The organism is Nakamurella deserti (assembly GCF_003260015.1).
GTDB classification, from domain to species: Bacteria; Actinomycetota; Actinomycetes; order Mycobacteriales; family Nakamurellaceae; genus Nakamurella; species Nakamurella deserti.
In genome coordinates, this window is record NZ_QCXS01000002.1 from 1,497,141 (window position 1) to 1,554,811 (window position 57,671).

48 protein-coding genes and 1 pseudogene (2 of these 49 cut by a window edge) are annotated in these 57,671 nt (G+C 72.1%); 21 read left to right on the top strand and 28 right to left on the bottom strand.

Annotated elements, in window-relative coordinates; translation table 11 throughout:
* From DB033_RS06810 to DB033_RS06845, 8 genes are all read right to left on the bottom strand, one after another.
* Positions 1 to 143, bottom strand: the start of a protein-coding gene (locus DB033_RS06810; protein WP_205843692.1) for a glycoside hydrolase family 13 protein. It extends 1,702 nt beyond the left edge of the window; 143 of the gene's 1,845 nt are visible here — the first part of the coding sequence; its start codon is at positions 141 to 143; the stop codon falls past the left edge of the window.
* A complete protein-coding gene (locus tag DB033_RS06815; RefSeq protein WP_111766016.1) occupies positions 140 to 1,453 on the bottom strand; it encodes an alpha-amylase family glycosyl hydrolase in 1,314 nt (437 codons plus the stop codon). Before DB033_RS06815 ends, DB033_RS06810 begins: the two co-directional genes overlap by 4 nt.
* Before the next feature lie 47 nt (positions 1,454 to 1,500).
* On the bottom strand, positions 1,501 to 1,779 hold the full coding sequence (locus tag DB033_RS06820) for a hypothetical protein (RefSeq protein WP_111766017.1): 279 nt from the start codon (positions 1,777 to 1,779) through the stop codon (positions 1,501 to 1,503).
* A 45-nt stretch (positions 1,780 to 1,824) separates the two neighbouring features.
* Entirely contained in the window at positions 1,825 to 3,525 is a 1,701-nt protein-coding gene (locus DB033_RS06825; protein WP_240615773.1) for a glycoside hydrolase family 13 protein, read from the bottom strand.
* Between the two features lie 300 nt (positions 3,526 to 3,825).
* A complete protein-coding gene (locus DB033_RS06830) occupies positions 3,826 to 5,016 on the bottom strand; it encodes an ABC transporter ATP-binding protein (protein ID WP_111766018.1) in 1,191 nt (396 codons plus the stop codon).
* 68 nt (positions 5,017 to 5,084) lie between these two features.
* Positions 5,085 to 6,002: a sugar ABC transporter permease gene (locus DB033_RS06835; RefSeq protein ID WP_111766019.1), complete on the bottom strand. Its 918-nt coding sequence runs from the start codon at positions 6,000 to 6,002 to the stop codon at positions 5,085 to 5,087.
* Positions 6,002 to 7,549, bottom strand: coding sequence for an ABC transporter permease subunit (locus DB033_RS06840; protein ID WP_205843694.1), 1,548 nt, complete (start codon positions 7,547 to 7,549; stop codon positions 6,002 to 6,004). The genes DB033_RS06835 and DB033_RS06840 overlap by 1 nt, the downstream gene beginning before the upstream one ends.
* 164 nt (positions 7,550 to 7,713) lie before the next feature.
* Entirely contained in the window at positions 7,714 to 9,066 is a 1,353-nt protein-coding gene (locus DB033_RS06845; protein ID WP_205843695.1) for a sugar ABC transporter substrate-binding protein, read from the bottom strand.
* Between the two features lie 431 nt (positions 9,067 to 9,497).
* Between DB033_RS06845 and DB033_RS06850 the strand changes: the two genes are divergently transcribed.
* Both DB033_RS06850 and DB033_RS06855 read left to right on the top strand, forming a co-directional pair.
* A complete protein-coding gene (locus DB033_RS06850) occupies positions 9,498 to 10,505 on the top strand; it encodes a LacI family DNA-binding transcriptional regulator (RefSeq protein ID WP_111766021.1) in 1,008 nt (335 codons plus the stop codon).
* 986 nt (positions 10,506 to 11,491) lie between these two features.
* On the top strand, positions 11,492 to 12,508 hold the full coding sequence (locus DB033_RS06855; RefSeq protein WP_157970555.1) for an LLM class flavin-dependent oxidoreductase: 1,017 nt from the start codon (positions 11,492 to 11,494) through the stop codon (positions 12,506 to 12,508).
* Positions 12,509 to 12,822: 314 nt separating this feature from the next.
* On the opposite strand, the gene DB033_RS06860 is transcribed toward DB033_RS06855, so the two are convergent.
* A complete protein-coding gene (locus DB033_RS06860) occupies positions 12,823 to 13,098 on the bottom strand; it encodes a DUF1016 N-terminal domain-containing protein (protein WP_205843696.1) in 276 nt (91 codons plus the stop codon).
* Positions 13,099 to 14,257: 1,159 nt separating this feature from the next.
* Between DB033_RS06860 and DB033_RS06865 the strand changes: the two genes are divergently transcribed.
* The 5 genes from DB033_RS06865 to DB033_RS06885 all read left to right on the top strand — a co-directional run bounded on the left by DB033_RS06865 (position 14,258) and on the right by DB033_RS06885 (position 20,959).
* Positions 14,258 to 15,109 carry a hypothetical protein gene (locus tag DB033_RS06865; RefSeq protein WP_111766024.1) on the top strand — a complete coding sequence of 284 codons (852 nt, stop codon included), beginning with the start codon at positions 14,258 to 14,260 and terminating at the stop codon, positions 15,107 to 15,109.
* Positions 15,110 to 16,518: 1,409 nt separating this feature from the next.
* Positions 16,519 to 18,018: an ANTAR domain-containing protein gene (locus tag DB033_RS06870; RefSeq protein WP_170315486.1), complete on the top strand. Its 1,500-nt coding sequence runs from the start codon at positions 16,519 to 16,521 to the stop codon at positions 18,016 to 18,018.
* 114 nt (positions 18,019 to 18,132) lie between these two features.
* Positions 18,133 to 19,239 (top strand): LolA-like protein, encoded by a 1,107-nt coding sequence (locus DB033_RS06875; protein ID WP_111767303.1) that lies wholly within the window; start codon positions 18,133 to 18,135, stop codon positions 19,237 to 19,239.
* On the top strand, positions 19,236 to 20,153 hold the full coding sequence (locus DB033_RS06880) for an ABC transporter ATP-binding protein (RefSeq protein WP_111766026.1): 918 nt from the start codon (positions 19,236 to 19,238) through the stop codon (positions 20,151 to 20,153). Before DB033_RS06875 ends, DB033_RS06880 begins: the two co-directional genes overlap by 4 nt.
* On the top strand, positions 20,150 to 20,959 hold the full coding sequence (locus tag DB033_RS06885; RefSeq protein WP_111766027.1) for an ABC transporter permease: 810 nt from the start codon (positions 20,150 to 20,152) through the stop codon (positions 20,957 to 20,959). Before DB033_RS06880 ends, DB033_RS06885 begins: the two co-directional genes overlap by 4 nt.
* 7 nt (positions 20,960 to 20,966) lie before the next feature.
* Here DB033_RS06885 and DB033_RS06890 read toward each other — a convergent pair whose 3' ends face one another.
* Complete coding sequence (locus DB033_RS06890) at positions 20,967 to 21,767, bottom strand: esterase/lipase family protein (protein ID WP_111766028.1); 801 nt, start codon at positions 21,765 to 21,767, stop codon at positions 20,967 to 20,969.
* Positions 21,768 to 21,872: 105 nt separating this feature from the next.
* On the opposite strand from DB033_RS06890, the gene DB033_RS06895 reads away from it, so the two are divergent.
* Both DB033_RS06895 and DB033_RS06900 read left to right on the top strand, forming a co-directional pair.
* Entirely contained in the window at positions 21,873 to 22,133 is a 261-nt protein-coding gene (locus DB033_RS06895) for a hypothetical protein (RefSeq protein ID WP_111766029.1), read from the top strand.
* Between the two features lie 182 nt (positions 22,134 to 22,315).
* Positions 22,316 to 22,771, top strand: a complete 456-nt coding sequence (locus DB033_RS06900) for an RrF2 family transcriptional regulator (protein ID WP_111766030.1) — start codon at positions 22,316 to 22,318, stop codon at positions 22,769 to 22,771.
* A 326-nt stretch (positions 22,772 to 23,097) separates the two neighbouring features.
* Here DB033_RS06900 and DB033_RS21790 read toward each other — a convergent pair.
* Positions 23,098 to 23,598, bottom strand: a pseudogene (locus DB033_RS21790) (GAF domain-containing protein); the annotation flags it as partial.
* A 291-nt stretch (positions 23,599 to 23,889) separates the two neighbouring features.
* Between DB033_RS21790 and DB033_RS06910 the strand changes: the two are divergent.
* A complete protein-coding gene (locus DB033_RS06910; RefSeq protein ID WP_111766032.1) occupies positions 23,890 to 24,603 on the top strand; it encodes a GAF domain-containing protein in 714 nt (237 codons plus the stop codon).
* Between the two features lie 111 nt (positions 24,604 to 24,714).
* Here the strand turns inward: DB033_RS06910 and DB033_RS06915 are convergent, their stop codons facing one another.
* Positions 24,715 to 25,464: a GAF and ANTAR domain-containing protein gene (locus tag DB033_RS06915; protein ID WP_111766033.1), complete on the bottom strand. Its 750-nt coding sequence runs from the start codon at positions 25,462 to 25,464 to the stop codon at positions 24,715 to 24,717.
* Positions 25,465 to 25,678: 214 nt separating this feature from the next.
* Positions 25,679 to 25,840: a hypothetical protein gene (locus DB033_RS20900; protein WP_170315487.1), complete on the bottom strand. Its 162-nt coding sequence runs from the start codon at positions 25,838 to 25,840 to the stop codon at positions 25,679 to 25,681.
* Positions 25,841 to 26,474: 634 nt separating this feature from the next.
* Here DB033_RS20900 and DB033_RS06920 point away from each other — a divergent pair.
* From DB033_RS06920 to DB033_RS06935, 3 genes are all read left to right on the top strand, one after another.
* Positions 26,475 to 27,308, top strand: a complete 834-nt coding sequence (locus tag DB033_RS06920; RefSeq protein ID WP_111766034.1) for a sugar phosphate isomerase/epimerase family protein — start codon at positions 26,475 to 26,477, stop codon at positions 27,306 to 27,308.
* A complete protein-coding gene (locus tag DB033_RS06925; RefSeq protein WP_111766035.1) occupies positions 27,305 to 28,450 on the top strand; it encodes a Gfo/Idh/MocA family protein in 1,146 nt (381 codons plus the stop codon). The genes DB033_RS06920 and DB033_RS06925 overlap by 4 nt, the downstream gene beginning before the upstream one ends.
* A 602-nt stretch (positions 28,451 to 29,052) precedes the next feature.
* Positions 29,053 to 29,841, top strand: a complete 789-nt coding sequence (locus DB033_RS06935) for a TSUP family transporter (protein ID WP_111766037.1) — start codon at positions 29,053 to 29,055, stop codon at positions 29,839 to 29,841.
* 118 nt (positions 29,842 to 29,959) lie between these two features.
* Here the strand turns inward: DB033_RS06935 and DB033_RS06940 are convergent, their stop codons facing one another.
* A complete protein-coding gene (locus DB033_RS06940) occupies positions 29,960 to 30,202 on the bottom strand; it encodes an acyl carrier protein (RefSeq protein ID WP_111766038.1) in 243 nt (80 codons plus the stop codon).
* 218 nt (positions 30,203 to 30,420) lie between these two features.
* Between DB033_RS06940 and DB033_RS06945 the strand changes: the two genes are divergently transcribed.
* On the top strand, positions 30,421 to 31,911 hold the full coding sequence (locus DB033_RS06945; RefSeq protein WP_111767304.1) for a fused MFS/spermidine synthase: 1,491 nt from the start codon (positions 30,421 to 30,423) through the stop codon (positions 31,909 to 31,911).
* Between the two features lie 75 nt (positions 31,912 to 31,986).
* Here the strand turns inward: DB033_RS06945 and DB033_RS06950 are convergent, their stop codons facing one another.
* From DB033_RS06950 to DB033_RS21385, 6 genes are all read right to left on the bottom strand, one after another.
* Entirely contained in the window at positions 31,987 to 33,381 is a 1,395-nt protein-coding gene (locus tag DB033_RS06950) for an alkaline phosphatase (protein WP_205843697.1), read from the bottom strand.
* Between the two features lie 541 nt (positions 33,382 to 33,922).
* Positions 33,923 to 34,774 carry a glycosyltransferase family 8 protein gene (locus tag DB033_RS06960; RefSeq protein ID WP_111766040.1) on the bottom strand — a complete coding sequence of 284 codons (852 nt, stop codon included), beginning with the start codon at positions 34,772 to 34,774 and terminating at the stop codon, positions 33,923 to 33,925.
* Positions 34,775 to 34,789: 15 nt separating this feature from the next.
* Positions 34,790 to 36,169 carry a D-arabinono-1,4-lactone oxidase gene (locus DB033_RS06965; RefSeq protein WP_111766041.1) on the bottom strand — a complete coding sequence of 460 codons (1,380 nt, stop codon included), beginning with the start codon at positions 36,167 to 36,169 and terminating at the stop codon, positions 34,790 to 34,792.
* A 161-nt stretch (positions 36,170 to 36,330) separates the two neighbouring features.
* A complete protein-coding gene (locus tag DB033_RS06970; RefSeq protein WP_111766042.1) occupies positions 36,331 to 37,776 on the bottom strand; it encodes an FAD-binding oxidoreductase in 1,446 nt (481 codons plus the stop codon).
* A gap of 151 nt (positions 37,777 to 37,927) precedes the next feature.
* Positions 37,928 to 39,139, bottom strand: a complete 1,212-nt coding sequence (locus tag DB033_RS06975) for an NAD(P)/FAD-dependent oxidoreductase (protein ID WP_111766043.1) — start codon at positions 39,137 to 39,139, stop codon at positions 37,928 to 37,930.
* Positions 39,140 to 39,178: 39 nt separating this feature from the next.
* Positions 39,179 to 40,675, bottom strand: a complete 1,497-nt coding sequence (locus DB033_RS21385) for a vWA domain-containing protein (RefSeq protein WP_240615774.1) — start codon at positions 40,673 to 40,675, stop codon at positions 39,179 to 39,181.
* A gap of 92 nt (positions 40,676 to 40,767) precedes the next feature.
* On the opposite strand from DB033_RS21385, the gene DB033_RS06990 reads away from it, so the two are divergent.
* Positions 40,768 to 42,720, top strand: a complete 1,953-nt coding sequence (locus DB033_RS06990) for a primary-amine oxidase (RefSeq protein ID WP_111766044.1) — start codon at positions 40,768 to 40,770, stop codon at positions 42,718 to 42,720.
* Positions 42,721 to 42,811: 91 nt separating this feature from the next.
* Here DB033_RS06990 and idi read toward each other — a convergent pair whose 3' ends face one another.
* Entirely contained in the window at positions 42,812 to 43,384 is a 573-nt protein-coding gene (gene idi, locus DB033_RS06995; RefSeq protein ID WP_205843698.1) for an isopentenyl-diphosphate Delta-isomerase, read from the bottom strand.
* Positions 43,385 to 43,517: 133 nt separating this feature from the next.
* Here idi and crtI point away from each other — a divergent pair, with 133 nt between their 5' ends.
* Positions 43,518 to 45,011, top strand: a complete 1,494-nt coding sequence (crtI, locus tag DB033_RS07000) for a phytoene desaturase family protein (RefSeq protein WP_111766046.1) — start codon at positions 43,518 to 43,520, stop codon at positions 45,009 to 45,011.
* Positions 45,008 to 45,979 carry a phytoene/squalene synthase family protein gene (locus DB033_RS07005; RefSeq protein WP_111766047.1) on the top strand — a complete coding sequence of 324 codons (972 nt, stop codon included), beginning with the start codon at positions 45,008 to 45,010 and terminating at the stop codon, positions 45,977 to 45,979. Before crtI ends, DB033_RS07005 begins: the two co-directional genes overlap by 4 nt.
* Positions 45,980 to 46,271: 292 nt before the next feature.
* On the opposite strand, the gene DB033_RS07010 is transcribed toward DB033_RS07005, so the two are convergent.
* The 4 genes from DB033_RS07010 to DB033_RS07025 are packed head-to-tail and all read right to left on the bottom strand — an operon-like array spanning position 46,272 to position 50,351.
* Positions 46,272 to 47,426, bottom strand: a complete 1,155-nt coding sequence (locus DB033_RS07010) for a cytochrome P450 (RefSeq protein WP_111766048.1) — start codon at positions 47,424 to 47,426, stop codon at positions 46,272 to 46,274.
* Positions 47,423 to 48,556: a glycosyltransferase family 2 protein gene (locus DB033_RS07015; protein ID WP_170315488.1), complete on the bottom strand. Its 1,134-nt coding sequence runs from the start codon at positions 48,554 to 48,556 to the stop codon at positions 47,423 to 47,425. Before DB033_RS07015 ends, DB033_RS07010 begins: the two co-directional genes overlap by 4 nt.
* On the bottom strand, positions 48,553 to 49,245 hold the full coding sequence (locus DB033_RS21645) for a lysophospholipid acyltransferase family protein (RefSeq protein ID WP_111766050.1): 693 nt from the start codon (positions 49,243 to 49,245) through the stop codon (positions 48,553 to 48,555). Before DB033_RS21645 ends, DB033_RS07015 begins: the two co-directional genes overlap by 4 nt.
* Positions 49,242 to 50,351 (bottom strand): polyprenyl synthetase family protein, encoded by a 1,110-nt coding sequence (locus tag DB033_RS07025; protein WP_157970556.1) that lies wholly within the window; start codon positions 50,349 to 50,351, stop codon positions 49,242 to 49,244. The genes DB033_RS21645 and DB033_RS07025 overlap by 4 nt, the downstream gene beginning before the upstream one ends.
* Positions 50,352 to 50,737: 386 nt before the next feature.
* On the opposite strand from DB033_RS07025, the gene DB033_RS07030 reads away from it, so the two are divergent.
* Positions 50,738 to 51,619 (top strand): UbiA family prenyltransferase, encoded by an 882-nt coding sequence (locus tag DB033_RS07030; protein WP_111766052.1) that lies wholly within the window; start codon positions 50,738 to 50,740, stop codon positions 51,617 to 51,619.
* Positions 51,620 to 51,652: 33 nt separating this feature from the next.
* Here the strand turns inward: DB033_RS07030 and DB033_RS07035 are convergent, their stop codons facing one another.
* The 3 genes from DB033_RS07035 to DB033_RS07045 are packed head-to-tail and all read right to left on the bottom strand — an operon-like array spanning position 51,653 to position 54,313.
* Complete coding sequence (locus DB033_RS07035) at positions 51,653 to 52,672, bottom strand: NAD(P)/FAD-dependent oxidoreductase (protein ID WP_111766053.1); 1,020 nt, start codon at positions 52,670 to 52,672, stop codon at positions 51,653 to 51,655.
* A complete protein-coding gene (locus tag DB033_RS07040) occupies positions 52,669 to 53,208 on the bottom strand; it encodes an isoprenylcysteine carboxyl methyltransferase family protein (protein ID WP_205843699.1) in 540 nt (179 codons plus the stop codon). The genes DB033_RS07035 and DB033_RS07040 overlap by 4 nt, the downstream gene beginning before the upstream one ends.
* 34 nt (positions 53,209 to 53,242) lie before the next feature.
* Complete coding sequence (locus DB033_RS07045) at positions 53,243 to 54,313, bottom strand: type III polyketide synthase (RefSeq protein WP_111766054.1); 1,071 nt, start codon at positions 54,311 to 54,313, stop codon at positions 53,243 to 53,245.
* Between the two features lie 345 nt (positions 54,314 to 54,658).
* Between DB033_RS07045 and DB033_RS07050 the strand changes: the two genes are divergently transcribed.
* The 3 genes in view from DB033_RS07050 to DB033_RS07060 are tightly spaced (each overlapping or abutting the next) and all read left to right on the top strand, a layout consistent with a single transcriptional unit that may run on beyond the window.
* Positions 54,659 to 55,420, top strand: a complete 762-nt coding sequence (locus DB033_RS07050) for a hypothetical protein (protein WP_157970557.1) — start codon at positions 54,659 to 54,661, stop codon at positions 55,418 to 55,420.
* Positions 55,420 to 57,657, top strand: a complete 2,238-nt coding sequence (locus DB033_RS07055) for an Rv1355c family protein (protein ID WP_111766056.1) — start codon at positions 55,420 to 55,422, stop codon at positions 57,655 to 57,657. The genes DB033_RS07050 and DB033_RS07055 overlap by 1 nt, the downstream gene beginning before the upstream one ends.
* Positions 57,654 to 57,671 carry the beginning of a putative bifunctional diguanylate cyclase/phosphodiesterase gene (locus DB033_RS07060; protein ID WP_240615775.1) on the top strand. 1,827 nt of this gene lie beyond the right edge of the window, so only the first 18 of its 1,845 coding nucleotides appear in the window; it begins with the start codon at positions 57,654 to 57,656; the stop codon falls past the right edge of the window. The genes DB033_RS07055 and DB033_RS07060 overlap by 4 nt, the downstream gene beginning before the upstream one ends.

Genomic DNA, 57,671 nt, shown 5'->3' on the forward strand with positions numbered 1-57,671 from the left:
GCAGTCACCGGTGTTGCGCGCGGCACCCGCAAGTAGACGTCCACGCGGTCCCCCAGCGCCGGGTAGGGGTTGGACACGTACAGGGCTGATCCGTCGTGGTGCGGATGGTGCCACAGCCATTTATCCACTCGGGGGCCGTTCACTGGGTGAGCACCCGCCAACCCCATGGCTCGAACTTCATCGTGGTGTCGTCGCGGTCGATGACGGCGGTGGTCCCGGTGTGGAAGTCGGTGTAGCCGCCGTGGGCCAGTGCGCTGGTCAGGGTGACCTCGACGGGCTGGTCGGTGAGGTTGAAAAGCGCCAGTACTTTGCTGTCGCCGTTCTGCCGGACGAAGGCGAACACCCGTTTGGGGTGGTCGGTGGTGACTTCGATCATCCGCGCCCCCCATGGTGCGTTGTCCAGCGCGGAGTGGCTGCGCCGCAGTGCGAACAGGCGGCGGTAGAAGTCGGCGAATCGGTGGTCCTGCCAGATGATCGGGTCCTTTTCGAAGAACTCGAGCCGTCGGTCGTTGCCGGCCTCCTGCCCGTTGTAGATGAGTGGCATGCCTTCGCCGACGACGGACAGTACGACGGCGGCGTCCAGGGCGTCACCGAACTGCTCGTATTCGGTGCCCTCCCAGGAGTTCTTGTCGTGGTTGCTGACGAAGGTCATCCGCATGGCGTCGGGGGGCCAGGCCTTCTCGTTCCACGAGTAGTAGATGTGCAGCGCCTCGGCGTCGGCCTTGCCGGTGGCGATGTGGTGCATCGTCTCGTTCCAGCTCCAGCCGTAGGTCATGTCGAACGCGGCGGCGTGCAGGTCGCGGGACTCCCATTCGGCGAGCATGAACACCGGCTTGATCGCGTCGAGTTCGGCGCGGGCCTGGTTCCAGAAGTCGGTGGGCACGAAACCGGCCACGTCGCAACGGAAACCGTCGATGTCGAACTCGGTCACCCACCACTTCAACGTTTCGGTCATGTACCGGCGGACCTCTGGGTTGTCGTAGTCGAGATCGATGATGTCCTCCCAGTCCCACCAGGGGGTGGGCCGGAAGTTGCCCTGCCAGTCCCGGACGTACCAGTCCGGGTGGGCGACGGTGAGGTTGCAGTCCCACGCGGTGTGGTTGGCCACCCAGTCGGTGATGACCCGCAGTCCTAGCTCGTGGGCGGCGGCGACGAAAGCTTTGAGGTCGTCGGCGGTTCCGAGGTCGGGGTTGATGCTGTAGTAGTCCTGGACGGCGTACGGGGAGCCGAGGGTGCCTTTACGGTTGAGCTGCCCGATCTGGTGCACCGGCATCAGCCAGACGATGGTGATGCCGAGGTTCTGCAGTCGTGGAAGGTGAGCGATCGCGGCGGTGAAGGTGCCTTCCTCGGTGAACTGTCGCGTGTTGATCTGGTAGATCGTGGCGTCCCGGGACCACTCGGGGTGCTTCAAGCGGACGTCAGGTCGGGGGGCGTACGGGTGCGGCGTTGTCATGGCGGGCCTTCCAGGGTGCGAACAGACAGACAGGGTCGCAGCCGCGGTCAGCGGTCCGGGGTGTCGAACCGGCTGGGCTGGGTCTGCCCGAAGCCGAATCCGGTGCCCTGACTCAGCGGCGGGGCGAGGTAGTCCTTGTCGGGGGTGTGCTGGGCGGCCTGGATGGTGCGGACGAGACCGCCGATGCGGGTGCGGGTGAGGTCGTCGAGGTCCGTGACCGTGGCTTCGGCGTTGCGGAGCTGGGTGATCAGGTCGGTGCGCTGCTCGTGGGTCGTGGTCTGCCACTTCGCCTCGACGTCGGCGATGAGTGCGTGGATGTCCTTCATCAGGTGGTCCTCTCGGCGTAAATGTGTGAGCGTGTACGAACGGGGTCAGCCGAGCTGCCAGATGCCGACGCCGGGGCCGTCGCCGGGCACGAGGACCGCACCGCCGGCGACGGTGAGCTCAGCTTCGCCGTAGAGCCTTCCGGCCTCACCTGTCGGTGCAAGTGCACCCGGGAGCAGCGCCCCGGACCACGGTGCGCGCGCGACCACGACCAGCACGCGTTCGTCGGGGGTTTCTCTGAGGTAACCGAGGGCGTCGTCGGTCTGGAGGACCCAACGCAGCCCGCCGCGGCGCAGCGCCGGGTGGGCGTGGCGGACGGCGATGAGGTCGCGGTACACCGCGAGGGTGGCGTGGTCCCAGGCGTCGGGCCGGCCCCAGGGCATGGTGCGTCGCGCGTCCTCACCGTTGGTCCCCTCGAGGCCGATCTCGTCGCCGGCGAAGACCATGGGGGTGCCGAGGTAGGTGAACAGCAGCCCGGCGGCGACCCGCACCATTTCGGGGGTGCCGGCGACGGTGCGGATCCGGGCGGTGTCGTGGGAGCTGGTCAGGTTCCAGTGCCGGCCGGCGACCTTCCACGGCACGGCGGCTGCGAACTCGCGCATGCTGGCGGCGGTGGCGGGGCCGCCGCGGCGGGCGGTCCGGTACGGGTTGCCCTGCAGGGACGCCTCGTAGTCGCTTGATTGCAGCCATGACCATACCGGTCGGCCGAACCCGGCGTAGTTCATCGAGCCCTGCCAGCCGTCACCGGTGAGGTCGGCGGTGAAGTCGTTGGTGTACTCGGCGAGCAGCACCGATTCCGGGCGGACGTGGTCGAGGGTGCGGCGGATCAGGGTGGCGATGTCGTTGCCGTGGTCGTGTTCGCCGTGCCGGCCGGTCATGTTGGCCACGTCGATACGCCAGCCGTCGAGGTCGTACGGGGGCCGCAGCCAGCGGGAGACGACGGAGTCCCCGACGCCGAACATGCGGTTTCGGAGCTCCTGGGATCCGAGGTCGAATTTCGGGAGGCTCGGAACACCGAGCCAGCTGATGTAATCGCCGGCGGCGTCCATGTAGTAGAACGACCGCTCCGCCGCGTTCGGGTGGTCGAGTGCCGACCGGAACCACGGGTGGTCGTCGCCGGAGTGGTTGGTGGTGAGGTCACCGATGATGCGCAGGCCTTTGTCGTGGCAGGCCTGCGCCAGCCGGGCCAGCGCTGGATCGCCGCCGAGCAGCGGGTCGACTTCGGCGAAGCTCGAGGCGTTGTAGCGATGGTTGGACCGGGCCGGGAAAACGGGCGTCAGGTACAGCGCCGTAACGCCGAGGTCGGTGAGGTGGTCGAGCTTTCCGCGGATGCCGTCCAGGTCGCCGCCGTAGAACTGCAGCGGCGTGTGCGGACCCTGGTGGATGACGGTGTCGTCCCAGCCGGCAGGTTCTGCCCAGTCCGGTAGGTCGCGGTGGGCGCTACTGGCGGCGAACCGGTCGGGGAACACCTGGTAGACCACGGCGTCGCGCGCCCAGTCGGGGCCGGGATCGTAGGTGGTGAGCCGGAAGTCGTGGGCGTCGGGGATGTCGCGGTGGTGCTCGCCGGAGCCGTTGAGCCAGGAGTATCCCAGGGCGCCGCGGTCGAGCTGGACGCGGTAGCGGGTCATCGGGTTGTGGACCTCGACGTCGGCGGTGAACCACTGGTCGCCGTCGCTGGTGCCGTCGGGGGTGGCGTCGACGAAGGTCGGTTCGGCGTCGCGGATGACTCGGATCCGGACGGTGTCCACGCCGGTTCCGGCCGGTACCCGTACTCGCACCGGGACGTGGTCGCCGCGGCGGGGGGTCTCGTCAGCGACGAACAGAGCGGACCCGTCGTGGTGGGGTCCGAGTGCGATCTGGGGTGCGGCGCCGGATTCGGCGGCGGGGGCAACGGGTGGCATGCGGGCAGCCCTTCCAGGGCACGAGGTGAGCGGGAGACGCGGTGAGGGCGTGGGGCATCCGGCCGTGGATGGCCCCACCCACGGCCGGACACCGGTCCTCCTGTCGCCGGTGTCCCGTGATGAGCCGGGACACCGGCAGCGGATCAGTCAGTGGTTGATGGCGTTGCTGGTGGTGGCGTCGAAGAAGTGCAGCCGCTCGGTGTCCACGACGACCTTGATCTCGTCCCGGGGGCGGACCCGGGAGCGGGGCGCGAACGAGGCGACCCACTTGGTGCGGTCGCCTCCGATGGAGGCGACGTCGGCCTCACCCGACTCCTCGGCAAGCAGCTTGGTGTCCTCGGTGACGACCTTGGTGATGTCGGTCTCGAAGTGGACGACGATCTCCGAGCCGAGTGCCTCGGTGAGAACGACGTGTGCGTCGAGGGTTTCGGTGGCGCCCTTGCGAATGGAGGCGTCCTCCATGTCCTCGCTGCGGAGGCCGACGATGACCTCGTTGCCGACGTGGTTCTTCAGGGCCGGCTTTTCCGCGATCAGTTCCGGTGCGAGGGTGAGGGTGGAGCTGCCGAGGGTGACGGTGTAGTCGTCGCCGTCGCGGCCGATGCGACCCATGCCCATGTTCATCGGCGGTGAGCCGATGAAGCCGGCGACGAAGACGTTGGCGGGGTTGTCGTACAGGAACTGGGGTGCGCCGACCTGCATCAGCAGGCCGGCTTTGAGCACGACCACCCGGTCTCCCATCGTCATGGCCTCGACCTGGTCGTGGGTGACGTAGAGAGTTGTGACGTTGAGATCCTGTTGGACCTGGCCGATCTCGGCGCGCATCTGGACGCGGAGCTTGGCGTCGAGGTTGGACAGCGGCTCGTCCATCAGGAAGACCTGTGGTTCGCGGACGATGGCGCGTCCCATGGCGACCCGCTGTCGCTGACCGCCGGAGAGCTGCTTGGGTTTGCGGTCGAGCAGCGGGGTGAGCTCGAGCATGTCGGCGGCGTTCTTGACCCGGCGCTGGATCTCCGACTTTTCCATCTTGCGGATCCGCAGGCCGTAGCCGATGTTGTCGCCGACCGTCATGTGCGGGTAGAGCGCGTAGGACTGGAACACCATGGCGATGTCGCGGTCCTTGGGAGACAGGGTGTTCACCACCCGGTCGCCGATCTTGAGCGTTCCGGTGCTGATGTCCTCGAGGCCGGCGACCATCCGGAGTGCGGTGGACTTGCCGCAGCCGGACGGTCCGACGAGCACGATGAACTCGCCGTCGGCGATGTCGATGCTGAGGTCCTGGACGGCGTGGAAGCCGTTCTCGTAGGTTTTGTTGATCCGGTCGAGGGTCACGGGGGCCATCTAGAGTTCCTTACCTGCAGTGAGTGTCATGAGCGGGGCTGCCGTCGTCGTCGACGGTCGAGGTGCGGTCATCCCTTGACCGCGCCGGCGGTCAGGCCACCGACGATGTACTTCTGCAGGTACTGGAACAGCAGCACGATCGGGATCGCGGTGATGATCGCGCCGGCGGCGAACATCCCGAAGTTGGCGTTGCGTTCGTTGGCGACCATCCCGTAAAGGCCCACGGCGACGGTCTTCTGGGTCGGCTCGGTGAGGAAGATGCTGGCGATGAGGAATTCGCTGATTGAGCCGATGAACGCCAGCAGCCCGGTGATCGCGATGATCGGGGTGATCAGCGGGAAGATGATCCCGAAGAAGATCTGCACGTGGGTGGCACCGTCGACGGTGGCCGATTCGTCGAGATCCTTCGGGACCGTGTCCAGGAAACCTTTGATCAGCCAGGTGGTGCCGCCCAACGCGCCGCCGAGACCCAGGATGATCAGCGACCAGGGGGTGTTGAACCCGATCACGGGGTACAGATCGGTGATCGTGGCGAAGATCAGGTACAGCGACACCAGGGCCAGGAACACCGGGAACATCTGGATCATCAGCACCGCCAGCAGCCCGGCGCGGCGGCCCTTGAACCGGAAGCGGGAGAACGCGAACGCCGCGCACGTCGAGACGAAGATCGACGCGACGGTGGAGGACACGCCGATGATGAGTGAATTGAGAAGCCAACGCCAGTAGTCGGTTTCGTTGAACAACCGGTTGAAGTTGTTGAAGCTGGCGCCGGTCGGGATCAGCGTGGACGCGGCCAGCGTGCCGAGCGGGTTCAGTGCCGCGGACACCATGAACAGGATGGGGAATACGGCGAAGAACACTGCGACGAGCGCGACCAGGTGCCGCCAGCCGGAGCGGCGGAACCAGCCGCCCTGGGCGCTGCCGAGCCTGACCGGCTCGTCGAGGTCTGTTGCGGAGAGGGGGCTGCTGCCCGTGATCTGTGACATCAGTTGATCTCCTCGAGCGCCTTGGTCCGCTTGAATCCGATGAACGACACGGCCGCCACGATGATGAAGATCAGGATCGAGATGGCCGCGGCGAGGCCGTACTGGGCGCCCTGACCGCCGAAGGCGAGTCGGTAGGTGTAGCTGATCAGCAGGTCGGTGGCACCGACGGTGGGGTTGTCGGCCGGGAAGGGACCGCCGCCGCTGACGAGGTAGATCGCGCCGAAGTTGTTGAAGTTGAACGCGAACGTTGCGATCAGCAGCGGCGCGACTGCCACCAGGAGCAGCGGGAAGGTGATGGTGCGAAAGGCGTAGAACGGCTTGGCTCCGTCGACGCCGGCGGCTTCGGTGAGGTCGGACGGGATGGCCTGCAGCGCGCCGGTGCATACCAGGAACATGTACGGGTAGCCCATCCAAAGCTGCACGATGAGCACCGCAGCGCGGGCGGCCCAGGGGTTGCCGAACCAGTCGACGTTCAGGCCGAAGAGGTTGTTGATCAGGCCGTAGTCGGTGTTGAACATGTCGCGCCAGAGCAGCAGCATCGCAAACCCGGGCATCGCGTACGGGAGGATCAGGATCGAGCGGTAGACCTTCTTACCTTTGAGCTTGTCGCTGTTCATCACCATCGCCACCGCCAGGCCCAGCGCGAACGTGGTTGCCATGACGAGGATGGCGAACGCGAAGTTCCAGATGATGACCTGGAGGAAGTACTTCGCGATCGAGGGGTTGGTGAACACGTCGACGAAGTTCTTGAATCCGACGTTGACCTGCCAACCCTGCGGCAAGAACGCCCCGGTGGCGTCTTTGAAGTAGCCGTCGGTGCCGTCGGCGGTCCACGTCTCACCGGTGGAGCTGTCGGTGATGGTGTCGCTCGCGGCGTTGTAGGTGCGGGTGGCGCCGCCCTCGAACGCGCTGCTGACGCCTTTGGCGATGATGGCGCCGTCGGCGGTGGGCACGATCAGTGCGGTGATGTCGGTCTGCCGGTCTGCGGCTTGGCCGAGGTTGAGCACGGTGTAGCCCTCGGCGGCGGTGATCTTGCCGGAGTTGTTCTGGGTGACCGCGGCCTTGTCCAGTGGGGTGACGCCGTCGGCGGTGCCGAGGAAGGTGTTGCCGTCCGGGTCGGCGAGTAGGAACACCACGGGGCCGGTGGTGGAGTCGCCTTCGACGCCGATGGACAGGGTGTAGGTGGCGCCGCCTTCCACTTCCTTCACCGAGCTCGCCTGGATGGCGACGATGGCTTCTTCCTTGGTGCCGCGGTGACCGTCACCGAAGTTCGTGAACGCCGTGGTGACCGTGTAGACGATCGGCAAGACCTGGAACACGGCGAGGAACAGGGTGCCCACGACGAGGTACTTGGCCGGGATGAGCTTGGGTGAGAGGTAGATGTAGAACAGCGCCAGTGTAGTGACAACGACGATGGCGACGCCGATCCAGTTCTTCCGCTCGATGAGCGGGAGCATCGAGAAGACCGCGACCGCAGCGACGACGCCGAGCAGCAGGATCTTCACGATGGTGCCGAGCGTGGATCCCCGCTTGGAGGCGACGCTCAAACCTTGTTTCTTGGGCGGCGGGCCACTTCCGTCGGAAGGGGTCATCGTCGTCGATGCGGACTGTTGAGCCACAACGCTCTCCTGTGAACGATGAAGAAGTACAAGGGGGCCGTGCGGGTCGAGCCGGCCGGATACGGGTCCGGCCGGCTCGACGGCGAAGCGCGTCAGCCGATGGCGGCTTGGATTGCCTGCGCGGCGGCTTCGGTGGTCGTCGCCGGGTCGGCGCCGCCGATCACGGCTGCCTGGGCCTTGCCGAACGGATCCCACACCGACGCCATCTCAGGGATGGCGGGCAGGATGTCGCCGTTCTTGCCTGCTTCAGCAACGTCAGCGAGCACCGGGTCGGCTGCGACCTCCTTGTCGTACACCGAGGTCAACGCAGGCTGCCGGGGGCTGAGCTGGTACAGCGCCTCGGACACCTCGTCAGAGGCGAAGTAGTTCAGCGCGAACTCTTCGGCGACGGTCTTGTGCTTGCCCTTGCTGGCCACGTACATCGCGTCGACGGTGACGAACGGCTTCGCCTCGGCGCCACCCTCGAATCCCGGGACCGGGCTGATGGCGAACGGCACCCCGGACTTCTTGATGTCCGGCAGGTTCCACGGGCCGGTGACCATGTAGGCGGTCTTCTTGTCGGTGAAGAACGGCACCAGGTTGCCAGGCTCGATCGATGTCTTGAGCGCACCCTCGGCGCCGAGCGCGCCGATCTTGGCCATCGCCGCGGTCGCTTCGGGCTTGGTGAGCCCGAGATCCTTCGGGTCGTAATCACCGTTGGCGCCCTGGCCGAACAGGTAGCCGCCACCCGAGGTGAACAACGGATACATGTGGTACGGATCGCCGTTCTGTCCGACCGGCAGCGCCATGATCTCGCTGGCCTTACCGTCGGCGACGAGCTGCTTGCCGGTGGCCACCATGTCCTCGATCGACGTCGGCGCCTCCGGCGCAAGATCGGTGTTGCGGATCAGGAAGATGTTGCCGAGATCGTATGGCACGCCGTAGATCTGGCCGTTGAACGTGACACCCTCGATGGCCAGTGGGTTGAACTTGGCCTGGGTGGCCTCGTCAAGCTGGACCGGATCGATTGCGCCGTTCTGGACAAGCTGGCCGATCCAGTCGTGCGCGCCGTTGATCAGATCCGGCGCCTGCCCGGCCTGGGATGCGTTGAGGAACGCGGTCCGGCCGTCGGCAACGATCTGAACGCTGACCGTGATGCCGTTGTCGGCGGCGAACTTGTCTGCAGCCGCCTGGATCGCCGCCGACTCCAGCTGCGCCGTCCAAATGACCAGGTCGGCGTTCTCGTCGATCGCCGGCGGCGCGGAGGAATCAGTGTTCTCCGCCGGCGCCTCGGACGTTTCGGTGGCCGGACCGGAAGTCGACCCCGAGGCCGACGCTGACGAGCCGGCGGTGGTGCTCGGTGTGGAGGTGGTGGACGCCGCGGGGGTGTCGCTGCCGCCGCAGGCGGCTAACACCATGGCCAGGACACCTGCCCCGGCAACCGCTTTCATCGTGCGCAACTTCATGCTGTGACTCCTCGACACTGCCGTAGGGATGAGGGCCACTCAGCGATCCACCGAAAACCGGCGCGACGCAGCAGCGCGCCGCCAGATCGCGTAGAAGCACCCGTAGGGGGACCACATCTACGCTGTGAGGCAACGCACAATTGGGCTTGCTGAATGGAGTTAGCAAAGGGTGCACCGCGCCGTTTCAGCTGTCAAGCCCACCGTTACGAAACTGTGACCATCAGGTCTAACATCTGTTCGCCAGCGGCTACTTCGTCGACATCACCGACCCCCCGAACAGCCGACTCGGCCGCGTGGTCCTCAATCACGAAGACCAGGTCAAGCAACACGGCCGGGACAGCGCTCTCGCCCCGGCGAAGACACCCAGTACGGAGTGGACCGATCTGATCTCGGTACAGTCCCACGCACATGTCGATGCGAGGTGAAACACCATGACCCGGCAACGCGTCACCCTGGGCGAGGTCGCCCGCCACGCAGGCGTCTCCCGCACTACGGCATCGTTCGTCATGACCGGGCGACGCGACATGCGCATCTCCGCCGATGCCGAACAGCGCGTCCTCCAAGCGGCACGCGAACTTGATTACCGACCGAACCTGCTGGCGAAGAGCCTACGGACCAATCTCTCACAGACGATCGGGCTGATTTCTGACGTCATCGCTACCGAGTCTTTCGCAGGACAGCTGATCCGCAGCAGCATGACCACCGCTCTGCTGCATGACCATCTCCTGTTCGTCGGCGAGAGCGAAGGCGATCCCCACTTGGAGCAACAGCTCGTCAGGAGCATGCTCGACCGGGGCGTCGGCGGCTTCCTCTATGCCTCCCTGGACACCCGTCAGGTCCAGCTGCCCGAAATCCTCAAGTCGGAGCCCGTTGTCATGCTCAACTGCCTCGATCCCGGCGCCGACGTCCCGGCAGTGATCCCCGACGAGGAAACCGCCGGCCGGGTCGTCGCGCAGGCCCTCCTCGACGCCGGCCACACCGACGGCATCCACCTCATCGGCGAAACCCTGCACCACGTCATCGCCGGCGCCGAACGCTACCGCGGTGTCGTGAGCAAGCTCGAGGAGTCCGGACTGCAACTGGCAGGGCAAGTCTCAGCAATGTGGTGGCCAGAACAGTCCCACAGCGCGGTTTCTCGGTTGTTGCAGCAGAGTCCTGCCCCCACCGCGCTGATCTGCATGAACGACCGTGTTGCCTTCGGCGCTTACCAGGCCCTGTCGGACGCCGGACTCAGTGTCCCGGAGGACGTCTCGGTCATCTCCTTCGATGACTCTGACCTCGCTGCGTGGTCGCGCCCTGGCTTGACCAGCATCGCCATCCCCCACCTCGAGCTCGGCCGCCGCGCGACCGAGCTACTCCTCAGACCGGCTGAACAGCGCGCCGTTCACCGCGTCCCCATGCGGCTCACCCGCCGTGGGTCAGTCGCCGCCCCCCGGTGACGAGCCGACCGAGCTGCCCAGCAGGCAACATCGACCTGACCCTCACCAACAACACACCGACCAGCCCCGTGACCCTCGCATAGCGGGCCTCACCGGGTCCCTCTGCCGCGTCTGGATCGCCGTTCCGGCCAGCTGCGTCGCACCAAGCAGCAGCTAACCGGGTTAGCCGGCCCGGGTCCGGCCCGCGATCGTCGGCGCCGACACCTGGGCGGCGAAACCGTTCGCCGGGGCCGGCGCCCAAGGCTTCGCCCAGTACCACCCAGGAATTCATCACCCACCACGGCATCCGCCTCCAGGACAGCGTGACACTCGACGAACTGGCCGCCGACCACGAACCCGTCTTCGCCTACCTGCTGACATCGGCAGTACCGCCCGGCGTAACCGCCATCAACGCCGGACCTGCAGCGGTGGTCGTCAAGTGACAGGCCGCGGATCTTCCGCTGAAGCTGGATGGCACCAGTACGCGCTGTCCGCGCCGAACCGAGCGCTCACTCGAGCCGCGCCGGTACATCGCGAGGGCTGTACCGGCAGACCGGCAGCCCGGCCGCTGCCTCCGCTGCTTGCAGCCGCTCCTCGGCCTCTTGCGGGCGGGACGACCCGCTTGACGGTTCCGATCATTATCGGCATAGCGCGCAAGGCGTCGAAAGGCCGGATCCGCCGCCACGGGTCGTCGTTGACCCATTTCGGATCTTGGTCGTCGCGGCTCTATTGGTGTCATCGACCCCGGTGACCTTGAGATTGTGCGGTCAATCGTGGCCTTCGCCGACGCCTTCCAACTCGACCTGGTCGCGGAGGGGGTGGAGACCGAGCAGGCCGCCGCGACGCTGGTGGGTCTGGGCTCACCCGGGCCCGGGGCTTTCTGTACGCGAAGCCGTGTGGAACCACCGAGCTCGAGTCGATGCTGGCAATGCAGGCGTTCACCGGCCGGCGGATGCCTTGACCCGGCGCCTGGGAAGAACCGGGCCGGCAGGATGGTTGAACGCGACATGAAAAAGATCGGGTTCTTGTCGTTCGGGCACTGGAGCGACTCGCCCCAGTCCCGGGCCCGGACCGCCTCGGACGTGTTGCTGCAGTCCATCGACCTGGCCGTGGCCGCGGAGGAGCTGGGCGCGGACGGCGCCTACTACCGGGTGCACCATTTCGCCCGGCAGCTCGCGTCGCCGTTCCCGCTGCTCGCCGCGGTCGGCGCCCGTACCAGCCGCATCGAGATCGGTACCGGCGTCATCGACATGCGCTACGAGAACCCGCTGTACATGGCCGAGGACGCCGGGGCGGCCGATCTCATCTCCGGCGGGCGGCTGCAGCTCGGCATCAGCCGGGGATCGCCCGAGCAGGTCCAGGACGGGTTCCGCTACTTCGGGTACCAGCCCGAGGGGGACGACCACGCCGCCATGGCGCGGGAGCACACCGCCGTCCTCATGGAAGTGCTGAAGGGCGAGGGCTTCGCACAGCCGAACCCCCGGCCGATGTTCCCCAACCCGCCCGGCCCGCTGCGCCTGGAGCCGCACTCCCCCGGGCTGCGCGATCGCATCTGGTGGGGCGCCGGCACCCGGGCCACGGCCGAGTGGACCGCGCAGCAGGGGATGAACCTGATGAGCTCGACCCTGCTCAGCGAGGACACCGGGGTCCCGTTCCACCAGCTGCAGGCCGAGCAGATCCTGCGCTTCCGAAAGGCCTGGGCCGACGCCGGGCACGACCGGGAACCGCGGGTGTCGGTCAGCCGCAGCATCTTCCCGATCGTCAGCGACCTCGATCGCGCCTACTTCGGCAGGGAGGGGGGCAGCGGCGACCAGGTCGGCTATCTGGACGGCGGCAAGGCCCGGTTCGGGAAGACCTACGCCGGCGAGCCGGAGACATTGATCCGCCAGTTGCGGGAGGACGAGGCGATCGCCGCGGCCGACACCCTGCTGATCACCATCCCCAACCAGCTGGGCGTCGACTACTGCGCCCACGTGCTGGAGGCGCTGCTGACCCAGGTGGCGCCGGAGCTCGGCTGGCGCTGATCCGCCGCTGTCGCCACAGACGCCGGAACCGCTCGGGGCGGAGACCCGCCCCGGGCCGTTGCTCGTCCTCGACCCCTGCGCCCTGGCCGTCATCCCTTCACGCTGCCGCCGATTATCCCGGGATGAAGTGGCGCTGGGCGAACACGTACAGCACCACGATGGGTGCCGCCACGATCATCCCCGCGGCCGAAAGCAACGCGAAGTGCCGCACCGGCCCGCTGGTGCAGCCCACTGCGGATGTAGTGCGCCACAGCGCAGCCGACCACCCCTGCTCAGCGCCGCGGGCCGCGTACCAGTCCCGACAAGCCCGGTCGTCAAGCGCGTCGAGCAGGGTCGTGACATGGCTGCGGCCACGCAGCGGCGAAGCTGCGCATGTACACCAAGCTGCGAGCGCTGAACCCGCGCATCCCCAGGAACTCCGCACGCAGATCCGCCGATAGCCGGTCGATGACCTTCATGCCCCAGCCCTCACTCTGCTGCCGATCCAAGACCAGCCGGCCGATCCGCCAGTACAAATCCAGAACCTCCTGGTTCACCGACCGGGCTGCACCCACCCGCGCCGCCCGCACCGTCGCCTTCAACTCGGCCAACAAACCCGCGTAGCCGTCAGGCAGCGCCGGCGACCTCCCCAGGATTCGTCACCGACCCATCCTCCAACACCCGCCCGACAGAACCCCCGGAAGCCATCTCGCCGTGCCGGCGGCTCAGCACCGCCGCCGGACAGGAGATTGCGCAAGACACCCTTGCGCGATTGCGCCCCCTCCCCCAGCGCGGAAGCGCAACCCCGGCCCGCTCACCCCGCTGGGCGCTCGGGCGGCTTGACGTAACCGATCATTATCGGCATTCCGATCGGTCCCCTCGAGGAGCGGACGCCGCGACTCGGCGACCGGCTCCGGCAAGCAATGCCGCCCTACTCGAGCCCAGCAGTGGTCTGTTCCCATTTCGTCTGTAGACCTGCGGTGTCGGTGGTGCGGCTGTGGATGGTGGCGAACGGCCCGGCTAGATCGTCGATCGGCCCTACGTGCCGCCGCCATAGGTGACCGTGCCGTCGCGCTTGGCGAGGTCGTGATCGGCCAGTAACGCGTCGTTGCCGCGGTCCGACCGAAGTAGTAGAACACCACGGAGCCGCCTCCGGAATCGTCCGCCCGGCAGCGAAATCCACATCGTGCTGGGTGGCAATAGCGACGCAGCACTGGAACGGGTGTCTTCGTACGACAACGGCTGCTGAGGCTCGACTCTCGACGGCGTGGTGCGGTCGCTGAACGGCTGTTCTGCCTGGGGGCGCGGTCCACGACATCGGCCGGGACGTCCGCGATCTGCAGCTGGCAATAGTGCTGCACGACGCCTCCGCGGTGATCTGGCAGTCGTCACCGATCTCGGGATTGGCGAAGGCCGGTCATCGTCGACACGCCGCCTGCCGACCCGCGACTCGTGGCGGGATGGGTCGTGCAGCCGGCGGTCCGATGGATCGCCTCGATCACCTGACCGCGTGGCGCCGGGGGTCGCACCGTGAAGGATCTGGTACCTGCCGTGGTACGTGGCACCGTACCGAGCGACGTGGGCCTGACAGGACCTGGGGTCGCATCACCGGCGCCGACCTGTGGACACAGGTCCATTGATCATCGGAATGCGCGGCGCGAATGATCGGGCCGGACATCAGTGGCGGGCGCGGTGGCGGGTCTCGCCGGTGCGCCCTGCACAGCTCCGCTGACCCGCCACGCGCGTTCACGTCACCGTAGGAGGAACACGATGAAGGCGTCCGGCAGCAATCCCTGGGCGTTCGTGATCGCTACGCCCGTGATCATGTGGCTCGTCCACTACCTCGCCTATCTCCCCCACGAGTACGCGCACTCGGTGACGGCGTGGATCGTGGGCATCAAGCCGCAGCCGGGGAACATCACCTGGGGCGACAGCAGCCTGATCAACATCATGCTGGCGACGCAGGTCGACGAGAACGTCGACTACAGCGCTGCGCTCGCTGCCGGTAAGGACTGGCAGGTGGCTCTGGTCGCCTTCGCAGGACCAGGCCTGGGGAACGCGGTGCCCTATCTCGTTTGTCGATGGTTGATCTTCAAGGACTCGATCGCCGCTCGACCGTGGGTGGCTTACATCCTGCTCTGGTACGTGTTCTTCGGGCTGGCCAACATCTATGACTACATTCCGATGCGGATGTTCACCGACGGCGGCGACGTCCATCATTTCCTGCTGGGCAGCGGAATCTCCGAATGGCTGGTGTACGGTATCGTGGGCAATCTGGCGGTCCTGGCCATCGTCGACTTCTACCGCTCGGTGTTGCCCTTCGCACTGGGAGTGGCCGGTTTTCGGCAGCCATCGGGTCGCGCGGGCCTGCGTGCTCATCGCTGCGACGCTCACCCTGTTCGCTTACTACGCGATTCCGGCGCTGACCGAGCCCGACGACATCAGCGTGCTGATGGGGCGCACCTCGCTGCTCATCATTCCTGCCATCTTGATCGCGACCTGGCGACGCAACGTTTCGACGCCGCTACCGCTTACACCACTGACACAATTGCCACGATCGACTCGTCTGTCGCCCGGGGACCACACCGGCTCCGACAGGCGGAATGCGCTGAGAACAGGTGACACCGTCGAGCTGCGATGACCACCAGCGCCACGCAGACCTCGGTACGCCCCTGCCGCTGCACGTTGATGGCGAACATCGCGGTCCCGACGCACTCACCCGGTGGACGCCGAGCCGGGCGAACACGGTGTGCCGCCGCTGACACGGAGCGGGCCAGGTCCACTGACAGGACCTGTCGTCATTGACGTTCTCAGTCGTCGAAGTCGCGAAGCCCGGCCGACAGCGCGGGCCGGCCTCAGCCCGATGCGATGAGCGACACGGGACCAGCAGAGATCAGCGGCTCGCTTCCGCGGACTCCGTCAGCGGCCGGTCCAGCGGGTGCGAGTAGTGCCCCAGCGATGATCATCGCCACGTCGACGACTGCTTCTTGCCCTCCCCCCGCCGTCCCAACATCGCGTGCCTGCGCACATCGCCCGCCCCGGACCCCCGTCCGGGCTGCGTACAACAAGGTCCCATGGTCCGGGGGTAGAGAGGCGTTGGCACAGCTACCGAAGCCCCCCGCGGTCAATCCCGACGCGGTGGAGAACATGACGGCAGACGCCCCGATCACCATTCCCTGAGGCGCCAGCGCAGTGAGAGTCCACGTTGATGCCGCCACCGGAAGGGCTGAGACAGTCGCGAGTCCTAGTACAAGGCCGTGCGACCGATCGAGCAGCTGCGCGTGGCCGTCACTACTTTGTTCGGCGACGTGCTGTCCAGACGTCGCTGGGTACGGCACCGCGAGCCTCGGACGCCGCGAACCCGATGACGCCCGCCTGACACCTCGTGTTGACATCGCACGGTTGGGTGCGCCGACGCGGCGCCTCCCATGGCCACATCGCCCATGGAGCGGCCCATCAGCAGCGGCATCGAGGTGCCCGACCGGACTCGAGCCACCGCCGACGCCAGTACCTGCTCCGTGGCGGCCGGACCCGCCCAGGCGATCGTCACGGTCATCGGACGCACCGCACTTCCACCCCTCGATGCCGTCAGGTCATCGGCGTCGTGTCGCGGCCACGCCAGGGTGAGCGGTCGCAGCTCGATCGCCGGCTACGACTCTCAGACTCCCGTTCAGCGTGTATCGCGTCCAACGGCGGGATGAGGGCTCGACTACCTCCGGTCCCACTCCGCGTCACCGCGCCGGTGCGGTGTCGTCCACCGGGAGATGGTTCGTCGGCGTCGCAGCCTCGAGCAGCCCACCCTTCGACCGCCGACCTTCCGCAGGGTGGGCCGGGCACGGTCTCACGGGACGCCGGGTGCATCCGGTGACGGCCGGAAAACCGCGCCGAACCGGCCCGGGCCGTGGACGCACCCGCCGTCCGCGTGCGACGCTGACGGGGCCGGTCGGATCCGCCGTCCGGACGTGCTGCTCTTTGTATGCTGTTGCATGGATCCGGGAACGCGCCCGGAGGAACCGAGGGGGAGGTCGTTGGTGGCCGGCAGTGAGCTCCGCGACCCGGACCGCCCGACGTCGATGAACCCGTCCTCCGCGTCGTTCGTCGTCACCGGCGATCGTCCGGGCCTGTCCGCGGCGACCGGACTCGCCCGGCTCCTGGGCTTCGGCGACGGACACGACCCGGTGACGACGACGGCGGCGTGGTCGGCCCATCTGCCGCCGCTGGACCGCGACCTGTGGTCGGCCCGCGCCGAGGAGTGCCGGTCGTCCGGAACGCCCGCCGTGTTGCGGCACCGGTTGCGGACCGCCGACGGCGGCGAACGGGTGGTGTGCTCCACCTTCGTGCCCGCCGCGGGCGTCCCCGGTGGGGTCCACGTGGTCGTCGCCGACCTGACCGACGAGGTCCGGGAGGCGGCCCGGGCCCAGACCCGGGAGGCCGTCAGCCGGGCCACCCAGACCCGCGAGGTCATCGACCAGGCCAAGGGCATCATGATGGTCGTGCTCGACCTGGACGCCGAGCAGGCGTTCGACCTGCTGCGGTGGCACTCCTCCCGGGCCAACGTCAAGCTGCGCGACATCTGCGCGGCCGTCATCGACGCGATGGCGGCCGGCGCGACCGCGACCGCGCCGCGGCAGCGACTGGCGGGGGTGTTCGCCGCGCTCGGCAGTACCTCCACCCCGCGCCCGGGCTGGACCCGTAGCGCCGGTCAGTCGCGCAGCGCCGCCGCGGAGGCCGCCGAGAGCGCCAGCCACATCCCGGCGGCGCTGCTGCCCGGCATCCTGACCCGGGCGGTCGCCGACGCGGCCGTCTCCATCACGGTCGCCGACATGACCGTGCCGCACCGGCCGCTGGTGTACGTCAACCCGGCCTTCGAGCGGCTCACCGGCTATGCGGCGGCCGACGTGCTCGGCCGCAACTGCCGCTTCCTGCAGGGCGACCACACCAACGACGAACAGAACCAGGCCATCCGGGAGGCGATGCGCGACGGGCGGTCCACCGACACGCTGATCCGCAACTTCACCGCCGACGGCACCCCGTTCTGGAACGAGTTCCACCTGTCGCCGGTGCGCAACGTGCACGGGCGGCTCACCCACTACATCGGTTACCAACTCGACGTCACCGAACGGGTGGAACGCGAGGAGCAACTGCGGCGGCTGGCCTTCGAGGACGCGGCGACGGGCCTGCCCAACCGCGCCGCCGCGTTGCGTCACGTCGAGGACCTGCGTTCGGCGGCGACCCCGTTCACCGTCGCGACCGTCTCGTCGGACCGCTTCGGCGACGGCGACGCCCTCGACCACAGCGACGGGCGGGTGGTCACCATGTTGGCGGCCCAGCGACTGCGCGCGGCCGCACCGGACGCCTACCTCGCCCGGACCGGCGCGCACAGCCTCCAGCTCATCGGGAGCCTGCCGGCGCAGGCCGCCCTCGAGCAGGCGCTGCACGCCCCCGCGGGCACCGTCGACGACGACGTCCGACTCGACGCGACGGTCACCATGAGCACCTCGGCTGCGCCGACGGCTCCCCGCTCCTCCTGACCGCCCGCCGAGATCCGCGCCCCAGCAATGGATCTCGAGGACTCCCGCACCTCGGCAGCGTCGTGGTGCGGGCCTGAGGACCGGTAGTCCCGGCCCCCACGTACCGTGGTCGGCATGGCACGAGGCAACGGTGCCGCTCGGCGCTGGGCTCTGGTGCTCGGGCTGGTCGCGGTCCTGGCCGCGCTGCCCGCGGTGATCGGCGCTCTCCCGGCGGCCGACGACGACCGCACCGCGGTCGAACTCCGCACCGCCGCCCTCGGCAGCGTCGGGGTGGGGTTCTCCGGCTACGCCCAGTCCTCCGGCGGGCTCGCGCTTCCCGAGACCGAGCAGCTGGACACCGTGGCCGACCTGTTCAGTGACCGCACGTCGATGCGGGTGTGGTGGCGTGGGCCCACCGACCACCGCGTCGACGTCGTCACCGCGGGCGGCGAGACCGGCCTCCATCGCGACGCCACCGGCAGCTGGCGCTGGGAGTACGAACCCGACCGCGCCACCCGCATCGACGCTGAACCGCTCGCCCTCCCGGTGGCCACGGACCTGTTGCCGCACAGCCTGGCGCGCCGGTTGCTGTCCGAGGCGCGTGCCGACGAGCTGTCGCGGTTGCCGGCGCGCCGTGTCGCCGGCCGCGACGCCCTGGGTCTGCGGCTGACCCCGGCCGACATCGCCGCGGCCGTCACCCGGGTCGACTGCTGGATCGACAGCAGCACCGGACTTCCCCTGGCCGTTCAGGTGTGGGGGCCCGACCCGGCCGTGCCGGCCCTCGACACCCGCTTCCTCGACCTCGATCTCGCCGTTCCCGACCGGTCGCTGACGGCGTTCGCGCCGCCGATCGACGCCTCCCGCGAGCGCAGCGATCCGCTGGGAGCGCTGAACAACGCCGCCGCCGACCGACCGGGATTCGTCCTGCCGGACACCCTGGCGGGGCTGCCCCGTCGTTCCCTCGCGGGTGCACCCGCCGGCATCGCGCTGTACGGCCGGGGCGTCACCCTGCTGGCGGTGGTCCCACTGCCCGGCCGGGTCGCCCGCGACCTGCGCGACGCCGCAGCCGCCGATCCGACCGCCGTCCGGGACGACGACGGCACCCGGCTCGCGGTCGGGCCATTGGGCATCCTGCTGGCGGGGACGTCGGGGCGGACGTCCTACGCCCTCATCGGGACGGTCACCGGTGACGCCCTCGTCGAGGCCGCCCGGGCGTTGCCCGGTCTGCGTGACGCCCCGTGACGGCCGTCATCGCCACCCGCGGCCTGACCAAACGGTTCGGTGCCCTGCGGGCCGTGGACGGCATCGACCTCGACGTCCGGGCCGGTGACGTCTACGGCTTCCTCGGCGCGAACGGATCCGGCAAGACCACGACGGTCCGGATGCTGCTGGGACTGGTGCTGCCGACGAGCGGCGAGGTGGAACTGCTCGGCGAACGGATGCCCCGGGCGGGCCGCCGGGTGCTGCCGCGGATCGGCGCCCTGGTCGAGGGGCCCGCCTTCCACGGCCATCTGTCGGGACGGGAGAACCTCTCCCTGCTGGACGCCTCCGGACCCGGCAGCGCGCGGCGGGGCCGCGCCCGCCGCATCCAGGAGGTACTCGACCAGGTCGGGCTGGCCGCCGTCGGGCGACGACCGGTGCGCGCCTACTCGCTGGGCATGAAGCAACGTCTCGGCCTGGCGGGCGCACTGCTGCGGCGTCCCGAGCTCCTCGTGCTCGACGAGCCGACGAACGGGCTCGACCCGCAGGGCATCGCCGAGATCCGGGCGCTGCTGCAGGAGCTGCACCGCACCGGGACCACCGTCTTCCTGTCCAGCCATCTGCTCGCCGAGGTCGAACAGCTGGCGTCGCGGGTCGGGGTGCTGGCCCGCGGGCGGCTCGTCCTGCAGGAGCAGCTCGCCCTCCTCACCGCACCCACCGGGGCCACGGTCGTCGTCACCCCGGAGCCCGACCGCGCCGTCGCCGTCATGGACGGCAGGGTCACCGCCGTCGACGGCGGGCGGCTCGTGGTCCGCGGGGACGATCCCGCGGAGGTCAACGCCCGGCTGGTGGCGGCGGGCGTCCCGGTGACCGGGTTGGCGCTGGACCGGCCGACCCTCGAGCAGGTCGTGCTCGCCGCCGCCGGGGCGAGCAGCGACCGGGTGGACGCACCGTGATCGTGGTCGAGCTCCGCAAGCTGTTCCGCCGCCGCCGCACCTGGGCGACCATCGCGGTGCTCAACGCCCTGCCGGTCGTCGTGGCCGTGCTGCTGGCCGTCACCGGGCTGGCACCCCGTCCCGGAACCGGGCCGGCGTTCCTGTCGGCGGTGCTGACCAACGGCGCGCTGTTCCCGCTGGCCGCGCTGGGCATCGTGCTGCCACTGTTCCTGCCCATCGCCGTCGCGGTCGTGGCGGCCGACGCGATCGCCGGCGAGGCGCAGGCCGGCACCCTGCGCTACCTGCTGGTCCGGCCGGCCGGCCGGACCCGGCTGCTGGTGGCGAAGCTGCTGTCGGTGCTGGTGTTCGTCCTGGTCACCGTGGTCACCGTGGCCGCGGTGGGCTACTTCCTGGGGACCACCCTGTTCGACACCCGCGCGATCGGTGGCACGTCCCTGTCGGGGACGTCGCTGACCGCCGAACAGCTGACCTGGCGGACGCTGATGGCGATCGGCTACGTGACGGTGTCCATGTGCGGCGTCGCGGCGTTCGCACTGTTCTTCTCGACCTTCACCGACTCCCCGCTCGGTGCGGCACTCGGCGCGCTGGCCGTCCTGGTCGCGTCCTCGCTGCTGCTCACGCTCGACGCCGCCTCCCCCATCGCCCCGTACCTGCCCACCCGCTACTGGTTGTCGTTCGTCGACTTCTTCCGCGAGCCGGTGCTGTGGCGCGACATCGTCCGGGGACTGGGAGTGCAGGGGGTCTACGTCGGGGTCCTGCTGGCCGGGGCCTGGGCGAACTTCACCACCAAGGACATCACGAGCTGACGGGGCGTCAGCCCCGCCGCAGCCGGGCGCAGTCCGTCGCCGTCAGCGCCGGTGGATCGCCGGCCGCGAGTGCGGCGGCCACCATCGCCTGCACGACGGGTGCCCGTGGCAGGTCACCGTGGGCCACCACGGCGTCGGCGCACACCGACTGCACCGTGAGGTTGAGGGCCCCGTCCAGTCGGGCGGACTCCGGCGGGGTGACGGTGGTGTCCTGGGTGGTCCAGATCGACACCCAGGTGGGGCCCGCCGGTGTCTCGTCACCGGCGTTGAGACGGCGGATCAGGTCGCTGCCGGGGGCGAGTTGCCGGCACGCCACCGGGCACGCGGTGCCCGACACCGAGCCGGCGAGCTCGACCAGTGTGGTGCCGTGGTGCGGCGATCCCAGGGTGAGCACCCGCCGGGCCGCCCCGGCGCCGCCGCCGGCGATCCAGGCGCGGGCCACCACGCCGCCGGCCGAGTAACCGACGACGTCGACCGTGGCGGCACCCGTGCGGTCCCGGACCGCCTGCACCGTCGCCCCCAGCACCCCGGCCGCGACCTCGAGATCCCCGGTGCCGTCGCCGGGCAGTTCGACGACGGTGGCGTCCCGCCCGGCCGCCCGGAGGGCGTCGGCCAGCGACTGCAGGGAAGCGGCCGAACCGCCGTACCCGGGCACGAGTACCACGGGCCCGGCGACGGCCTGGTCGGCCGGCGCGGCCCGGTCGTGGCCGACGACGGCGGCCACGGCGAGCGTGATCCCGGCGGCGAGCGACACGGCGAGGAGGGCCACGACGAGACGGCGGCGGGCGGGGGCGAGACCGGCGAACACCCCTCCACTGTCCACGAGCGCCGGGCGACGTCCCTCCCTCGGCCCGGAATACCCCTCTGACCTGCGGCGTTGCACCCAATGACAGCAACAGCGGAGGAGGGACCCGTGAAGGGTGACCGGGTGGAGATCGTCGTCGACGCCGGCGGCGGCACGAAGAACTACGAGGTCGTGGCGACCCGTGCGGGCCGCCGCGTCGAGGTGAGCCACGGCCGTGGCCTGGTCGAGGTGGTCGAACTGACCCGCGGCGGTACGGCGGTGCGCACCGCCCGGTTCCTGGCCAACCGGGTGGTCGCCCTGGTCGAACATCCGGCCGCCGACCCGGCGTGGGCCGACGACGAGGTGACCCCGCTGCGCCGCACCGGCTGACGATCCGGCCGCCCGCGCACCGGACCCGACGTGATGCTCCCTGTCTGGGCGGTGCGGGTCGGCGGCGGTCCTCGCCGACCCGGGCGCGTGGGTGGCGTCGCGGTAGTCTGGGCGCGGTCGCGCTCGGCACGTCGGCCGCACCGACTCGGCGCCGTGTCGACGGCTGGACTGTGGGCTCACCAATGCACGTCACCGCACGCTCGGACTACGCCGTCCACGCGATGTTGCACCTCGCCGCCGCCTGGCCGGCCCAGGTCAGCGCCCAGACCATCGCAGCCGCCCACGGTCTGCCGCACAAGTTCCTCGAGACGGTGATGACCACCCTGCGCCGCCACGACCTGGTGCGCAGCCAGCGCGGCAACTCCGGCGGCTTCGCGCTCGCCCGCGAACCCGCCGAGATCACGCTCGGCGAGATCCTCCGCGCCATCGACGGCCCGCTCGTCGGCGTCCGCGGGCAGCGACCGCACGAACTGGTCTACGACGGGTGTGCCGAGCACCTGACCGAGGTGTGGGTGGCCGCGCGGGCCGCACTGCGAGAGGTTCTCGACGGTGTCACCCTGCGCGACGTGCAGGCCGGCGATCTGCCCGCCCACGTCGCCGCCCTCGCGGCCCAGCCGGGAGCCTGGGACATCCGCTGACGGTGTCCGGCGTCCGGCCGGCGTTCACGGGCCAGGGGGGTCCCCGGCCGGCCACGAGGCGACGTCCCCGGCGTGCCGCCACAGCGGGATCCCCCGTCGGCGCGCCTGGCTCCGCAGCAGGTCGAGGGCGTCCTCCCGGTGGAGGTCGTGCCGGGCCATGAGCACCCACAGGCCAGATCGAGCACCGAGCGGCCGTGGACGGCCTGCCGCAGCCGCACGCCCTGGGTGTCGTCGGGATGCTGTCGGCAGTAGTCCAGCATCCCGCGGCCGAGGTACTCGGTGAGGACGGTGAGCACGTCGGCGTCGGCCTCGATCGGCGCGGCGCGGGCGCCGTACATGTTCAGGGTGGCCGTCGGCACCCCCTGCGCGAGAACCGGCTCGGCGATGAACGTCCGGACGCCGGCGGCTTCGGCCGCGACGGCCAGCCACGGCCACCGGCCGCGGACCTGTTCCAGCGTCATCCGGACCCTGCGGCCGGTGGACATCGACTCCAGGCACGGGCCACCGCGCTGCCGGTACTGCTGCTCGTCGACGACCAGGACCCGGTCCGCGGTGTGGGCGGCCGTGAAGGGGGTGCCGTCGAACTGCGCCGTCACGCCCGCCCAGTCGGTGTCCGGAAGCAACCGCACCGCCTCCGCGGCAGCGCTGTGCATGAGATGCAGCAGGCTCCGCTGATCGGTGACCCGCGGGCTCAGCACCTCGATGAGCCGGGCCATCTGGTCCGGATGCGCGGCCAGCGCGCCCAGGATCTCCGACGACATCCCGGACGCGTGCGCGTCACCGGCGTCGCGGTCCCGCCCCTGGGGGGTGGAAGGTGACCCAGGCATGGCGCCTTTCCCGTCCGGGCGGCACACGATGTGCTCGGGACCGGCGCGGGCGGGATGACGCTCGCCGCGACGACCAGCTCGAATGACCTGCTGCGCTCCGGACGCTACACCGCCGGGAGGCCGGTGCAGGGTCACCGTCCGACGATCGTCGTGCCACCCGAACGGGGCTCACGGCGCCGTCCGGGGCCGGTCGCCCGGGTCGTGGCGGACGCTCCGTCCGCCACGGCGGTCGTTCCGCTGCCGAGGGCATCCGGGGGGTAGACAGTCCTGGGGACCCGGGGACGGAGGCTGATGGACGTCACGTCGCGATTCGCCGTCGCGCTGTCCGGTGCCCGTGACCGCGCGGGGAACTCCGGCGCCGGCGAGCCGGAACGCGCGTCGTCGGCGTGCGCGGAGGTGCTGCGAGCGGCCGGGGCGTCGGTCTGCGTGATCTCACCCGACGGGTTCCACCTGCCGGTGAGCATCAGCGACCGGTTCGCCGGACTGGGCGAGAGCCTGCAGTTCACCACGGGTGACGGCCCCTGCGTCGACGCCCACGCCACCGGCGACGTCGTGTGTGCCACGCGGTCGGTGCTGGCCGCCCGGTGGCCCCTGTTCCACGCCCGGTTGACCGCCTTGACCCCCTACCGTGCGGTGGTGGCCGTGCCGATGCGCGCGGGCGGCACCCGGTTGGGCAGCGTCGATCTCTACTTCCGCACCGACGACGAGCTGGTCGGGCTCGACCTCGACGAGGGACGTGTGGTCGTCGCCCTGGTCGCCGGCCTGCTGACGGCCGCGGACCCCGACACTCCGCCGCGGTGGATGGACACGGCCCACCTGACATCGCGCAACGGGGTGATGGTCGCCGTCGGCATGATGGCGGTCCACCTGGGCGTGGACGCCCACGACGCACTGGCCCTGCTGCGGGCGTACGCGCTCGCCGTGGACGTCACCGTCGACGACGCCGCGCGGCGCGTGATGGACCGGACGGTGGACACCGCCACGTTGATCCGTCCCCGGCACTGATCGCCCGCCGGGACCTCGGCGGTCCCGTCCTCACGGACGCCCGGAGCTCGCCGCGCGTCGTCGGGGACCGCGGCGACGGCACCCCGTGACCCGCCCGGGGAGACAGGCGGGTCACCGCGCCGGCCGGCCACCTCCGGGCCCGCCGGCGGTCCGCTCGACCAGGCCGGCCGCGATCACGGCGAGCCGGACGTTGCGGGTCTGCGAGATGGTCCGCAGTGTCGCGAACGCCTCCTCGGCACTGCAGTGCCGGGTGGCCATGACGATGCCGATCGCCTGATCGATGACGGCGCGTGAGTTCAGCGCGGTCTGCAGCTGGTCCGACAGCCGCGCGTCACCGTAGTTGCGCAGCGATCCGGTGATGGCCACGGTGGTCAGATCGGCCAGCTGTTGGATCGACGCCCGTTGGTCGTCGTCGTCGAAGGCGTACGGACGCGCGGCGTAGAGGTTGAGCGCCCCGACGGTGTCGTCCCGGACGCGCAGCGGCGAGGCGTAGACCGCCGAGATGCCCTGCGCCATCGCCTGGACCGGATAGCCGTCCCAACGCTGCTCGCGGGACAGGTCGGGTACGTCGACGACCCGTCCGGTCCACAGCGCCTCCAGGCACGGCCCCGCCTCGAGTCGGTACTGCTGCTCGTCCAGCTGGGCCGCCAGCGCGTCGGCCGCGCCGACCGTGACCACCCGCCCGTCGGTCGCCACGGTGATGCCACAGGTCAACGCGGTGGGGACGGTCCGGGCCGCGAGCTCAGCGATGCGCTGGATGAGCTCGTGGAACGACTCGGTGGACGTCAGGACCGCGGAGAGCTCCCGGAGGGCCGCCGGCAGCGATATCCCGGGCGCGCGGATCTCGTCGGAGACGGGCATGGAGCTCCTTCTCCCGGCGGCATGCACGGCTCACCGGTGACGGTCGCGGCACCCCCTGTTGGAGCACGGTGCGGCCGGCCGTCCCAGGATCCCACCTCGGTCGGCGGCGGCCAAAAGCGTGAGCGGGTGTCACCCGCATCGTCCGGTACGGACGAGCGCCGACGATGCCGCGGCGCCCGCACACCGGTAGGGGCGTGCGGGACCGCGACGGCCGTCAGCGCCGGGACGTGGTGAACAGCCCCTTGATCGCGCCGTAGGCGACGGTGGCCAGCAGCAGCACGATGCCGATGACGGCGAGCCAGACCAGCCCCTTGATGACGAAGCCCAGCACGGTGAAGAGCAGCCAGAGCACGATCAATCCGATGATGATTCCCATGGCGGGGACCGTACTCCCCGTTCGTGTACGGCCCGGCACGACGGGCCGCAGGAACGCGCGATGTGACGCATCCCCCGGCTTCGGCTCGAGCCGCCGACCGCATTCGCGGGCGGCGGCCGAAGGCCCCGTGGGCGGCACCCGGTGTTGCACCGGGCGGCCGGGGCGGCAGCGGTGCGACGCCGCCGGGCAGCGACACCCGTTGCTGCTCGTCGGATCTCGGTCGGGAACGAACGGCTGCAGCACCCCGTCGACCGCGTCGGCGCCGGTTCACCCCACGCTGTGCGGGCCGCCGCCGGGCTCCACGTGAGCCGACGCGGGAACGGCCTCGAGGAACCGCGGCCCGTGGTGTCGATCGGCGGGATGGGGTCGGCGGTCCCGTGCGCGGTCGGCGCCGGGACGTCGATCCGGTCGACGGCGGCACGGAGGTCGCTCAACCGGCGGGGCGGCGCCCGCACGTGCGGGAAGCCGGGGCCGCTCGGAACGTCGCCGCCCCGCTCGTCGACGCCGCCGCCTCGAACCGTCGTGGTCCCCGCCGCGCGTCCGTCGGGATGCGCGATCCGATGCCCTGCGCGCATCCTGGACGGACGTCGACGTCGCTCCCGTGCGGCCCGGCACCCGACGCGGAAGGAACCACGTGGCCACGCCTGCGCTGTCCGTCCAGCTCTACACCGTCCGGGAGGCGCTCGCCGCCGACCTCGACGGGACCCTCGCCCGGCTCGCCGGGATGGGGCTGGCCGACGTCGAGATCTTCGACTTCGTCGACCGGGCACCGCTGCTCGCGGAGGAACTGGTCGCGAGTGGTCTCCGGGCCCGTACCGGTCACGCCTCCCTGCTGTCGGCGGGCCTCGGTCTGGACGACCCGGCGCTGGCCGGCGGCCGGGCCGCCCCGCCCGACCAGGACACGGTGTTCCGCGCGGCGACGGCGGTTGGGCTCCAGATCGTCATCGATCCGTTCGTCGCCCCCGACCGCTGGATGACCGAGCATGCCGTCGCCGACACCGCTCGGCGCCTCAACGACGCCGCCCGGCGCGCCGCCGACCACGGACTGCGGGTCGGCTACCACAACCACGCCCAGGAGTTCCTGTCCGACATCCGGGGGGTGTCGGCCTACGAGTTCTTCGCCGGGGAGCTCGGCGACGACGTCGTCCTGGAGGTCGACCTGTACTGGGCGGCGACCGGCGGCCAGGACGTGCCGGCGCTGCTGCAGCGGCTCGGGGACCGGGTCGCCGCGCTGCACCTCAAGGACGGCGTCACCGGGCCGAACCCGTTCCGACCCGGGGCATCCCGGCTCGACCCCACCACCCTGGACCAGCGGCCCGCAGGCCGGGGCGAGATACCGCTGCTGGCGGCGCTCGCCGCAGCGCCGTCGACCGCCTTCGGGGTGATCGAGTTCGACCACTACCCCGGCGACATCTTCGACGGGGTGCAGGCCAGCGTCGATTTCCTGCGCGCGAACGGACTCCGATGACCGCGCCACGGCGGGGCACCGGCTCCGGGCCCGTCGGAGTCGGATTCATCGGCACCGGGATGATCAGCGACACCTACCTGGAGAACCTCACCTCGTTCCCCGACACCCGGGTGGTGATCCTGGGTGATCTGGACGAACGTCGGGCGCGGGCCCAGGCGGCGAAACACGGCGTGGCGCAGTCGGGTTCACCCCGCGACGTGCTGGCCCACCCGGAGGTCGAGCTGGTCGTGAACCTGACCGTCCCGGCGGTGCACGCCGAGGTGGCGTCCCGGGCGCTGGCGGCGGGGAAGCACGTGTGGACCGAGAAGCCGATCAGCGTGGACCGCGCGAGCGGGCAGGCGCTGCTCGCCCAGGCCGAGGCCGCCGGCCTGCTCAACGGCGTCGCCCCCGACACCGTGCTCGGGCCGGGCGTGCAGACCGCCCGCCGCGCCATCGCCCGGGGTGACATCGGGACCCCGCTGACGGCGCAGACCGTCATGCAGTACATCGGCCCGGACACCTTCCATCCGGACCCCGAGTTCCTCTTCCGCCGGGGCGCCGGCCCGCTGTTCGACATGGGGCCGTACTACGTCACCACGCTGATCCACGTGTTCGGCCCGGTCGACACCGTCGCCGCCTTCGGATCACGGAGCCGCACCACCCGCACCGTCCAGGTCGGCGACCGGGCGGGCACGGAGTTCCCGGTCGAGGTGCCGACGCACGTCTCGGCGCTGGCCCGGTTCGAAGGTGGCGGGGTGAGCCAGAGCGTGTTCAGCTTCCAGTCACCGCTGGCCCGCACCGGAGTGGTCGAGATCGCGGGCACCGAGGGCACTCTGGTCATCCCCGACCCCAACGCCTTCACCGGGGACGTGCTGGTCACCCGGATCCCGGAGGCCGCGGCGGCGGGCGAGGACCCGGAGTGGCGGCACGTCCCGGTCACCGGTGTGCTGGCCGGCCGGGGGGTGGGCGTGCTCGATCTGGCCCGCTGCATCCGCTCCGGCCGGCAGCCGCTCGCCTCGGGTGAACTCGGTTACCACGTCCTGGACACCCTGGTCAGCATCGACGAGGCGATGACCGGCGGGGAGACGGTCCGGGTCCGCAGCACCGTGCCACCGGTGCCGCTCGTCGCCGACGATCTCGATCCGTTCGCCGCCACCCTCTGAGCGGCACCCGTCCGGTCCGCCGCGGCCGGAGGGGACACCGACACCGGTCGCGCCGACCGTCGCGGCACGAGCCCGGCGCGGAGTGACCAGGCGCGGTCGACGGGGCCCCTCCGCAGCCGTCGCCACGACCGTCACGGCACGGACCCGGCGCGGAGTGACCAGGCGCGGTCGACGGGGCCCCTCCGCAGCCGTCGCGCCGACCCTCACGGCACGGACCCGGCGCGGAGTGACCAGGCGCGGTCGACGGGGACCCTCCGCAGCGGTCGCGCCGACCGCCGCGGCACGAACCCGGCGCGGAGTGACCAGGCGCGGTCGACGGGGACCCTCCGCAGCGGTCGCGCCGACCGCCGCGGCACCAGCCGGGCGCGGAGTGACGAGGCGCGGTCGACGGGGACCTCCGCAGCGGTCGCCCCGACCGCGCCGACGGCGGATTCGACAGCAGCGCACCGCAACGGCCACCGTGGAGCCGTGCAGCCCGCCACGCGTCCCCGCGTCCCCGTCTCCGCCCCGGCTCCGACTCGTGCCGACCGTGCCGCCCGGACCGCCCGAGCAGCCCGAGCCGCCCGAGCCGCCCGAGCCGACGGTGCCGACGGCGCCGCCCGATGACCGGCGGTCTCACCCTGGACGCCGGGACCGTTGCGCTGCTGCTGCTCGCCGGACTGGCCGCCGGTTGGATCGACGCGGTGGTCGGTGGCGGGGGGCTCATCCAGCTGCCCGCCCTCCTGCTGGTCCCCGGGATGACGCCCGTGCAGGCACTGGCCACCAACAAGCTGGCCGGGATCATGGGGACCTCGGTCAGCGCGGTGACGTTCTACCGCCGGGTCGCGCCCGATCTGCGGACGGCGCTGCCGATGGCGGGCGCGGCGCTGGCCGGTGGCATCGGCGGTGCGGTGCTGGCGTCCCGGATCCCGGCCGGCGCCTTCACCCCGATCATCCTGGTGGTGCTGGTCGGCGTCCTGGTCTTCACCCTCCTGCGCCCGACTCTCGGGACGTCGACGTCGCTGCGCTGGGCCGGCCGCCGCCGGCACCTGGTGGCGGCGGCGGGCATCGGAGCGGCGATCGGCGCCTACGACGGTGTGCTCGGGCCCGGTACCGGCACGTTCCTCGTGATCTGCTGCGTGAGCGTCCTCGGATACGCCTTCCTGCCGGCCTCCGCCATCGCCAAGATCGTCAACGTCGCCACCAACCTGGGCGCGCTGGTGTTCTTCGTGCCGCACGGGGCGGTGCTCTGGGGCATCGGACTCGCCGTCGGTGTGGCCAACCTGCTCGGGGCCTATCTGGGGGCCCGGATGGCGATCGCGCGGGGAAGCGCCTTCGTCCGGATCGTGTTCGTCGTCGTCGTCGGGGTCCTCATCCTGCGACTCGGCTGGAACCTGGTCGACTCCGGGTGAGTGGACCCGCCGGGACGTCGACCGAGCCGGGCGGGTCGCCGGCGGGCCGACCGACGGACCGACCGACGGGTCGACCGGTGCCCCGCCGCCGGCGGGCGCCGGGGCACCGGGCCGTACCTCAGGACAGCGCGGGTCCGGACGCGTCGCTGCCGGAGAGCTCCCGCAGGAACTCGTGGCACCGGGCGGCCCGCTCGGAGTCCTGCTGCATCACGGACTCGAAGAAGGTCGCGATGTCCTCGCGGCCGGCGTTTCGCGCGTCACGGACGTACTGGCCGTAGTCGTGACCCGCCTTGAGCGAGTGGTACTGCAGCGAGATCAGATCGAAGCTGACGTCGTCGAAACCGGTTTCACCTGTTGCCATGATGGGTCCTCCACGGACTCGTCGGGTGACTGGAGGCACCACTGGTCGGATACCGAGGGACATCGTCAGCAGTGCCCGGAACCCCTGCGTCGCAGGCAGACTCGGCGGTCCGAGGTGGCGTGGCGCGGCACTGGATCGATTCGGCACCGGCGTCGCCGGTCGCCTCGACGGGCCCCGTCCGGCGGGATCGGCGCAGCCGGCTCGGCATACTGGCCCGCATGACACCCACCCGTGCCGGCATCCTCGTCTTCGTCACGTCGGCCGTGGTGCTGGTGATGGAGATCCTGGCCGCACGCCTGCTGGCCCCGTACGTGGGCGTCACGCTCGAGACCTACACCGGGATCATCGGCACCATCCTGGCCGCCATCGCCTTCGGCGCCTGGTCCGGGGGCCGGCTGGCCGACCGGCGGGACCCGCAGACGCTCCTCGGCCCGATCCTGCTGCTGGGTGGTGCTCTCTCGCTGCTCATCGTGCCGATCGTGCGGCTGGTCGGGAAGCTCTCGCTGGGTACCGGACCCGAGGCGGTGCTCGTGCTGGCCGGGCTGGCGTTCTTCCTGCCGGCGGCGGTGCTGTCGGCCGTGCCGCCGGTGATCGTGAAGATGCAGCTCGCCGACCTGGCCGAGACGGGCCGCACCGTCGGGCGGCTGTCGGCACTGGGCACCGTCGGAGCCATCCTCGGCACCTTCGGCACGGGCTTCGTGCTGGTGGCGGCATGGCCGACGACGCCCATCCTGATCGGCGTCGCGGTTGTCGCACTCGCGATGGGCGTCGTCGTCGAGGTGTCAGTGCGGCGTCGACGGTCCCGGCCGTTCCCGACGACGCTGGCGGCCTCCGTGGTAGTCCTGACCGCCGGCGCCGGTCTCGGGGTGGATCGGCTCAACGCGGCGATGGACCCCTGCGAGCGGGAATCGGCCTACTTCTGTGCCCGCGTGGTGCCCGACCTGGCCGGGTGCCCGGACGGGTTGACGCTGTACCTGGACACCCTGCGCCACAGCTGCATCCACCCCGACGACCCGGCGCGACTGGACTTCTCCTACGCACAGCTGTTCGCCGACGCACTCGACGCGGCCGGCCCGGACGGTGCCGCCCTGGACACCGTGCACGTGGGCGGCGGCGGCTTCAGCCTCCCCCGCTACCTCGGGGCGACCCACCCGGGATCGACCAGCCTGGTCCTGGAGCTCGACCCGACGCTGGTCGAGATCGCCCAGCGACAACTGGGTCTCGTGCTGTCCGACGACATGCAGGTGCGCACCGGCGATGCCCGCACGGGCCTGCGGGAGCAACCCGCTGACGCGGCCGACGTGGTGCTGGGGGACGCGTTCGGCGGCCTGGCCGTGCCGTGGCACCTGACCACCGTCGAATGGATGGCCGAGGTCGACCGGGTGCTCCGCCCGGACGGGCTTTACCTGGTCAACGTCATCGACGGACCGGCGTTGCGCTTCGCGCGGGCGGAGACGGCCACCCTGCAGGCGGCCTTCGAGCACGTCGCCGTGATGGGCCCGGCGGCGCGGCTGGGCGGTGACGGCGGCGGCAACCTCGTCCTGATCGCCTCCGACGGGCCGCTGGACGGGAACGCGATCCTCGCCGCGAACCGGTCCCGGGGCGACGACGACGTCCTGCTCACCGGCGCGGAGCTGGACACCTGGATCGACGGCGCGGAGCCGCTGACCGACGATTTCGCCCCGGTCGACCAGCTCATCGGGCGGTGATCCCGGGGGCCGGCCGGACCTGGCCCCCGCCCCGGGGCCCGGCAGAGCACCGGACCCCGGGTGTACGGCGGCCGCTCAGGACCTCGGCAGCCGCAGGGCGTACCGGATGGCGTCGTGCACGTCGGTGTTCCGGATGAACCCGGCGAGCCGGTCGGCTCCCGGGCCTTCGGCGGTCACCGGGACCGCCGCGCCGGTGTGGCCCCCGGTGGACCAGTCCACGGTCATCGACAGGTCGGAGTTCGCGATCGGGATGGTGTCCTCGGCCTGATCGCCGGTGCCGTTCTCGTCCTCCTCGTCCACCGACTCGATGGCCAGCCCACCGGCTTCGTGGTCGCCGATGACCAGCACCAGGGTGCCCGGGGTGCGGACCGCGAAGTCGAGTGCCATCGCGACGGTGTCGTCCAGTGCCGCACCGGCCTTGACGGTCAGCGTGGCGTTGCCGTGGTGCTCCATCTCGTCGATGCCCTCCTCCTCGATGAGCAGGAAGAAGCCGTCCTCGTCCTGGGACAGCACATCGAGCGCCTTGGTCGCCATCGTCTTCAGCGGCACCGACGGCTCGTAGAGGTCGCCCTCGCCCTCGTTGCGGTGCTCGAACATCTCCTCGTTGGCGAACAACCCGAGCAGCGGTCCCGCGCCGGCTCCGGCGAGACCGTCGGCGTCGCTGACGTAGGTGTAGCCCAGTTCCTGTGCCCGCTCGACGAGGTTGCCCGCCGTGCCCTTGCTCTGCTCGGTGGGATCGGTCGCCGGGTTGTCGGGCCAGTCACCCGGGGTGCCGGCCGGCAGCCAGAAGTCCTCGCCGCCGCCGAGGATGACGTCGGGTCTGGTGTCCTCGATGTACTGCCGGGCGATCTCGCTCTGGTCGGACCGGTCGAGCACGTGGGAGCCGAACGCGGCCGGTGTGGCGTCGGTGACCTGCGACGTGGTCACCAGGCCCGTGGCCTTGCCGGCGTCGCGGGCCTGCTCGAGCAGCGTCGGGACGCTGTTGCCGTCGACGTCGACCCCGATGGCACCGTTGTAGCTGCGGACGCCGGTGGCGTACGCGGTCGCGGCGGCCGCGGAGTCGGTGACGGCCTCCTCGGGGTCGGCGGAATCGGTGTGCACCAGCCCCGTGACGTCCATCTGGTTCATCGCCAGCTCACCGTCCTGGCCGACGGTGGCGAGCCGGATGAGCTCGCGCGCGGCGATCCCCATCCCGTCGCCCTGGATGAAGATGACGTTGCGGGCCCGGGAGCCGTGGTCGTACGACCCGCCGCCGTGGCCGTGTCCGTGGCCGTGTCCGTTGCCGTGCCCGTCCGCGTCGCTGCCGCCGTCCGGAGCGGCGGGGTCGGTGGCCGGGGCCCCCGCCGGCGTCGCGGCACTGCCCACCGCGGGCGCCGACGACGCCACCATCGCGGTCGAGGTGGCGATGGCCACCACCGCCGCCGCCGTTCCCGTCGCGAACCGGACCGACCATCTCGTGGTGCGCACCATCACGCCTCCTCGTCCCCGGCGCCGGCCCCGTTGCGCGACGCGCTGCGCACAGGCTCACACAGGAGTGGGACCCCGGCAACACTGACGAGCTAATCGCCGGACCTCGCCCCGCACCTGGCGCGCACGCTCGATCGCAGACGGCCCCGCGATACCCACGTCCGTGGCGTGGAGTCGGCGGCGTCGCTACGGGCCGTCGGTACGCGACGTCGGTAAAGGGACGTCGCTACGGCGGCCGCCGAGAGGCAACCGCCGCGGTGGGTGCACCGGCGTCCCGGCGGCGACCGTCACCGCGACCCGCCGCTCCCGGCCGACCGGGAGCACGCCACGGCCGGAGCCGTTCACACCCACCGCCGCGATCGGTCCGGTGCGTTCGGCGGCACCGCCGCACCCCCGCGGGCGCTCGGCCGGCAGACCCACCGTCCCCGTCCTGTCCGGCCGACCCCGGCCGGTGCCCGGCCCCGCCGAGCACGGCTGCGGCGCCCGGCCACCGACGGACCGGACCCACCGACGGGGGCACCGGCGGGGCGGCGGCGTCGCGGGGTCAGCGGGTGGCGGTGACGGGCGCCGTGCCGGCGCGTTGGGCCACGTCCCACCACAGCTGGTGCAGCGCGTGGTAGCGGTCGCCCGGCGCCGGCGTCCGCTGCCACGGCTTGTCGATGATGAAGTGGATGTTCTTCACATCCGGCTCGTTCCACATCGAGGGGTGCTGAAAAGGCAGCGTTTTCAGCGCGTTGTAGATGTAGGGCAGTGGCTCCCAGCGGTTCTCGTAGTACTCGTTGAGGAAGTCCTGCTCCGCGAACGGGTACCGGCTGAGGTCCTCCAGGGCGGCCAGCCTGGACACCATGTCGCCGTGGACGGCGAGATCGGGTGTCAGGACGAGGGTCCCGCCGTTGAGGTAGTCGTCGACGACGCCGGGCTCGCGCGTGTGGTCGAGCCCGCGGCAGTGGGTGTAGAAGCAGTGGGCCGGCGTCCAGTCGGCGGGGTAGCTGGCGATCCGGTCGGGGTTGCAGCGGCACGCGTGGCACGCCGCGATCGCGCCGGGTGCGAGCGGCAGCGTGAACAGCTCGTCCATCGGCCGGACGACGAGCATGTCGGCATCGAGGAAGACCACCCGCTCGAACTCCGTGAACCGCCAGACCTCCAGCTTCGTCCAGACTTCGGCGAAGCGGGCGTTGGCGTAGTTGTCCTGCAGGTCGCTCGCCGGCCGCAGCGGCGCCACGTCGCGCAGCAGGCAGCCGTCGTCGGTCAGCACCCGACGGACGGTCGTGTCGATGGCGTCGGTGACCATCACCACCAGAGGGTGCGGCGTTCGGGTGCGGGCGAGGGAGGCGCGCAGCGTGCGCACGCCGTCCAGGTACTCGGGTTGCGTGAGCAGCGTGACCCAGGCGTTCATCGTCGTCTCCTCCGGTCAGGCGAACAGGGCGCCGGTGAACGCGTTCGCGAACCGGTGGTGTGGGTCGAGCGCGTCCCGCACCCGACGGAACTCCGCCCAGCGCGGATACAGCGCCGGCCAGTCGTAGAGACTCTCGTCGAAGTACTTGCCCCAGTGCGGACGTCCACCTTCGGCCGCCAGCACCTTCTCGACCGCCCGCAGAAAGCTCTCGCCCTCCTCGGACAGCGTGCCGTCCTCGGAGTAGTAGACGACGAAGCCGAAGTAGCAGGTGTCCTGGCCGTGGGACGGGCTGAGCCAGGCCTCGGAGGGCCCAGTGCAGCGCAGGATGACCGGGTAGTGCATCCGCGGTCGGGTGACGTCGTGCCAGTCCTTGATGCGCTTGATGACCCCGGCCGCGAGGTCCAGCGGCACGCCGATCTCGACGTTGATCTGGGGAGTGGCGATGCCGCGGCAGAAGACCTGGTAGATGTCGCCGGTGACGTCGGTGAAGTCGCGGAAGCGGGTGACCGTCCGGGACGGCTTGTCGTCGGCGGCGACGTTGGTGTCGTCCCGCAGCTGTCGCAGCGTCTGGTCGACGGTGGCGTTCATCGCGTCGTTGACGGTCGCGTGCTCGACGAGAGCGCGTCCACCGGCGCGGTACCGCGCGACGTCGGCCTCGGACGCCTCCCGGGCGGTCCAGACCTGGACCTGGTTCTCCTGCGGGAACCACCATGCCTTGACCAGGTCGTTGTCCCGGTTCCAGCGGAGCAGGTCGTCGCCGAGGGTGTCGGCGGCGACGGCGTCCTTGCGGCAGGTGTAGACCGGTGAGTCCGTGGTGCGCAGGGTGACCTCGGTGATGACGCCGAGCGTGCCGAGACCGAGCTGGACGGCGGCGAACCACGGGTGTCCGCGGTCGAACTCGGCCACCGACCCGTCGGCGAGCACCAGCCGGAAGCGCACCGCCGCGTCGGCGATCGAACTCTGCTGCAGTCCCTGGCCGTGGGTGCCGGTGCTGATCGCGCCGGCCAGCGTCTGGGCGGCGATGACGCCCGGCGAGGAGGGCAGCATCCGCCCCTGGGCGGACAGGGTCTCGTAGACCTCGGCCAACGTGGTGGCGCCGGCGAAGGTGGCCGTTTCGTCGCTCATCGAGACCAGCCCGCTGAGTCGGCCGACGTCCAGGAGCACGTGGTCGTCGCCGGCGGTGTCCAGCATCCGACCCGGTGACATCCGGCTGCCGATCATCCGCACCTTGCCGGTGCCGCCGGCGAGCAGGCTCCGCAGCTCCGCTTCGGTGCCCGGCGTCACGATCGACCCCGCCGCGCCCAGGGTCGCGTTGCGCGCCCAGTTCAACGGCCGCGCGTCCGCTCCGGTCCGCTCCGACTCACGGCGGGGATAGGCGAGTTGTTCCCGAACCATCCACACTCCTCACTCAGGTCCGGGGCGTCGCCTTCGGCGAGGACGATCCACCGGACGATCGACGTCCACTGTGCCCGGTACGGTGCCCGATCAGCGTGTGACGAAGGACGCGGCGGACCGTGGCATCCGCCACGTGCCCGCTCCCGGTAAACGGGTGGTCGTCAGCCGCCCGGGCGTTCCAGCACGTGCACGAGCGAGTGGCCGGCGCCGTCATCGGGGGCCAGGAACGAGTCCGGGGCCAGGATGGCCCACGGATCGAAGGCCGCCTTGACGGCCCGCTGCAGCGCCAACTGGGTGTCACCCAGCTCCTCGCGCAGCCACCGGCGCTTGAGCACGCCGACGCCGTGCTCGCCGCTGATGGTGCCACCGAGCGCCAGCGCGGCACGGACCAGCTCGTCGGCCGCCACGTCCAGCACCGCGGGCGGCCGCGTCTGTCCCGGCTGCTTGGGCACGGAGAGCGCGGGGTGCAGGTTGCCGTCGCCCGCGTGCGCCAGTGTGGCCACGAGAAGCCCGTGCCGGGAACCGATCTCCTCGACCGCGCGGATCATCTCGACCAGTCGTGACCGGGGTACGACCACGTCCTCGCCCACCTTCCACCGGTCGGGCTGGGGACCGCGGCCCGTCCGGCGCAGTTCGACGAGACGGGCGGCCTCGGCGCCGTGCACCCGCCGAGCGGCGGCACCCGCCGCCGCCAGGACGTCGACCAGTTCATCGGCCTCCCGGTCGGCACCGTGACCGTCCGTCTGCACCAGCAGCATCGCCCGCCCCCGCGTGCCCAGGTCGGTGCCGCGGTGGGCGTCGATGTCGGCCATGGTGCCCGCGTCCATCAGCTCGACCATGCTGGGCCGGACCCGCGACCGGACGATGGCCTCGACCGCGGCACCGGCGGCGGCCAGCGACGTGGTGAACGCCACCATCGTCTCCGTCCGCGCCGGCAGCGGCCGCAACCGCAGGGTCGCGCCCACCACCACTCCCAGGGTGCCCTCGCTGCCGACGAGGAGCCCGACCAGGTCCAGCCCGGTGACACCCTTGATCGTGCGGTGTCCGGTACTGATCAGCGAGCCGTCCGCGAGCACCACGTCCAGCGCCAGCACCGACTCGCGGGTGACGCCGTACTTCACGCAGCGCAGACCGCCGGCGTTGGTGGCGATGTTGCCGCCGACGGTGGAGATCGCGTAGCTCGCCGGGTCGGGGGCGTACCGGAGCCCGACGGCAGCCGCCGCCCGGTCCAGGTCGGCGGTGATGACACCCGGTTGCACCACCGCGATCTCGTCCGCCGGCTCCAGAGAGAGGATCCGGTTCAACCGCTCGGTGGACAGCACGATGCCGCCCGGAGGGGCGATCGCGCCCCCGCTGAGGCCGGTGCCGGCACCGCGGACGACCACCGGCGTGCGGTGGGCCGACGCGATGCGCAGGGTCTGCTGGACCTCGGCGACGTCGGCGGGCCGGACCAGCACCGCGGCGGGGCCGGCACCGCGCAGCCCGGTCCGGTCGCCGGCGTACCGGGCCAGGATCTCCGGGTCCGTGGCGACGCTGCCGGGCGGCAGCGTGGCCAGCAGTGCCGCGACCACGTCCACGTCCGCGTCCTCCTTCGTGCCGACCCTCATTGTCACCGCTGCACGACCGCGACCGGAGACAGTGGCCCCGGGGGGCGGCCGGCTGCCGGCGCCGAGTCCGTCCGCAGCCGTGGCCCCGCCGGACGGCGGCGTGCAGCCGACTGCAGCCGGTGGAGGCGGCCGACCGACCCGCGGAGCAGGTTCAGCCGGTGGGCGCGGGCGAACCGGCCGCGATGAGTTCCGCGCCCTTCTCGTAGTCGTCGTCGGCCTCGTGCGTCAGCACGCCGACGGCGACACCGTCGGCGGAGTACCAGGCGGTGAAGGCCCCGTCGCCGTGGTCGACGACCTCGACCGCGTCGTAGCCGTCACCCCAGGACTTGTACTGCAGCGAGCGGTCACCGATGGTCGACCAGAACCCGGGGACGTCGGTCCAGCGGTCGGCGACACCGGCGGCCGATCGACCGGCGATGGTGCCCATCCGGTCGGCCTCACCCCAGTGCTCGACCCGGAGCCGGCGACCGGCGGTGGCGTTCTCGGCCATCACCACGTCACCGGCCGCGAACACCCCGGGTACCGCGGTGGCCATGGAGGCGTCGACGAGGATCCGGCCGTCGTCGGACAGCTCCAGCCCGGCCGCTCCGGCCAGGGCGCTGTTCGGGGTGACGCCGAGCGCGGCGAGAACGAGATCGCCCCGGTGGCTGCCGTCGTCGGTCACGACGGCGCCGTCGGGATCGATGCGGCGGACCGGTGCCGACGACACGACGGCCACTCCAGCGGTGGTCAGCCAGCCGGCGATCCGCTCGGCCACGTCCCGGCCCAGCCGCTGGAGCTGGGGCAGCTCCTCCGACGTCACCATGGTGACGTCGACGCCACGGCGGGCCAGCGTCGCCGCCGCCTCGCAGCCGATGAACCCCGACCCGATGACGACGGCCCGTCGGGCACTGCCGGCCGCGGTGCGCAGGAAGCGCCCGTCGTCCAGGGAGCGCAGCGTGGCCACCGCGGGGTGGTCTCCCCCGTCGACGGGCAGCACGGCCGCGGCGCATCCGGTCGCGAGGACGACCGCGTCGTAAGTGATCTCGCGGCCCGAGGCGGTGGTGACCCGGCGGGCGTCGGTGTCGAGTCCGGACACCGGCTCGGACAGCCACAGCTCGATGTCCTGGTCGTCGTAGTCGGTGGCCGGGCGCTGCGGCATCTCCTCCTCGCCCACCTCGCCGCTCAGGAACCCCTTGGACAGGGGTGGGCGCCGGTAGGGCGGGGTGTCCTCGGCGGTGATGAGGACGACGCGGCCGGCGCCGCCCGCCTCGCGGTACGCCGCCGCCGCGGAACGGCCGGCCGGCCCGCCGCCGATCACGATCAGGGCGGCGGAGTCGGTGTGGGTGTCGCTGGGAACCGTAGGGTCAACGGGTGTGGTCATGACCGAGACCTTCCCGAATCGGTCCCCCGTCAAGCGCCCTCAGCGCAGCACGCCCGCCGACCGGGCGGCCCGCAACCAGTCCGGGAACTCCGACAGCAGGCGCCGGTACAGCTCCGCGTCGTCGATGCGGTCGATGTCGGTGACGGCGAAGAAACCGACGTTGTCCACGACCCGGCCGGTCATCTCGTCCAGCTTGGTCAGCACCCCGAAGTTGTTGCGGCCGATACCGACGAACTGCCAGAACGCCGGCAGGTTCGAGGCCCGCTGCATGAGCTTGGTGATCTCGCGCTTCTTGCTGAAGCCGCCGTCGGTGAAGAACAGCACCAGCGTCGGGAGGGTCTGACCCGCCAGGCTGCCGATGATCTCGTCCATGATGGGGATCTCGTCGTTGTAGCCGCCGATGCGCCGGTAGTCGATACCGCCGTGCACCCCGTCGATGTGGATGAACTCCGCCATCCAGCGCTCGAGGTCCTCGACGCGAAGATCCGGCAGTTTCGCGAAGTCGACGGCGTAGAGGTAGCACTCGAGGGAGCCGTCGTCGTCGAGCTGGGTGGCGACCGGGACCATCCGCTCCACCACACGGTGCACGATGCCGGCCTGGTACTCGTCGTACATCGAGCCGGTCTTGTCCAGCACCAGCACGATCCGGGCACGCTCCTGCGCCGCGCCCTTGGTGAGCAGGACCTTGTGCACCTCGCGCTTGCGCAGGTCCAGCTTCTGCCGCTTCTCCATCGAGAGCCGCTGCTCGCCGGGAACCGAGCGGGGGCCGGCGGCGTCCGCGGGAACCGCCGCCGGCGACGCGGTGACCGGTGTCGGAGCCGGCCCACCGCCCGCACCACCGCCGCCGACCGGCGCCTGGTAGGGCGGCGGCGACAGCGGGTCCGGTGCCGGCGTGGGCCACTGGCCCGGGGCGGGCGGCACCACGCTGGTGGAGGTCGGCAGCGAGCCGGCCGTGCGCCACGGGTCGTCCGGGACGGGTGCCGCCGGCGGCGGGGGCGGTGGGGTCGGCGCGGCCTGCGGAGCGGGGGCGGGTGCCGGGGCGTCGTCGACGCTGACGCCGTGCTCCCGGGCCAGCGCGGCCAGCCCCTGGGCCCAGCCGGCCGAGATGTTGCGCAGCTTCCAGGCACCGGCCCGGCGGTACACCTCGACCAGGACCGCGGCCCGCTCGGTGGTGAACCCGGCGGCGGCGGCGCGCTGCTCGTCGGACCCGCCCGTCACGGTGACCGCCAGACCGTCGATGGTGGCCAGCGACCCGGTCACCGCGTCGTCCAGCGCCACCGCCACCGCCAGGGTCTCGATCGCGGCCGGCACCCGGGTGAGGTCGACGGTGACCCGGTCCCCGGCGGCCAGCCGGACCGCGCCCTCGGGCGAGGCCGGTTGGTTGAAGAACACGAAGTCGTCGTCGCTGCGGACCTTCCGGTCGGCGCCCAGCTGGAAGACCATCAGGTCCACGGTGCCCTGTCGGGCACCGGCCACGGAGATGTCGAGACCGGTCGAGGTGAGCGGCGCGTTCGCACCACGCGTCAGATCAGGCATGGGTCCACCATGGCACGGGCGACGCCCCGGGGACAGGCGGTCCGGACAACGCGGGTCGGCCATGATGGAGCTCCACCGAGGGAGAGACTCTGATGCCGCACCCGCTGGACCCGCTCGCACCCGACGAGATCCGCCGCACCGCCGCCACGCTCGGCCGGGACGCCGGGGTCGGACCCACCTACCGGTACGCCTCGCTGACGTTGGCCGAGCCGGCGAAGGCCGACCTGCTCGCCTGGGCGCCCGGTGCGGCGCTCCCCCGCCGGGCGGCCGCCGTCGTGTGGGACCGCACGGACAACCGGGCGTACGAGGCCCTGGTGGAGCTCGGCGCCGACACCGACGAGGTCGTCTCGTTCACGCACGTCCCCGGGGTGACACCGAACTTCACGGTCGACGAGTGGCACGAGTGCGAGACGGCGATGAAGGCCGACCCGCGGGTGGTCGCCGCGCTGGCCGAGCGCGGCGTCACCGACCTGGACCTCGTCGTCATCGACGTCTGGACCTACGGCCGGGCGCTGATGCCGGAGCGCCACCGCGACCGCCGGCTGGGCTGGGCCGACATCTGGGTGCGTACCGCGGTGGGCGCGAACCCGTACGCGGGACCGCTGTCGGGGCTCAAGCTCGTCGTCGACATGAACACCATGGAGCTCCTGGAACTCGACGTCGACCCGGTACCGGCGGCGCCACCCGCCCCGGTGATGGGCGAGTACGTGCCCGCGCTGGTGCCCGGGCAGCAGCTGCGCACCGACCTGAAGCCGCTGGAGATCACCCAGCCCGAGGGCGTCTCGTTCACCCTCGACGGCAACGAGCTGCGCTGGCAGAACTGGTCGCTGCGGATCGGTTTCAACGACCGCGAGGGCCTCGTGCTGCACCAGGTCGGCTGGACCGACGGGGACGTGACACGGCCGGTGGCACACCGTATGTCGTTCGCGGAGATGATCGTCCCCTACCGGGACAGCTCGTTCGACCACTACCGCCGGACCGCCTACGACATCGGCGAGTGGGGCCTGGGCAGCATGACCACGTCGCTCACCCTGGGATGTGACTGCCTCGGCGAGATCCGCTACCTCGACGCCGTTCTCGCCGACAGCCGGGGTGAGCCGTCGGTGATCGAGAACGCCGTGTGCATCCACGAGGAGGACAACGCCGTCCTGTGGAAGCACGTCGACCCGTACGCGGGCGCGGAGGTCCGCCGGATGCGCCGGCTCGTGGTCTCCATCCACGCGACGGTGGCCAACTACGAGTACCTCGTCTACTGGCGCTTCCACCAGGACGGCAGCATCGAGTGCGAGGTGCGGGCCACCGGCATCATGGTGACCACCCCGCTGGCCGAGGGTGCACCGACACCGGCCACCGGCACCCTGGTGGACCGGCGCACCTACGCGCCGTTCCACCAGCACTTCCTCGTCGCGCGCCTCGACCTCGACATCGACGGCCAGGCCAACGAGGTGCTCGAGATCGACTCGGCGGGGGCCCCGGTGGGTCCGGGCAACCCGCACGGGCTGGATCTCGTCACCACGGCGACCACCATCGCCGACGAGTCGATGGCCGGCCGCGACTACAACTGGGCGACCCAGCGCAGCTGGAAGGTGCAGAACACCGAGCGTCGCAACGGTCTCGGCACCCCGACCGCCTACAAGCTGGTGCCGACCGGCTGCTTCCCGTCGATGATGGACCCGAGCGTGCCGCAGTACCTGCGGGCGCCGGTCATCGGGCACAACCTGTGGGTCACCCGCCACCACGACGACGAGCGCTGGCCGGCCGGGGCCTACCCGACCCAGAGCGAGATCGACGACGGGATGACCCGCTGGACGGCCGACGCCGAGGATCTCGTCGGCACCGACGTGGTGCTCTGGTACGTCTTCGGCATCCACCACCTGACCCGGCCCGAGGACTGGCCGGTGATGCCCGCCGACACCGTGTCGTTCTGGCTGAAACCGTTCGGCTTCTTCGACCGCAACCCATCGCTGGACGTGGCCCCGTCCCCGGGACACGGAGCCAGCGGGGTGCCGGTCGACGGTGGGGTGCCGGGGACCCACTGCCACTGATCACCGGGTGGGACCCGACCGGGCGGGTGGCCCGGTCGGTGCGGGCCGGGCGGCCGGCGAGCGGCGCCGGCCACCCGCCGCCCCCGCCGGGTCAGACCAGGCGGACCTGGGGGTCGTCGCTGGCCCGGAGCGCGGCGATCTGCTTCACGCACCACGGGCTGAAGGCGAACGGGGTGGCCTCGACGGCGGCGACCAGCCGCGCCCAGGGCACCCAGGTCAGCTCCATCACCTCCGAGCGGTCGGGGTTGAGGTCCCGCGCCGGCTCGACGGCGGTGCCGACGAACACCGGGCAGATCTCGTTCTCGCAGACGCCGCTGGCGTCGCGGGCCTGGTAGGCGAAGTCCGGCAGGACGCAGCGCAGATCGGAGATGGACAATCCCAGCTCCATGTGGGTGCGACGCCCGACGCCCTGCGCCGGCGGCTCGTCGCGCTTCTGGTGGCCGCAGCAGCTGTTGGTCCACACCCCGGGCCAGGTCAGCTTGGACAACGCCCGCCGGGTCATCAGCACGTTGCCTTCGCCGTCGAAGAGGTACACCGAGAAGGCCAGGTGCAGCGGGGTGAACGCGGTGTGCACCTGCGACTTGCGTTCCTCGCCGATCGGGGTCCCGGCCGCGTCGACCAGCACCACGAGATCGTCGACCATCCGTTGTTCCTCCACCGTCACGCCCGGCCTCCCGCGCGGAGGCCCGGCTCCACAGTAACGAGCCGGTCGCGGGGGCCCCGAACTCCCGGTATCGGGGTCGTCACACCGGCCGCCGTGGCGCCGGGCCGGCCGTGGCCACAGGTACCGTCGCAGCATGAGAACCGTTCCTGGACGCACCGGCTCGGTGGTCATCGTCGGCGCCGGCCTCGGCGGCCTGTCCGCCGCCCTCCGACTCGCCGGCGCCGGTCGTACCGTCACGGTCGTGGAGCGCGAGTCCGTTCCCGGCGGCCGCGCCGGCCGCCTGGACCTCGACGGTTTCCAGTTCGACACCGGCCCCACCGTGCTGACCATGCCCGAGCTGATCGAGGACGCGCTGAACTGCGTCGGTGAGACGCTCACCGACCGGCTCGAGCTGATCAAGGTCGACCCCGGCTACCGCGCCCGGTTCGCCGACGGCTCCGTGCTCGACGTGCACACCGACTTCGACGCGATGACCGCCGAGATCGAGAAGCATTGCCCACCCGCGGATGTCGACGGCTACCGGCGCTTCGTCGACTACCTGACGAAGATGTACGAGCTGGAGCGCCCGACCTTCATCGACGCCAACCTCGACGGGGTGGCCGGGCTGATCGGCGCCCCGGCGGCGAAGCTGCTGGCGATGGGCGGACTGCGCAAGCTCTCGTCGGTGGTCGACTCGTACCTGTCCGACGAGCGGCTGCGCCGGATCTTCTCCTTCCAGGCGATGTACGCCGGGCTCGCCCCCCAGGACGCGCTGGCCATCTACTCGGTGATCTCCTACATGGACTGCGTCAAGGGGGTGTTCTTCCCCAGGGGCGGGATGCACGCGCTGCCGGTGGCGCTGGCCGCCGCCGCGGCCGACGCCGGGGTCCGGTTCCGCTACGACACCGAGGTGTCGCACATCGACGTACACGCCGGCCGCGCCCGGGGCGTCGTCACCACCGACGGCGAGCGCTTCGACGCCGACGTGGTCGTGGTCAACGCCGACCTGCCCATCGCCTACCGCGAGCTGCTCGATCCGGAGTACACGCCCCGGGCGGTCAAGCGGCTGGACTACTCGCCGTCCTGCGTGCTGCTGCACGTCGGCAGCCGCACCCGCTACGACGACCTGCTGCACCACACCATCGACTTCGGCACCGCGTGGGAGTCCACCTTCGACCAGATCATCCGCAAGGGCGAGCTGATGAGCGACCCGTCGTTCCTGGTCAGCAACCCGACCGCGACCGATCCGTCGCTGGCGCCGGACGGCAAGCAGACCTACTACGCGCTGTTCCCGTGCCCGAACACCGTCAGCGGCGCGCACCTGGACTGGTCGGAGCTCGGGCCGCGGTACCGCGACGAGATGGTGGAGACGATGGAGAAGCGCGGCCTGCCCGGCTTCGATTCCGGCATCGAGGTGGAGCGGCTGGTCACCCCGGCCGACTGGCGCGACATGGGGATCGCCGCCGGTGCCCCGTTCTCGGCCAGCCACAGCCTGTTCCAGACCGGGCCGCTGCGGCGTCCGACGCTGGACCGGTCCATCGAGAACCTGGTGTTCTGCGGCGCCAACACCCAACCCGGGGTCGGAGTGCCGATGGTGCTGCTGTCCGGGCGGTTGGCCGCCGAGAGGATCACCGGAGCCGTCGGTTGAGCACCCGGCTCAGCCAGCGGGTCGACGCGGAGCTGGACGCCGCCGGCATCACGGATCCGTTGCTGCGCAGCGACTACCGGATCAGCCGCGACCTGGCGCGGGAGCACGGCCGGACGTACTTCCTGGCCACCCGGTTCCTGCCGCCGGAGCGGCGCTCGGCGGTGCACGCGCTGTACGGCTTCGCCCGCACCGCCGACGACATCGTCGACGACCCGTCCCCCGAGGCCACGCCGGAACGCAAGGCCGCCGGGCTGCAGGCGTTCTCCGACAGCATGTCCGATCCGGCGAACGCCCACCCGACGGTCCGGGCGGCGCTGCACACCGCCCGGCGGTACGACCTCGATCCCGCGTTGTTCACCGCGTTCCTGGACTCCATGCGGATGGACCTGACGGTCACCGAGTACGAGACGCACGCCGACCTGGACCGCTACGTCTGGGGCAGCGCCGCCGTCATCGGGCTCATGGTCACCCCGGTGATGGGCACCGTCACCAGCGTCGAGGAGGCCTCGCCCTACGCGGCCGACCTCGGGGTGGCCTTCCAGATCAGCAACTTCATCCGTGACGTCGGCGAGGATCTGCGGCTGGGTCGGATCTATCTGCCGCAGGAGTCGCTGCGGCGGTTCGGCCTGGACCGGGCGCGGCTGCAGACCGAGGTGGTCGACGACGACGTGCGCGGCATGCTGGCGGCCGAGATCGACCGCACCCGGGCGATCTACCGGCGGGCGGAGCCGGGCATCGCGATGCTCGCCCCCGGCGCGCGGGGGTGCGTGCGGGTGGCCTACCAGCTGTACGGCGACATCATGACCGCCGTCGAACAGGCCGACTACCAGGTCTTCGGTCCGCGGATCCGGGTGTCCCGGCGCCGGCGTGCCCGGATCGCCGGCCGGGTCGTCGCCGACACGGCGCGGTCCACGCTCCGCGGTGGGCGCGCCACCGGCACCGCGTCCCGGACACCGCCGGCCTCCTGACGGGTCGGACCCGGGCGGCCCGGGGCCGCGATCCACCCGCCGACGATCCACCCGGCCCGGGAGGCCCGGCGGCACGGAACGGGCGGCTCGGGCGACGATCCACCCGCGGACCACCGCCCGGCCCGGGCCGGCGAGGCCCGTACCGAACCGACACCCGGACCCGGCAAGCCGGGAGGCCCGGTGCCGCAACGCGTCCCGCGAACGGTGCGGCCGGCCCGCACCGCCGGCCTCGACCGGCCCGCGTGGTCCCGGCCACCCACCGGTGCCGCGGCACACCGCCCCGCCGGGACGCTCAGACGTCGCGGCGCAGCCGGAGCGGACCGGCGGGGGCCAGCGTCAGCCCACCCCGGACGGCGCCGTCGCCACTCACCCGGCTGAGGTCGGAACCGGCGAACGCCGCCACCGCGGTGCGCAGCATCAGGGTCGCCAGGCCCGCACCCAGGCAGGTGCGCTCGCCGGCGGCGAACGGGATGTAACCCCAGGCCGGTTTGGGGCCGTCGAACCGCTCCGGCCGGAACGCGGTGGGGTCGGACCACAGATCGGCGCTGCGGTGCGTCAGGTAGGGGCTGTAGAGCACCATCCGGCCCGCCGGCACCGGCACCCCGTCGACCTCGGTGTCGGCGGTGCAGATGCGGCTGCCGATCCAGCCCGACGGGTACAGCCGGAGCGTCTCCTCGACGACCTGCGAAGTCACCTCCGCGGCGTTGAGGTCCGGCCGCGCGGCGAGCTCCCACAGCGCGAAGGCCAGGCTGTGGGCGGTGGTGTCGTAGGCGGCGGCGATGACCACCCGGGCCTCCTCGACGCCCCCGTCGAGGGTGGCGAAGAGTTCAGCCAGCGAACCCTTCTCGGGCGCGGCGAAGACCGACTCGAGGGCGGCGTTCATCGTCCGGATGCGGAACGGGCGGCGCAGCAGCGGTCCCGGCATCGGGCTGTCCAGCGGCGCCACGTAGGACTCCAGCACGCCGGGGGCGAAGGCACCGCCGAAGAACGCGCGGGCGAGCATCGCCAGCACGACCTGCGACGCCCAGTGTCCGGCGTCGAACTCGCCGGTGGGCAGGGCGGCGCCGACGAGGTCGGTGAAATCCGTCCCGAAGGCGGTGGTCACGGCGCGGCGGTGGAACGTCGGGTTGAGCTCGGCCCGCCGCTCGCGGTGGCCGGGGTTGTCCTGCGACACCACGCCGGCCGACAGGTAGGGCGACAGCTGGCTGAGACTGCCTTTGCTGTGGAAGGTCTCGAGGTCGCCGAGCACCGCACGGTTCCACTCCGGGGTGTAGCCGACGGTGACCCCGCGCCAGAGCCGGATGTCGAACGCCGGCCCCAGGGTCGCCCCCTCCTCGAGGAGCCGGAGCGGGTCGGCCGTCCAGCGGGGCAGGTGGCCGAGCCCGGGCACGCCGGCCGGCCGGGGCAGTCCGGGCCGGCCGCCGGTGGCGGTCTCCAGGTCATTCACGAGTACCGACGTCCCTTCCAGATCTGTTCCCGCCGCAGCGCCTGTCGCACCACCGGGACCGCGGCGACCGGGGCCGCCGACACCAGGGCCGCCGCCGGCCAGTCGCGGCCGCCGGTCTTGCCCTCCACCAGCACCCGCTCGACGATGCCCAGCAGCGCCGCCACCCGCCAACGGCGCGACCGCGCCAGCAGCGGCGGCGCGGTGTAGGCCAGCAGGTGCCAGGCGAGGCCGACCGCGACCAGCCACCGGCGGCCCCCCGTCACCGGGGTCAGGCCCCGACCGAAGCCGGCCACGACCTCGGCGTGGGTCCGGTACATCCGCACCCGGACGGCGTCGCCACCCAGGGCCAGCCCGAGCCGGAGGTCCAGGCGACGGGCCCGGCGGGCCACGGCGACGTCCTCGACGACCTCGGCCCGGACCGCCGCGAACCCGCCGAGCCGACGGTATCCGGAGCGCGAGAACGCCAGCAGCGCACCCTGTGCCGTGGCGGCCGAGCGCGCGGCCGGCACCGGCACCGCGAGCAGCGGGAACGGCAGGAAGCACAGCACGACGTCGGTGATCAGCGGCGCGAGCAGCCGCTCCGACCAGCCACCCACGAGCTGCCGGGGGAAGACGGAGAAGACGTCGGCGCCCTGCCGGGACATCTCCGCGACGACGGCGGGCACCGCGCCGGGGGCGAGCCGGACGTCGGCGTCGCAGTACACCAGCAGCTCGGCGTCGGTGGCGTCCGCGAGCTGGGCACAGGCCCAGGTCTTGCCCGCCCACCCTGCCGGCCGGGGCGCCCCGGTGACGACCCGCACCGACACCGACCCGGGAAGTGTTCCGGCGGAACGCATCCCGTCCACGGTGCGCTCGATGAGGGCCGCGGTGCCGTCGGTGGAGCCGTCGTCGAGGAAAACGATCTCGGACGCACCCGCGGCGAGCAGCCCGGGCAGTGTGTCCGGCAGCCGGGAGGCCTCGTCCCGCACCGGCACCAGCAGCGCCGCTCCCGGTGCCCGGTCGCCGGGGCGCGTCCGCACCGTCGGGAACAGCGCCAGATTGGCGGCCAGGGTGGCGGTCTTGAGCCCGAGGAAGCCCAGGACGGCGGTGGACGCCAGCCGCGACACCCGCCCCGGCGACCGCCGGGTCACCGGCCGCCCCGCAGCGCGGCGAACCGCTCGTTCCAGCTGCGGACGCCGGTCACCGCGGCCCGGAAGCCGGGGAGGGCCTGCATCGGGTCGGCCGCGGCCAGCGCGGCGTCGAGGCCGGCGACGCCGTCGGCGAGGGCCCGCCCCAGGTCGTCGTCCGGGGTCAGCGGGGCCGACACCCGGAGGTAGCCCTCCGGCGCCTGCTGGCCGCGGAGCAGCACCCGGGTCGCCACCGCGCGCAGCGACGCACCGGAGCGGTCGGCGAGCCAACGGGCGCCGGGACGGACCGGCCCGACCGGGCCGGCCGGCCGCAGCTCGCCCTCGGGGAACACGACCAGCACCAGCCCGTCACGCAGCATCTCCACCGCGGTGCGGAGCTGGTCGGTGCCGACCGCACCGACGGACTCGAACAACGACTGTCGGCCGACGTTGCCGGCCTCCATCAGGACCCCGACGTCCCGGCGGCCCGCGGCCCGCAGCGCCGCGGCGGCGACGAAGAAGTCCCACCAGCTGTGGTGGTTGGCCGCCCACACGCACGGCCCGGTCGGCAGTTCGCCCGCCACCCACACCCCGCGCAGGTTGCGCCGCACCAACTGGTCGATGCCACCGCGGAGGGCGCCCTCGGCGCCCACCCGGACGGAGCCGGCCACCCGGCCGCGCAGCTGCGACGCCGCCCGGGGCACCGGGGTCATCCGGCCGCCGATCCGTGGCCGTCGAGCCCGGCGAGCAGGGCGACGTCCTCCGACGAGGTGCGGGGCGCCAGCAGCTCGACCCGGGCGGCGACCTTGGCTTCCAGCTGGGCGTCCACGTAGGACAGCGGCAGGGCGGCCAACGCGCGTGCGGCCTCCTGCGCGGCCGGGAAGGCCGCCGTCGGCGCCGTGGTGGTGACCGACATCATCGCCTTGGCGGCCCGCCGGGCGAACGAGCGGGCGAGTTCGGCCGTGCGTTCGGCGCCGCCGGCGGCCAGCACCAGAGCGCGTGCGTGGTCGGCGCCGGCGCCGTCCAGTCCGGGGCGGAGCAGGTCCAGCAGCTCCGCGGACCGGGTCCCGTCGGCGATCGCGTAGACCGTGGGCATGGTCACGGTGCCGGCGACGAAGTCGGCGCCGCAGGGCTTGCCGAGCAGCGCGGGCTCCGACGCCACGTCCAGGACGTCGTCGACGAGCTGCAGCGCGACGCCGAAATCGGAGCCGTAGGCCCCCAGGGCCCGGACCTGGACCTCGGTGAGCCCTGCCCGGCGGCCACCGATGCGGCAGGCGGCGCGCAACAGCGCCCCGGTCTTGAGCTGGGCGACGCGCAGGACGTCCAGCGGGCGGGCCGCCGGGTCGAAGGCGAGTGCGGCCTCCAGTTCCTCCCCGCTGCACATGTCGGCCAGCGCGTCCGCGAGGTCCTCGGCGTCGTCGGGACCGGAACGGGCGATCAACCGCCAGCTCTGGGCGATCAGCGCGTCACCGGCGATGACCGCGGTGAGCAGACCCTCGGCGCGGTGCACCGCGGCCACCCCGCGCCGGGTGTCCGAGCCGTCCAGCAGGTCGTCGTGCAGCAGCGTCGCGCTGTGCAGCAGCTCCACCGCGGCCGCCGCGGACAGCGTCGCCACCCGCTGCGCCGGGTCGGCGTCCAGGCCGCCCGGGCCGTCGCCGGCGCCCAGTGCGGCGCACCGCAGCAACAGCTCGGGGCGCAGCCGCTTCCCGCCGGCCGCGACGATGCGCCGGCTGCCGCTCCGGCCCGGCTCGCTGAGCCGGTCGAGGGCGGCCTGCAGCAGATCCTCGACGGCGTCGACGACGTCGGTCGGGACGGTCATCGGGGATCGATCGGGAGCGGAGTGGGCCGGGAGACCGCGAGCGGGGCGTGGATGGGGACGGTCCTTCCGGTGGAGCGGGTCGGGCGGGCACCGTCCGGACGTCGGGTGCCGGGGTGGGACCACCATGATCCCATCGAACCGGCGGGTGGTGATCCTCCCGCCCGGCCGGTCCCCGGTGCGTCCCGCGGCCGCGGCGCGTCGACCGGCGACGGCAGCGCCGTCACCGCCGCCGTCACCGCCGCTGCCGCCGCCGCGTCCCTGGTCCGGATGGTCCCCATACGCTCCTCGCCCCTGCGCCGCCGGAGCGACGATGTGTCGCCCGCCCGGGTCGGTTCGTCACCGGCGGTCACCGTCGCGCGCCCGATCTGTCCGGGCATACTCGTCGGGTGGCCGGAACGGATGCACCCCGACCGGACGCAGCTCCGGGCACCTCACCGGCGGCCGTCGTCCGCGGCCTCGCCGGGGCCTGCCATCCGGCACCGACCGTCGCGGTCACCACGTTGACCACCGCACTGGCCGTGGGTGCCGGCACGGGGGCCGGCACGGTGGTGCTCATCCTGCTCGCGGTGCTCGCCGGGCAGTTGTCGATCGGCTGGAGCAACGACTGGCTCGACGCGGCCCGTGACCGCGAGGTGGCCAGGACCGACAAGCCCGTCGCGGCCGGGACGATCCCGGTCGGCGTCGTCCGGACCGCCGCGCTGGCCGCCCTGGTCGCGGCGGTGCTGCTGTCGGCCCCTCTGGGCGGTCCGGCCGCCGCGGTGCACCTGCTGGCCGTGGTCGGCAGCGGCTGGCTCTACAACCTCGGTCTCAAGCGGATCTGGGCGTCGTGGGTGCCCTACGTCGTGTGTTTCGGGCTGCTGCCGGCGGTGGTGACCCTGTCGACGCCCGGCCGGCTGTGGCCGCCGGGCTGGGCGATGGCCGCGGGTGCGCTGCTGGGCTTCGGGGCCCACCTGGCCAACGTGCTGCCCGACCTCGACGACGACGCCGCCACCGGGGTGCGCGGCTTCCCGCACCGGCTGGGCCGGACCCGGACCGCGGTGCTGGCGCCGGTCGCGCTCGGAGCTGCGACGGTGTGCGTGGTCTTCGGACCGCCGGGCGCCCCCGGTGTCCTCGGCGTGGTGGTGCTGGTGTCGGCGGTCGGGACAGCGGTCGCCGCCGCGATGCTCGCGCTCACCCGCCCGGGCGGGCGGGCGCCGTTCCTGCTCACCCTCGCCGTCGCGGCGCTGGACGTGGTGGTCCTCGTCGCATCGGGGACCCGGCTCACCTGACCGGATCCGACCGGCCGGGTCCGCACCGGTCGGTCAACCGCGCGCCAGCTGACCGACGGCGGCACGGAACACCGGTGGCAGGGCGGCCGCCGCGGGCACGATCGCCCGGGCCAGCGACGGCCGACGGCGGGTCCACAGCAGGCTCCCGGTGATCCACCGGTAGCGCCGGGACGCCCGCCGCCAGGTCCGCTCGTAGGTGGCCGGCCGGTCCGCGACGACCGCGTCGACCAGGGCCGCCGCACATCCCAGGGAGACCGCGATGCCCTCACCGGTCAGCGCGTCGACGTAGCCGGCCGCGTCCCCGACGAGCAGCACCCGCCCGGCCACCCGCGCCCGCACGCGTTGCCGCAGCGGACCCGCCCCGCGCGTGGCGGTCACCGCGTCGTCGGGCAGCCGCTCACGCAACGCGGGGAACGCGCGCAACGACTCCTCGAACCCCGCCGAGCGCCCACCCAGCAGCGCGACGCCGACGAGGTCGGGACCGACCGGGGTCACGTAGGCCTCGGAGTCCGCCGCCCAGTGCACGTCGACCAGATCGGTCCACGGGGCGACCGCGTAGTGCCGCCGCAATCCGTACCGCCGCGGTCCGGTGTCCGGCAGGTCCAGACCCAGAGCCGCCCGCACCGGTGAGTGCAGGCCGTCCGCGGCGGCCAGGTAGCGGGCGGTGAGGCCGCCGGCGCCGACCCGGTCGCCGTCCTGTTCGACGGCGCCGATGCGGCCCTGGTGCAGCGTGACGCCGGCCGCCACGGCGGCCTCCCGCAGTGCCTCGTGCAGCACCGTCCGGCGGACCCCGCGGCCGGCGGCGGCGGGGAACGCCGCGACCGCCTGCCGGGACCCGTCGGTGTAGCGGATACCGCGGATCGGGTGGCCGGCCGGTCGCACACCCAGACCCGCGAGGGCGGCCAGCGCACCGGGCATCAGCCCCTCGCCGCAGGCCTTGTCGACCGGCCCCGGCCGGGGCTCCACGACCACCACCTCCAGGCCCGCCCGCGCGGCGAACAACGCGGTGCCCAGGCCCGCCGGTCCGCCCCCGGCGACCAGCAGGTCGATCATCGCGAGGGCGCGGGGGCGGCCGGGAGCAGGGCGAGCGCCCGGTCCTCGGCCCTGATGCGCACCGTGAGCAGGGCGGCGTTCAAGACGGTGAAGACCAGCGCGGTGATCCACGCGGTGCCCACCAGCGGCAGCGCCACCCCTTCCAGGACGACGGCGACGTAGTTGGGATGGCGCAGGAAGCGGTAGGGACCGCCACCGACCAGTGGCAGGCCCGGCACGATGATGATCCGGGTGTTCCAGCGCCGGCCGAGCGTGCCGATGCACCACCAGCGCAGCGCCTGGGAAGCCACCACGATGGCGAGCATCGGCCAGCCGAGCCAGGGGACGAACGGCCGGTCGGCCAGCCACACCTCGGCGAGCGCACCGAACAGCAGCGCGGTGTGCAGCACCACCATGGCCGGGAAGTGACCGAGCCCGTACTCGCGGCCACCCTGCGCCATGCTCCAGGCGGCGTTGCGCGTGGACAGCACCAACTCGGCGACGCGCTCCACCCCGACGAGCAGGACGAGCACCGTGAACCAGCCCGCGGCGCTCACGAACCGGCTCCCGGCGGCGTGCGTGCGGCGGTGGTCACCATTCGAGCAGCACCAGCTCGGAGCAGAACCCCGGTCCCATCGCCATCAGCACGGCCGGCTGCCCGTCGCCGGGCGGGCGGGCCGCCAGTGTCTCGGAGAGCACGTGCAGCACCGACGCCGACGACAGGTTGCCGATCTCGGCCAGCGACCGCCAGCTGACCGCCAGGGCGTCGTCGGGCAGTCCGAGGGTGCTCTCGACCGCCTGCATGACCTTCGGGCCGCCGGGGTGCGCGACCCAGGTGCCGATGTCGTCGACGGCGAGTCCGTGCCGGCCCAGGAAACCGCGGACGTCGTCACCCAGGTACTGCTCGACCAGCGTCGGCACCTCGGACCCGAGCACGATCTTGAACCCCTCCGCACCGATGTCCCAGCCCATCGCGCGTTCGGTGTCCGGGTACAGGTGGCTGACCGAGTCGACCACCCGCGGGGCGGTCCAGGTGACCCCGGCCGGTGGCCGGCGGTCGCGCCCGACCGCCACCACGGCCGCGGCGCCGTCCCCGAACAGACCGCTGGCGACGAGATTGGCCGTCGAGGCGTCGTGACGCTGCAGGGTCAGCGAGCACAGCTCGACGGCCATCAGCACGGCGACCTGGTCCGGATGTCCCTCGAGGTAGTCGTGCAGCCGCGCGATGCCGGCCGCCCCGGCCAGGCAGCCCAGCCCCAGCATCGGCACCCGCTTGACGTCGGCGCGCATGCCCAGCGCCGACGCCACCCGGGCGTCCAGCGACGGCACGGCCACACCGGTCACGGTGGTGGAGATGATGAGGTCGACGTCCGACGGGTCCAGCCCGGCGGCCTTGAGGGCACCGTCGACGGCCTGCGCGCCGAGCTCGACCCCGACCCGGATGAACGCGTCGTTGGACGCGCCGAAGTCGTCGAGTCGGCGGTAGTCGTCGAGTTCGAGCGCGAGGTGCCGCCGCCCCACCCGGGCACTGCCGTGCAGGCGGCGCACCAGTTCCCGGCGTCCGTCCGGCGGCAGGCACACCTCGGCGAACACCTCGGTGATCGCGTCCTGGGGGTAGCTGTTGAGCGGCAGAACCGGGTTGACCGCCACGATCCTCGTCATGCGGACCAATGTACGGAGCGGTCGGGCCGCGCCGGGCGGCGCCCGCCGGCGCCCGGGCGGGGGCCGCGGCGAACCGGTACCTCCCGGGCCCGCCGTCGGTGGACGCCGGATCACCGCCCGCTGCCCGGCCCGGCGCCGGCGGTCTGTCCGGGGGGAGCGGCGGACCCGGCGCCCGACACGCGGTGCAACCGCTTGCGACAGGCCGCTCCCCCGGTCGCCCGGACGGCAGATACGGCTCGTGACCGTGCGTCGTCGCTGTCACCGTGTGTCAACACTGAGCGGCCCATTCAGGTGGACTTGTGAACGCTCTGTCATTTTTTGCGTCGTTCCCGATAGATTCGACGCGTGCCATTCCCGTCATCCGTCCCGTCGCCGGCCGCTCTCGCGGCCGGTGATCTCGCCTGTCTGTCGACGGACGCCGTGGTCGGCAGCTTCGTCGAACCCGGCGGCCACACCGTCGTGATCGCCGAGCCCGGCGCCCGTCCTGATCTGTGGGCCGCCTACCTGCACGGCGCACGGGAGAGCTACCGCCAGCACGGCGTCGAGTCCGCCCTGGAGTTCGAGCAGATCCGCGACGGCCGGTCCACGGCGCTGTTCGCGGTGGCCGTCGACGACACCGGCCGGGTCGTCGCCGGCCTGCGCGTGCAACCGCGGCTGGCCCGGCTCGAGAAGGCCACCGTGCTGCGCGAGTGGGCGGGCCGCCCCGGCACCGCCGAGATCCGCGCCGGACTCGCCCTGCGGCTGTCGTCCGGGGTGGTCGAGGTCCGGGCCGTGTGGGTCGCCCGGGACGTGGCGCACCGCGGGCCGCTGACCGCGACCGTGGCGCGCCTGTTCGTGCACGCGATGGACCTGCTGCAGGTCCGGTTCGCGGTGTGCACCGCCGCCGCGCACGCGGTCACCCGCTGGCAGACCAGCGGCGGCGTGGTCGCCGCCGACGTCCCCGCCGTCGCCTACCCCGACGAGCGGTACCGCACGATGGTCCTCTGGTGGGACCGCACCCGGGTCGCCGAGCTGGTGTCGGCCGACCAGTACGACGCGCTGACCCGCGAGTCCGACCTGCTGGCCGGCCGGCTGCCGGTCGTCCCCGTCCTGTCGTCGGTGGCCTGATGAGCCGCCGCCCGCTGTTCGCCCGCCGGCCGGCCCCGGCCGGCACCGACGCCCACCGGGCCGTCGTGCTGGACGCCGCCGACCCCTCCGACGCCACCGAGCTGCGCCGGCTGCGTCGCCGGCGTGACGTCACCGTCGTCGACCAGCGCGCGGGCCTGGCGGCCGAGCTGACTGAGGTCCGACCCCCGGTCGCCGACACCACCGGCGGCAGCACCTGGGCCTGGTATCCGTGGCGCCGGACGCTGGTCGCGGTGCCGCCGGAGTCGGTGTTCCACCTGCTGCGGCTGGACCGCAACCGCAACAAGATCACCGTCGCCGAGCAGAACCGCTTCCGTGAGCTGCGCATCGGCGTCGTCGGCCTCAGCGTCGGTCACGCCATCGCCTACACCCTGGCCCAGGAAGGTCTGTGCGGTGGGCTGCGGCTGGCGGACCTGGACAGCATCGAGCTGTCCAACCTGAACCGGATCCCGGCGTCGCTGTGCGACCTGGGCACGAACAAGGCCGTCGCCGTCGCCCGCCGGGTGGCCGAGCTGGACCCCTACCTGGACACCCAGGTGTACCTGGACGGCCTGACCGAGGAGTGCATGGACGAGTTCTTCGACGGCCTGGACCTGGTCATCGAGGAGTGCGACTCGCTCGACATGAAGTTCCGGATCCGCGAGGAGGCCCGCCGGCGCGGCGTCCCGGTGCTGATGGAGACCTCCGACCGCGGGCTGTTCGACGTCGAGCGGTTCGACCTGGATCCGCAGCGTCCGCTGTTCCACGGCCTGCTCGGAGAGGTCTCCGCCGACACCCTGCGGGGTCTGTCCACCGAGGACAAGGCGCCGCACGTGATGCGCATCCTGCAGACCGGTGACCTCTCGGCCCGGATGGCCGCCTCCATGGTCGAGATCGACCGGACCGTCTCCACCTGGCCGCAGCTGGCCGGTGACGTGCAGCTGGGCGGAGCGACCGTCGCCGCCGCGGTGCGCCGCTTCGGCCGCGGCCAGCACCTGCCGTCCGGCCGCGTCCGGGTCGACCTGGACCGCACGCTGGCCGCCCTGGACACCTCCGACTGCGCCGTGCCGCGGGCGACGGCGCCGGACGTGGACGCCCGGGCGGCCGACGCCGCGGTCGACCTGACCGCCGTCGATCCCGGCCCCGCCGACGCGGTCGTGCACGCGGTGCGGCTCGCCCCGTCGGGCGGCAACATCCAGCCCTGGACGCTCACCCCCACCCCCGACGGCGGGGTGGACATCCACCTGGACCCGGCCCGGACGTCGGCGCTGGACGTGGCGTTCCGCGGCAGCTACGTCGCCATCGGCGCCGCCGCGTTCAACGCCACCGTCGCCGCGGCCCGGCACGGCCGCAAGGCCACCGTCACCGCCTTCCCCGCCGGCCCCGCCAGCGGCCCGGTGGTCAGCGTGGCGCTGTCCCCCGGCACCGACCCGGAGCTCGCCGCGCTGTACCCGGCGATGGTGCGGCGCATCACCGACCGGGCGTACGGCCGGGTGCGGCCGCTCGAGCCGGCGGTAGCCGCCGCGCTGCAGGCTCCCGTGGCCGCCGTCGGCGCCCGGCTGCACCTGGTGACCGACCGCGCCCGGGTGGCCCGGCTGGCCGACCTGGTGGCCGCGTCCGACCGGATCCGCTTCCTGACGCCGCTGCTGCACCGCGAGATGATGGGCGAGATGCGCTGGCCGGCCAGTCTGCACGCCGCGGACGGCATCGACGTCGCCACCCTCGGGATGGACGCCGCCGATCTGGCCAAGCTCGAGGTCGCGGCCCGCGCCGACGTGATGGCCGAGCTGGCGTCCTGGGGCGGCGGGGTCGGCGCGGCGCTCGGCGACAACAGCCGGGACCGCATCAACAGCAGCTCCGCGATCGCGGTCCTGACCGTGGATGCGGCCCGGCCGGCCGACTACGTCCGCGGCGGGATGGCGCTGGAGCACCTGTGGATCCGGGCCGGACAGCACGGGCTCGGCGTCCACCCGGTGTCCCCGGTGTTCCTCTACGCCCACGACGACGCCGACCGGCGCGGGCTCTCCGAGACCTTCGCCGACGAGCTCGGTGACCTCCAGCAGCAGTTCGGTACCACCGTGGGCCTCGCTCCGTCGGAGACGCCCGTCCTGGTGCTGCGGCTCAGTCACGACACGCCGCCGCCCGCGGCGCGCAGTCGGCGACTCGACCGCGACGTGGTGTTGCCGCAGTTCCCGGCGGTGTCCCAGACCTCAGATCCGACGAACGGGCGGAAGTCATGACCGTGAAACTCACC

Excerpts from the sequence above, each read along its gene's own strand:
- DB033_RS06815 (WP_111766016.1), bottom strand. The coding sequence starts at position 1,453 with ATGACAACGCCGCACCCGTACGCCCCCCGACCTGACGTCCGCTTGAAG.
- DB033_RS06820 (WP_111766017.1), bottom strand. The coding sequence starts at position 1,779 with ATGAAGGACATCCACGCACTCATCGCCGACGTCGAGGCGAAGTGGCAG.
- DB033_RS06830 (WP_111766018.1), bottom strand. The coding sequence starts at position 5,016 with ATGGCCCCCGTGACCCTCGACCGGATCAACAAAACCTACGAGAACGGC.
- DB033_RS06835 (WP_111766019.1), bottom strand. The coding sequence starts at position 6,002 with ATGTCACAGATCACGGGCAGCAGCCCCCTCTCCGCAACAGACCTCGAC.
- DB033_RS06845 (WP_205843695.1), bottom strand. The coding sequence starts at position 9,066 with ATGAAGTTGCGCACGATGAAAGCGGTTGCCGGGGCAGGTGTCCTGGCC.
- DB033_RS06850 (WP_111766021.1), top strand. The coding sequence starts at position 9,498 with ATGACCCGGCAACGCGTCACCCTGGGCGAGGTCGCCCGCCACGCAGGC.
- DB033_RS06855 (WP_157970555.1), top strand. The coding sequence starts at position 11,492 with ATGAAAAAGATCGGGTTCTTGTCGTTCGGGCACTGGAGCGACTCGCCC.
- DB033_RS06865 (WP_111766024.1), top strand. The coding sequence starts at position 14,258 with ATGAAGGCGTCCGGCAGCAATCCCTGGGCGTTCGTGATCGCTACGCCC.
- DB033_RS06875 (WP_111767303.1), top strand. The coding sequence starts at position 18,133 with ATGGCACGAGGCAACGGTGCCGCTCGGCGCTGGGCTCTGGTGCTCGGG.
- DB033_RS06900 (WP_111766030.1), top strand. The coding sequence starts at position 22,316 with ATGCACGTCACCGCACGCTCGGACTACGCCGTCCACGCGATGTTGCAC.
- DB033_RS06910 (WP_111766032.1), top strand. The coding sequence starts at position 23,890 with ATGGACGTCACGTCGCGATTCGCCGTCGCGCTGTCCGGTGCCCGTGAC.
- DB033_RS06915 (WP_111766033.1), bottom strand. The coding sequence starts at position 25,464 with ATGCCCGTCTCCGACGAGATCCGCGCGCCCGGGATATCGCTGCCGGCG.
- DB033_RS20900 (WP_170315487.1), bottom strand. The coding sequence starts at position 25,840 with ATGGGAATCATCATCGGATTGATCGTGCTCTGGCTGCTCTTCACCGTG.
- DB033_RS06925 (WP_111766035.1), top strand. The coding sequence starts at position 27,305 with ATGACCGCGCCACGGCGGGGCACCGGCTCCGGGCCCGTCGGAGTCGGA.
- DB033_RS06935 (WP_111766037.1), top strand. The coding sequence starts at position 29,053 with ATGACCGGCGGTCTCACCCTGGACGCCGGGACCGTTGCGCTGCTGCTG.
- DB033_RS06940 (WP_111766038.1), bottom strand. The coding sequence starts at position 30,202 with ATGGCAACAGGTGAAACCGGTTTCGACGACGTCAGCTTCGATCTGATC.
- DB033_RS06945 (WP_111767304.1), top strand. The coding sequence starts at position 30,421 with ATGACACCCACCCGTGCCGGCATCCTCGTCTTCGTCACGTCGGCCGTG.
- DB033_RS06950 (WP_205843697.1), bottom strand. The coding sequence starts at position 33,381 with ATGGTGCGCACCACGAGATGGTCGGTCCGGTTCGCGACGGGAACGGCG.
- DB033_RS06960 (WP_111766040.1), bottom strand. The coding sequence starts at position 34,774 with ATGAACGCCTGGGTCACGCTGCTCACGCAACCCGAGTACCTGGACGGC.
- DB033_RS06965 (WP_111766041.1), bottom strand. The coding sequence starts at position 36,169 with ATGGTTCGGGAACAACTCGCCTATCCCCGCCGTGAGTCGGAGCGGACC.
- DB033_RS06970 (WP_111766042.1), bottom strand. The coding sequence starts at position 37,776 with ATGAGGGTCGGCACGAAGGAGGACGCGGACGTGGACGTGGTCGCGGCA.
- DB033_RS06975 (WP_111766043.1), bottom strand. The coding sequence starts at position 39,139 with ATGACCACACCCGTTGACCCTACGGTTCCCAGCGACACCCACACCGAC.
- DB033_RS21385 (WP_240615774.1), bottom strand. The coding sequence starts at position 40,675 with ATGCCTGATCTGACGCGTGGTGCGAACGCGCCGCTCACCTCGACCGGT.
- DB033_RS06990 (WP_111766044.1), top strand. The coding sequence starts at position 40,768 with ATGCCGCACCCGCTGGACCCGCTCGCACCCGACGAGATCCGCCGCACC.
- crtI (WP_111766046.1), top strand. The coding sequence starts at position 43,518 with ATGAGAACCGTTCCTGGACGCACCGGCTCGGTGGTCATCGTCGGCGCC.
- DB033_RS21645 (WP_111766050.1), bottom strand. The coding sequence starts at position 49,245 with ATGACCCCGGTGCCCCGGGCGGCGTCGCAGCTGCGCGGCCGGGTGGCC.
- DB033_RS07025 (WP_157970556.1), bottom strand. The coding sequence starts at position 50,351 with ATGACCGTCCCGACCGACGTCGTCGACGCCGTCGAGGATCTGCTGCAG.
- DB033_RS07035 (WP_111766053.1), bottom strand. The coding sequence starts at position 52,672 with ATGATCGACCTGCTGGTCGCCGGGGGCGGACCGGCGGGCCTGGGCACC.
- DB033_RS07045 (WP_111766054.1), bottom strand. The coding sequence starts at position 54,313 with ATGACGAGGATCGTGGCGGTCAACCCGGTTCTGCCGCTCAACAGCTAC.
- DB033_RS07055 (WP_111766056.1), top strand. The coding sequence starts at position 55,420 with ATGAGCCGCCGCCCGCTGTTCGCCCGCCGGCCGGCCCCGGCCGGCACC.